48 protein-coding genes and 2 tRNA genes (1 of these 50 running past the window's edge) are annotated in these 57,671 nt (G+C 62.7%); 34 read left to right on the top strand and 16 right to left on the bottom strand.

Going from position 1 to position 57,671, the window contains the following annotated elements:
* The first annotated feature begins 217 nt into the window (after positions 1 to 217).
* From BUS42_RS04210 to BUS42_RS04200, 3 genes are all read left to right on the top strand, one after another.
* Positions 218 to 424 (top strand): hypothetical protein, encoded by a 207-nt coding sequence (locus tag BUS42_RS04210; protein ID WP_074305526.1) that lies wholly within the window; start codon positions 218 to 220, stop codon positions 422 to 424.
* A 188-nt stretch (positions 425 to 612) separates the two neighbouring features.
* A complete protein-coding gene (locus BUS42_RS04205) occupies positions 613 to 1,677 on the top strand; it encodes a DUF1559 domain-containing protein (protein WP_074305523.1) in 1,065 nt (354 codons plus the stop codon).
* Between the two features lie 578 nt (positions 1,678 to 2,255).
* Positions 2,256 to 2,618, top strand: coding sequence for a hypothetical protein (locus BUS42_RS04200; protein WP_254053719.1), 363 nt, complete (start codon positions 2,256 to 2,258; stop codon positions 2,616 to 2,618).
* A gap of 366 nt (positions 2,619 to 2,984) precedes the next feature.
* On the opposite strand, the gene BUS42_RS04195 is transcribed toward BUS42_RS04200, so the two are convergent.
* Together BUS42_RS04195 and BUS42_RS04190 are read right to left on the bottom strand one after the other, a co-directional pair.
* The gene (locus BUS42_RS04195; protein WP_074305520.1) at positions 2,985 to 4,043 is read right to left on the bottom strand and encodes a serine/threonine-protein kinase; all 1,059 of its coding nucleotides are present in this window, start codon (positions 4,041 to 4,043) and stop codon (positions 2,985 to 2,987) included.
* 11 nt (positions 4,044 to 4,054) lie between these two features.
* Complete coding sequence (locus BUS42_RS04190) at positions 4,055 to 4,657, bottom strand: sigma-70 family RNA polymerase sigma factor (protein ID WP_074305518.1); 603 nt, start codon at positions 4,655 to 4,657, stop codon at positions 4,055 to 4,057.
* Positions 4,658 to 4,890: 233 nt separating this feature from the next.
* Here BUS42_RS04190 and BUS42_RS04185 point away from each other — a divergent pair, with 233 nt between their 5' ends.
* The 4 genes from BUS42_RS04185 to BUS42_RS04165 all read left to right on the top strand — a co-directional run bounded on the left by BUS42_RS04185 (position 4,891) and on the right by BUS42_RS04165 (position 7,441).
* Positions 4,891 to 5,217, top strand: a complete 327-nt coding sequence (locus BUS42_RS04185; RefSeq protein WP_254053293.1) for a thioredoxin family protein — start codon at positions 4,891 to 4,893, stop codon at positions 5,215 to 5,217.
* Between the two features lie 708 nt (positions 5,218 to 5,925).
* Positions 5,926 to 6,012 (top strand) — tRNA-Ser (locus tag BUS42_RS04180).
* A 639-nt stretch (positions 6,013 to 6,651) separates the two neighbouring features.
* Positions 6,652 to 7,167 carry a DUF1569 domain-containing protein gene (locus tag BUS42_RS04170; protein ID WP_074305512.1) on the top strand — a complete coding sequence of 172 codons (516 nt, stop codon included), beginning with the start codon at positions 6,652 to 6,654 and terminating at the stop codon, positions 7,165 to 7,167.
* A gap of 88 nt (positions 7,168 to 7,255) precedes the next feature.
* On the top strand, positions 7,256 to 7,441 hold the full coding sequence (locus tag BUS42_RS04165) for a GYF domain-containing protein (RefSeq protein WP_074305511.1): 186 nt from the start codon (positions 7,256 to 7,258) through the stop codon (positions 7,439 to 7,441).
* A gap of 349 nt (positions 7,442 to 7,790) precedes the next feature.
* Here BUS42_RS04165 and BUS42_RS04160 read toward each other — a convergent pair whose 3' ends face one another.
* Entirely contained in the window at positions 7,791 to 8,384 is a 594-nt protein-coding gene (locus BUS42_RS04160; RefSeq protein ID WP_143206239.1) for a hypothetical protein, read from the bottom strand.
* 669 nt (positions 8,385 to 9,053) lie between these two features.
* On the opposite strand from BUS42_RS04160, the gene BUS42_RS04155 reads away from it, so the two are divergent.
* Positions 9,054 to 9,758, top strand: coding sequence for a hypothetical protein (locus BUS42_RS04155; RefSeq protein WP_074305508.1), 705 nt, complete (start codon positions 9,054 to 9,056; stop codon positions 9,756 to 9,758).
* Positions 9,759 to 9,787: 29 nt separating this feature from the next.
* Here BUS42_RS04155 and def read toward each other — a convergent pair whose 3' ends face one another.
* Positions 9,788 to 10,321: a peptide deformylase gene (def, locus tag BUS42_RS04150; protein WP_074305506.1), complete on the bottom strand. Its 534-nt coding sequence runs from the start codon at positions 10,319 to 10,321 to the stop codon at positions 9,788 to 9,790.
* A gap of 290 nt (positions 10,322 to 10,611) precedes the next feature.
* Positions 10,612 to 11,271: a hypothetical protein gene (locus BUS42_RS04145; protein WP_143206238.1), complete on the bottom strand. Its 660-nt coding sequence runs from the start codon at positions 11,269 to 11,271 to the stop codon at positions 10,612 to 10,614.
* 256 nt (positions 11,272 to 11,527) lie between these two features.
* Here BUS42_RS04145 and BUS42_RS43470 point away from each other — a divergent pair, with 256 nt between their 5' ends.
* Positions 11,528 to 11,683 (top strand): hypothetical protein, encoded by a 156-nt coding sequence (locus tag BUS42_RS43470; protein WP_159452160.1) that lies wholly within the window; start codon positions 11,528 to 11,530, stop codon positions 11,681 to 11,683.
* A 197-nt stretch (positions 11,684 to 11,880) separates the two neighbouring features.
* Here BUS42_RS43470 and BUS42_RS04140 read toward each other — a convergent pair.
* Both BUS42_RS04140 and BUS42_RS04135 read right to left on the bottom strand, forming a co-directional pair.
* Positions 11,881 to 11,954: transfer RNA gene (locus BUS42_RS04140), tRNA-Arg, on the bottom strand.
* Positions 11,955 to 12,080: 126 nt separating this feature from the next.
* Complete coding sequence (locus tag BUS42_RS04135) at positions 12,081 to 13,118, bottom strand: Gfo/Idh/MocA family protein (RefSeq protein ID WP_074305504.1); 1,038 nt, start codon at positions 13,116 to 13,118, stop codon at positions 12,081 to 12,083.
* Positions 13,119 to 13,503: 385 nt separating this feature from the next.
* On the opposite strand from BUS42_RS04135, the gene BUS42_RS04130 reads away from it, so the two are divergent.
* The 6 genes from BUS42_RS04130 (at position 13,504) to BUS42_RS04105 (ending at position 21,324) form a co-directional block, all read left to right on the top strand.
* Positions 13,504 to 14,232 (top strand): ABC transporter ATP-binding protein, encoded by a 729-nt coding sequence (locus BUS42_RS04130; protein WP_074305502.1) that lies wholly within the window; start codon positions 13,504 to 13,506, stop codon positions 14,230 to 14,232.
* A gap of 71 nt (positions 14,233 to 14,303) precedes the next feature.
* Positions 14,304 to 17,072, top strand: a complete 2,769-nt coding sequence (locus BUS42_RS04125; protein ID WP_074305501.1) for a Gldg family protein — start codon at positions 14,304 to 14,306, stop codon at positions 17,070 to 17,072.
* 153 nt (positions 17,073 to 17,225) lie between these two features.
* The gene (locus BUS42_RS04120) at positions 17,226 to 18,758 is read left to right on the top strand and encodes a DUF4340 domain-containing protein (protein ID WP_074305499.1); all 1,533 of its coding nucleotides are present in this window, start codon (positions 17,226 to 17,228) and stop codon (positions 18,756 to 18,758) included.
* 515 nt (positions 18,759 to 19,273) lie between these two features.
* Entirely contained in the window at positions 19,274 to 19,828 is a 555-nt protein-coding gene (ilvN, locus tag BUS42_RS04115; RefSeq protein WP_074305497.1) for an acetolactate synthase small subunit, read from the top strand.
* A gap of 175 nt (positions 19,829 to 20,003) precedes the next feature.
* On the top strand, positions 20,004 to 21,008 hold the full coding sequence (gene ilvC / locus BUS42_RS04110) for a ketol-acid reductoisomerase (protein WP_074310669.1): 1,005 nt from the start codon (positions 20,004 to 20,006) through the stop codon (positions 21,006 to 21,008).
* Positions 21,009 to 21,084: 76 nt separating this feature from the next.
* Complete coding sequence (locus tag BUS42_RS04105) at positions 21,085 to 21,324, top strand: ferredoxin (protein WP_074305495.1); 240 nt, start codon at positions 21,085 to 21,087, stop codon at positions 21,322 to 21,324.
* Positions 21,325 to 21,698: 374 nt separating this feature from the next.
* On the opposite strand, the gene cphA is transcribed toward BUS42_RS04105, so the two are convergent.
* The gene (gene cphA, locus BUS42_RS04100) at positions 21,699 to 24,368 is read right to left on the bottom strand and encodes a cyanophycin synthetase (RefSeq protein ID WP_074305494.1); all 2,670 of its coding nucleotides are present in this window, start codon (positions 24,366 to 24,368) and stop codon (positions 21,699 to 21,701) included.
* A gap of 972 nt (positions 24,369 to 25,340) precedes the next feature.
* Between cphA and BUS42_RS04095 the strand changes: the two genes are divergently transcribed.
* The 4 genes from BUS42_RS04095 (at position 25,341) to BUS42_RS04080 (ending at position 30,785) form a co-directional block, all read left to right on the top strand.
* A complete protein-coding gene (locus BUS42_RS04095) occupies positions 25,341 to 27,623 on the top strand; it encodes a cyanophycin metabolism-associated ABC transporter (RefSeq protein ID WP_074310667.1) in 2,283 nt (760 codons plus the stop codon).
* A 67-nt stretch (positions 27,624 to 27,690) separates the two neighbouring features.
* Positions 27,691 to 28,194, top strand: a complete 504-nt coding sequence (locus tag BUS42_RS04090; RefSeq protein WP_074305491.1) for a cyanophycin metabolism-associated DUF1854 family protein — start codon at positions 27,691 to 27,693, stop codon at positions 28,192 to 28,194.
* Positions 28,195 to 28,401: 207 nt separating this feature from the next.
* Positions 28,402 to 30,165 carry an adenylate/guanylate cyclase domain-containing protein gene (locus BUS42_RS04085; RefSeq protein WP_074305488.1) on the top strand — a complete coding sequence of 588 codons (1,764 nt, stop codon included), beginning with the start codon at positions 28,402 to 28,404 and terminating at the stop codon, positions 30,163 to 30,165.
* Positions 30,166 to 30,542: 377 nt separating this feature from the next.
* Entirely contained in the window at positions 30,543 to 30,785 is a 243-nt protein-coding gene (locus BUS42_RS04080) for a hypothetical protein (RefSeq protein ID WP_074305486.1), read from the top strand.
* A gap of 83 nt (positions 30,786 to 30,868) precedes the next feature.
* Here the strand turns inward: BUS42_RS04080 and BUS42_RS04075 are convergent, their stop codons facing one another.
* The 3 genes from BUS42_RS04075 to BUS42_RS04070 are packed head-to-tail and all read right to left on the bottom strand — an operon-like array spanning position 30,869 to position 32,100.
* On the bottom strand, positions 30,869 to 31,300 hold the full coding sequence (locus tag BUS42_RS04075) for a hypothetical protein (RefSeq protein WP_074305485.1): 432 nt from the start codon (positions 31,298 to 31,300) through the stop codon (positions 30,869 to 30,871).
* Between the two features lie 26 nt (positions 31,301 to 31,326).
* Positions 31,327 to 31,458 carry a hypothetical protein gene (locus BUS42_RS45965; RefSeq protein ID WP_256386123.1) on the bottom strand — a complete coding sequence of 44 codons (132 nt, stop codon included), beginning with the start codon at positions 31,456 to 31,458 and terminating at the stop codon, positions 31,327 to 31,329.
* 24 nt (positions 31,459 to 31,482) lie between these two features.
* Positions 31,483 to 32,100 carry a type IV toxin-antitoxin system AbiEi family antitoxin domain-containing protein gene (locus BUS42_RS04070; RefSeq protein ID WP_074305483.1) on the bottom strand — a complete coding sequence of 206 codons (618 nt, stop codon included), beginning with the start codon at positions 32,098 to 32,100 and terminating at the stop codon, positions 31,483 to 31,485.
* Between the two features lie 620 nt (positions 32,101 to 32,720).
* Between BUS42_RS04070 and BUS42_RS04065 the strand changes: the two genes are divergently transcribed.
* The gene (locus tag BUS42_RS04065) at positions 32,721 to 34,256 is read left to right on the top strand and encodes a hypothetical protein (protein WP_074305481.1); all 1,536 of its coding nucleotides are present in this window, start codon (positions 32,721 to 32,723) and stop codon (positions 34,254 to 34,256) included.
* 158 nt (positions 34,257 to 34,414) lie between these two features.
* Positions 34,415 to 34,987, top strand: coding sequence for a hypothetical protein (locus BUS42_RS04060; protein ID WP_074305479.1), 573 nt, complete (start codon positions 34,415 to 34,417; stop codon positions 34,985 to 34,987).
* On the opposite strand, the gene BUS42_RS42505 is transcribed toward BUS42_RS04060, so the two are convergent.
* Both BUS42_RS42505 and BUS42_RS04050 read right to left on the bottom strand, forming a co-directional pair.
* Positions 34,948 to 35,406 carry a hypothetical protein gene (locus BUS42_RS42505; protein ID WP_143206237.1) on the bottom strand — a complete coding sequence of 153 codons (459 nt, stop codon included), beginning with the start codon at positions 35,404 to 35,406 and terminating at the stop codon, positions 34,948 to 34,950. The two genes, BUS42_RS04060 and BUS42_RS42505, sit on opposite strands and share 40 nt — an antisense overlap.
* 470 nt (positions 35,407 to 35,876) lie before the next feature.
* Positions 35,877 to 36,422, bottom strand: a complete 546-nt coding sequence (locus BUS42_RS04050) for a hypothetical protein (protein WP_074305474.1) — start codon at positions 36,420 to 36,422, stop codon at positions 35,877 to 35,879.
* Between the two features lie 510 nt (positions 36,423 to 36,932).
* On the opposite strand from BUS42_RS04050, the gene BUS42_RS04045 reads away from it, so the two are divergent.
* The 8 genes from BUS42_RS04045 (at position 36,933) to BUS42_RS04020 (ending at position 47,878) form a co-directional block, all read left to right on the top strand.
* Positions 36,933 to 38,360 (top strand): multiheme c-type cytochrome, encoded by a 1,428-nt coding sequence (locus tag BUS42_RS04045; protein ID WP_074305472.1) that lies wholly within the window; start codon positions 36,933 to 36,935, stop codon positions 38,358 to 38,360.
* Between the two features lie 118 nt (positions 38,361 to 38,478).
* Positions 38,479 to 40,053 (top strand): multiheme c-type cytochrome, encoded by a 1,575-nt coding sequence (locus BUS42_RS04040; protein WP_074305470.1) that lies wholly within the window; start codon positions 38,479 to 38,481, stop codon positions 40,051 to 40,053.
* Between the two features lie 524 nt (positions 40,054 to 40,577).
* Positions 40,578 to 40,922 carry a hypothetical protein gene (locus tag BUS42_RS44720; protein WP_254053292.1) on the top strand — a complete coding sequence of 115 codons (345 nt, stop codon included), beginning with the start codon at positions 40,578 to 40,580 and terminating at the stop codon, positions 40,920 to 40,922.
* A gap of 50 nt (positions 40,923 to 40,972) precedes the next feature.
* Positions 40,973 to 41,431, top strand: coding sequence for a hypothetical protein (locus BUS42_RS44715; protein ID WP_254053291.1), 459 nt, complete (start codon positions 40,973 to 40,975; stop codon positions 41,429 to 41,431).
* A gap of 17 nt (positions 41,432 to 41,448) precedes the next feature.
* Complete coding sequence (locus BUS42_RS44710; protein ID WP_254053290.1) at positions 41,449 to 42,075, top strand: cytochrome c3 family protein; 627 nt, start codon at positions 41,449 to 41,451, stop codon at positions 42,073 to 42,075.
* The gene (locus BUS42_RS44705; RefSeq protein ID WP_254053289.1) at positions 42,072 to 42,923 is read left to right on the top strand and encodes a cytochrome c3 family protein; all 852 of its coding nucleotides are present in this window, start codon (positions 42,072 to 42,074) and stop codon (positions 42,921 to 42,923) included. The genes BUS42_RS44710 and BUS42_RS44705 overlap by 4 nt, the downstream gene beginning before the upstream one ends.
* Positions 42,924 to 42,966: 43 nt before the next feature.
* Positions 42,967 to 46,317, top strand: coding sequence for a cyclic nucleotide-binding domain-containing protein (locus BUS42_RS04025; RefSeq protein WP_074305468.1), 3,351 nt, complete (start codon positions 42,967 to 42,969; stop codon positions 46,315 to 46,317).
* A 58-nt stretch (positions 46,318 to 46,375) separates the two neighbouring features.
* Positions 46,376 to 47,878: a multiheme c-type cytochrome gene (locus BUS42_RS04020; RefSeq protein WP_074305466.1), complete on the top strand. Its 1,503-nt coding sequence runs from the start codon at positions 46,376 to 46,378 to the stop codon at positions 47,876 to 47,878.
* Positions 47,879 to 47,963: 85 nt separating this feature from the next.
* Here the strand turns inward: BUS42_RS04020 and BUS42_RS04015 are convergent, their stop codons facing one another.
* Positions 47,964 to 48,770, bottom strand: a complete 807-nt coding sequence (locus BUS42_RS04015; protein ID WP_074305464.1) for a DUF3239 domain-containing protein — start codon at positions 48,768 to 48,770, stop codon at positions 47,964 to 47,966.
* A gap of 284 nt (positions 48,771 to 49,054) precedes the next feature.
* On the opposite strand from BUS42_RS04015, the gene BUS42_RS04010 reads away from it, so the two are divergent.
* On the top strand, positions 49,055 to 50,227 hold the full coding sequence (locus tag BUS42_RS04010) for an acyltransferase family protein (RefSeq protein ID WP_074305462.1): 1,173 nt from the start codon (positions 49,055 to 49,057) through the stop codon (positions 50,225 to 50,227).
* Between the two features lie 114 nt (positions 50,228 to 50,341).
* Positions 50,342 to 50,929, top strand: coding sequence for a hypothetical protein (locus BUS42_RS04005; protein ID WP_143206235.1), 588 nt, complete (start codon positions 50,342 to 50,344; stop codon positions 50,927 to 50,929).
* A 150-nt stretch (positions 50,930 to 51,079) separates the two neighbouring features.
* On the opposite strand, the gene glgA is transcribed toward BUS42_RS04005, so the two are convergent.
* Together glgA and BUS42_RS03995 are read right to left on the bottom strand one after the other, a co-directional pair.
* Positions 51,080 to 52,300, bottom strand: a complete 1,221-nt coding sequence (gene glgA / locus BUS42_RS04000; protein WP_143206234.1) for a glycogen synthase — start codon at positions 52,298 to 52,300, stop codon at positions 51,080 to 51,082.
* Positions 52,301 to 52,359: 59 nt separating this feature from the next.
* Entirely contained in the window at positions 52,360 to 53,022 is a 663-nt protein-coding gene (locus tag BUS42_RS03995; RefSeq protein WP_074305458.1) for an MIP/aquaporin family protein, read from the bottom strand.
* Positions 53,023 to 53,772: 750 nt separating this feature from the next.
* Between BUS42_RS03995 and BUS42_RS03985 the strand changes: the two genes are divergently transcribed.
* The 3 genes from BUS42_RS03985 to BUS42_RS03975 all read left to right on the top strand — a co-directional run.
* Positions 53,773 to 54,987 (top strand): FG-GAP repeat domain-containing protein, encoded by a 1,215-nt coding sequence (locus tag BUS42_RS03985; RefSeq protein ID WP_254053288.1) that lies wholly within the window; start codon positions 53,773 to 53,775, stop codon positions 54,985 to 54,987.
* Positions 54,988 to 55,058: 71 nt separating this feature from the next.
* A complete protein-coding gene (locus tag BUS42_RS03980; protein ID WP_074305452.1) occupies positions 55,059 to 56,126 on the top strand; it encodes a hypothetical protein in 1,068 nt (355 codons plus the stop codon).
* Positions 56,127 to 56,723: 597 nt separating this feature from the next.
* On the top strand, positions 56,724 to 57,671 hold the 5' portion of the coding sequence (locus BUS42_RS03975) for an efflux RND transporter periplasmic adaptor subunit (RefSeq protein ID WP_074310663.1). Its footprint extends 564 nt past the window's final position; 948 of the gene's 1,512 nt are visible here — the first part of the coding sequence; its start codon is at positions 56,724 to 56,726; its stop codon lies off the right edge, out of view.

The raw sequence follows: 57,671 nt of genomic DNA, 5'->3' as shown, positions 1-57,671 counted from the left end.
CAAAGACTTCAATCCGACAAACACGGGATTCCCGCGAGCGAACTCCGGCTCAATTCGCGGCACTTTACGCATGGACTCAAATCAGAACACCGATAATCGCTCGTAGCGTTATGAACCGTATCATTGCAATCCGGTCACCCTTTAAGTAGCTTCAAGTTCCATCCCCCCTGGTGAAATTCTCCCAATCGTACAACGAAAAAAATCGGAGTAGGCTGTCATGGTGAAGCTGCATTCAAACATGGCTCGATGGAGCGTGTTGACCCTGGTGATGATGCTGGTCGCCGCGGCTTCGGCCAGCTTGTCGGGCTGCGGAGACAGCGCGGAGAAAACCGCGCCACAAACCGAGTATCCGGCCGCACAAAAGGCCGGGGACCAGGCTCAGATCGATTTCATGAAGACCCAAGGCAAGCCAAAGCGAAAATAGGGATCATACTCGCGGCAATCGTGTTGGGATGACTTCCTCGATTCCTCCCCCGTGGCTCGGTCGATGACCTCAACGCGAGCAACATTCCACGGCGACAAGTGGTTCGATCGTCCTTAATTCGGTCCTCGTGTGAGGACTGCGTTTTTTCCCTGTGATTCAAAAATCTGTCGAATGATGGGAGGCCGTGTATGAGAGGTACCTTGAGACGCGGGTTCACGCTCATCGAACTCCTGGTTGTCATTGCAATCATCGCTGTGCTCATCGCACTCCTGCTGCCGGCCGTTCAAGCGGCCCGCGAGGCCGCGCGCCGGTCGCAGTGCATCAACAACCTGAAGCAGATCGGCCTGGCACTCCATAACTACCATTCGTCACTGAACGCCTTCCCCATGGGAGGGTCGCTCAACCCGTCCAGCTCCCCGCAATCATTCACCTATGGCGACGCCAACGGCAATCCCGGCCCCACCTGGGACGCCTGGAGTGCCCAGGCCGCGCTCCTGCCATACATGGAACAGCAGGCGATCTATTCCGCCATCAACTACAACTTCGCCCCGCGACCGGGGACCGAAGGTGGCAACATTAATTCCACCGCGTTCAATGCGAAGATTGCGTCCTTCCTCTGCCCCTCCGACGGCAATGCGGGAAAGGTCAACTACAACAGCTACGGGGCGAGCCAGGGCACAACCACGATCAACTGCTGTAACTCCAATCTCAAGTCCACCACGGGGATGTTCGGCAACCAGTCCTCCACCTCAATCGCGGAGGTCAAGGACGGAACTTCGAACACGATCGCTTACTCCGAATCCCTGGTCGGCAACCCGATCCCGGGGCCAGGCCGAGAGGGCAACGCAGCCCAGGGGAGCAGTCAACTCGCGAGTGGTCAGATTGACATCACGGGAATGCTCACTCAGATCAAGACCGACATGGCCTCCTGCGACACAGACTTCCAATCCGGACCGGTAGGGGGCAACAGAAACTCCCGCGGCTCCAGCTGGGGCATCGGTGCATTGGGCTACTCGATGTTCAACACCGTCATCCCCCCGAACGGGGCGAAGTGGGTGGCATGTCGCACGGACTGCTGTGCCCAGGCCCAGCATGCCCACTATAACCTGGCAACGAGCGCCCACTCCGGCGGCGTGAACACGGCCATGGCCGATGGCTCCGTCAAATTCATCAAGAATTCGGTCGCCTGGCAAACCTGGTGGGCCCTCGGCACCAAGGCGAACGGCGAGGTCATCTCCGCCGACGCTTACTGAGCCAAGGCTTCGCGAAAGGGAGAAGCCTGGACCGGGCTTCTCCCTTTCTTTTCTTTAGCGGTCGAAGATCCGCCGAAAGACTCATCCACCTCCTGCCCCACAGGCCAACGCCCCCCCTCTCTCCTCATGATTCCCGTCGGTCGCTCGCGATCCTTGCGGGGTTCCGAGGGTCTGCAAGTCGCTTCCCCCATCCCAAGCCGACGCTGACCGTAGCGACTCGCGCTTGACCCCATTCGGTCGATCCCCAACGTCAACCAACCGCTTGAAACGCGTGATTGCGACGGATATCGCATCGCGCCGGCTCGAACCCATTCGAACGGGCTGATTCACGGAAGGCTCCCCCGACAGCCTTGGTGCGGAGGTGAAGCAATCTCCACTTGAGACCGTCAACACCAACAGACGTTGAACTCACGACACGTGAAAAAATTACCACTGGACAAACTGCCACACACGGCGTAAGTTCAAAACGTTCTCACGTTCGATTTCTGTTACCATCACGAAAAGGGGGACAAGCGATGATCTTATCGTCTCGATTGGTCACGGTTGGACTGAGCGTCGTCTCGATCTTATTCTTGGGCATGATCCCGGCAACGGCACAAGAGGCGTCTCCCTCGACCTCGACCTCGAAGACCGAAGCCCCCGCGACCAAGCCTACCACCGCATCGATGCGCCGAGTTCCCCCTTATTTTGGACAAATCGGCCTCTCGCGTGAGCAGAAGGACTCGATCTATCAGGTCGTGGCGAAGCACCAATCGAGAATTGAAGAACTCAAAAAAGAACTTGCTGAAGCAAACACCAAGATGGTTGATGAGTGTGAAACTTTGCTGGACGATGCGCAGAAGAAATCGCTCGAAAGCCGTCGCCGCTCGGCGGCGGACGCAGCCAAAGCCAAGGCTTCCGCCAAGTCGTCGAAAGCGAAAGACGACAACAAAACGGACTGAGGAATCAGCCGGGAATCACCTCCCGGTTCATGAACTGGATGACCCGGACAACTTTGTTGTCCGTGGTCGCGGAGCGACAAGTGGCGTTCCGCTCGCTCAGGCCGTTCGATCGATGCCTTGGTCGTGTCCCGGAGCTCTTGTGGCTACACCAACCACACAACAAGTTGTCCCGGCCCCCCGAGGAACTGATTCCCGGCCTGTTCTTGAGTGAGTGGCCCGTCACAATGCTGCCATGGGCGGCCCGATGGAAAGGATTCCGGCCGGGCCGGCCGGGCGACTCTTGAAGCAACGATCTCTCGCCAGCCCGCTGGGAATCGGCCGGCCGATCAGGACACACGCCGGGGGTCTTCCCTCGGAAAGACGGATTCAAGCCCCAAGGGCGGCTCGAAGCTCCGCCGCCAGAAGGTCGGCCCGGGGATAGCGGTCGTCGGCTCGCTTGGCAAGTGCACGCAGACAGACCTGCTCCAATCGCTCCGAAACAGACTCGTCGATCGCCCGAAGTGATGGGGGAGCTTGACGGATGATCTGCTCGCGCAGCTCGATCGCGGTGCCGGCCGCGAACGGACGGCGACCGGTCAGCAGCTCGAACAAGACCACACCGAGGCCGTAGAGATCCGCCCGGTGATCGATCGGTCCTAACGCTTCGGTCAGTTGCTCGGGGGCCATGTAGGGGAGCGTACCGACACCGCCCTGGTGCTTTTGGAGATCCTCCTCAAGGACGGCGATCCCGAAGTCGGTCAGATACGCCTTGCCTTGCAGGTCGATCAAGATATTCGCCGGCTTGATGTCGCGATGGACGAACCCCGCGCGATGCGCATGGTCGAGGGCGTCGGCCACGTCGGCCACGATTCGGGCCGACACCTCGTGGTCCGGGTGGGCCGTCTTCTTGATCCAGAGCGCAAGGTTGGTCCCCTCGATCCAGTCGCCGACAATGAAGCACGAAGCCCCGTCGCGGCCGACGTCATGCACCGGAACCAGGTTCGGGTGCCGAAGCTGTGCGACTTTGCGTGCTTCGATCCGGCACTGGTCCACCTCCCCCGAACTGACAGGCCGGTCCACTCTCGGGATTTTCACGGCGACAAGGCGTTCGAGCCAGGTATCGAACCCCCGGTAGACCCGCCCGAAGCCCCCCTCCCCCACCAAGGAGTCGAGCCGATAGCGGTCGGCCAGCAATCGCGGCAGACTGGAGTCGTCGGGGGCGGACAAAGTTCCGGCTCCGGACTCCGAGACCGAGATCGGGGTTCCGGTCTCGATGACACCGTTCAGCCAATCCACCTGCTCGAGTTTCGCAACCTCCCGGCGGAACCCGGTGAGGAGTTGCGGGCAATCGCGACACACTTCATCGAGCGCGGGGGCATCGCCCTGGGCCTTGGCCTCCTCCCAGCGCACGATCAGGTCGAGGATTTTCTCCCGGTCGGTTTCCATCGTCTTGTCCCTCATTCCGCATCGGGAGATTCACTCTGAAGGGCATCGCGAATCAGGAGCCGCGCGGAGGCCCACCGCCGTTGTACCGTTTTGGTCGCCACCCCAAGCGCAGCGGCGGCCTGAGCGTGGCTCATGCCCTGATACCAGACCCGATCCATAACCTGCCGTTCCGGCTCGGGCAGCCGGTTCACCGCTTCGTGAAAGGCCGCCCAGCCGTCGAGCGTCTCGGGTCGCTCCGCTCCCCCCTCGATCCGGGCCAGCCGAGAACCAGGGTCGACCCCATCCGTGTGGTGATGGGCGCCTTCTCCCTCGGGCCCAAAATCGCGGCGTGCGAGGTCGAGCAATTCGCGACGAATCTGGGACGCGGCGAGATGATCGAAGTGAGCCACCCCCTCGGGTCGGACCTCGGCGAGGCTGCGGTGGAGCCGCAAGAGCGCCGCCTGAAGCAAGTCGTCCGTCTGCTCCCAACGTCCCACATGAGGATAGCGTCTGAGCATCGCGCGAGCGAGCGCCACAAACCGTTTCTGAGCCAGGGCGATCAACGATTCACGAGCGGCGTCGTCACCGAGCCGGAGTCGCTTCAAAAGGTCGCCTGCCTCGGTGGTCTGGCTCATCGTCAGGTGCCCCCCACCTCGATCCGCCGCGTTCACCCACTGCGTTGCATTCTATCGGAGAGCAACAAGCCGGCCAGCCCACCTCACGACCGAGGAAAATTCCCCCAGGCTCCTGTCCACTCACATCGTCGGCTCTCGCATTCTCTTCAGGAGTGAGCGGCGATCCTCTTTTCTCAGTCGCGAAGGGTCGGCTCGACCGCTCGCCAACAACAAATCATGACAAAAGGACGTGGATGATGACCCAAGAAATCAACCAATCCGAGTACGAACCCGAAATCCTCGGTTCTCCCTTGCCCGTGCTGCTGGACGTCTACGGCGAATACTGCGGCCCTTGCCGCCAGCTCGCCCCGGTCATCGACCGCCTGGCCACCGACTACGACGGTCGGGCCCGCGTGTTCAAGATCGATGCCGGAGCCAATCAGGAGCTGGCGGGCAGCCTGGTGATCTCGGCCGTCCCCACCGTTGTCGCGTTCCGCGACGGCCGGGAAGTCGGCCGCCTGGTCGGCCTCCGGCCCGAGTCGGCCTACCGCAAGCTGCTGGAATCGGCAGGGGTATCCTGACCTCACATAAGCTTAGAGTCTGTCTCGGTCGGTCAGGCTGGGCCGAGAAATGAAGGATGTTTGGGTGCCACGGGTTCCGTACTCGGAACCCGTGCGCCCCAGACCAAGGCATTCTCGCATGGGTCCCGAGTACGGAACCGCATGGCACCCGGCAGATCATCAAAACCTGTGATGGGATTCGCCTTCCGCGACAGACTCTTTAGACGGCATAGGCCTCAGTATCCGGTAGGGGATCAAGATGCGGGCAGGGCGCCCGCGATCCCAGGGAATGTCCTTCCCAACAAAAGCGGTTGGGGCGCTGGCGGACCCGGAGCCTCAACCGGGGTGGACTCGAAGTCGGCATGGTCCCACCCGGCTCCGCCTCGCCCCCCCCTGCTCCCGGGTCTCGAAGGCGACCGATCCTTCGCGATAAGTCTTTTGTGGTCCTAGGGTATCGGCGATCGAGCACTGCGAGGTTTTCCCCCTTCGACCCCGCGTGAACTCGCGTTGAACCGGCACCGTCTCCCCTCCAAACCAGGAATCCGACCCTCGTTCCGGGAAACCGACTGGAAGAGGATCGCAGTTCCCGTTAAGATGGGGACCCCAACGAGCTGAAGGACCAAATCCAAAGGCACCACCTCGGGTTTGGCTTGCAGACCGATCGCCTGCGAGGGTTTGTCAGAACCAAGTTCTGACAAAAGACTCTGGGCTCGGGGTTCCGCAGATGACGGAGAGGTGACCGAGAGGCCGAAGGTGCAGCACTGGAAATGCTGTGTACTGTCACAGGTACCGAGGGTTCGAATCCCTCCCTCTCCGCTAACGTAACGGCCCAGCAATCCCGGGGGTTCTGAACCGAACCGTCGACGCCAGATCGAGCCTCGAACGGAAACGTCTGATCGCTCGAGAACGCGACCTAGTGGCCATCATGAGACGCTTGTGACGACCTTCCCTCCCGTCTTTTTTTCGGGAGGGAAGGTCATTTCCTTTTTGGTGGATCGCATTTCAGGGGTTCCTGATTTCACGACACACTCCCTGCTCGGTCGCCAGTTCTCCCGCCTGTGGCGACTCCGGAAGTCGGATCGACCCAAAGGCGTGGCTCACTCGCTTCGGTTCGCGGTTCCACCGACCACTCCTTCAAGTCGACCCGAAATGGCTTGGTCTCGACGACCTCATCCGCACCGACCGAGCCGTGTTGCCCCTGGAATCGCGATTCAGGGCCGAAACGACTTGGCCCCACGAACCGTTCGCGTTCCTGCGGCGGGAGCGCGACGTAGCAGATCGCGATTCGATTCCCTAACGGCCTTCCCGAGGGCAACGTGCCCTCCAGGCGTCGGTGATCGCACCGGCGTAGTTGCGGTATCATAGGGCAACGGGGCGCACAGCCCACGGAATCTCAGCGTGGGCCCGTGTCGACCCCGTTCGTGTCGACTTGTCCGAAGCAAAGGAGCGTACTGAATGTCCGAACGACGAGACCTGAGCTTCGCCCGCCTCGACGACATCATGCCCGACGTGGAACACCTCCTCGAAGGCCATACCACGGTCGGCCGGTGGTCACTCGGACAAATCCTCCATCACCTTCGGGCGGGAATCGACCTCACGATGGAGGGGGAACCGGACACCTCGGAGCCGACCCGACTGCAAGGGATCGCCTACCGCCGCTTCTTCCGATCGGGCCGCTTTCCCGAGGGGCAGCACGCCGCTCACCCGACTCTGGTGCCGCCCCGCAACCTCGTCGCCTCCACCGAGGCGGAAACGCTCCGTGTCGCGATCCAGCGATTCTCCTCGAGCAATGGCCCGTTCCCGTCCCATCCCAGGCTCGGGCCGCTCCGTCGTGGCGAATGGACCCGGTTTCACTGCATGCATTGCGCCCATCATCTCAGCTACGTCTTAAACACCATTCCCAAGGCGGCAAAGCTGGTGCGAAAGCCGAACCAACCGCTGGAGACCTTGGATCCGATCGGCGAGAAATGACCAGGCCCTTGAAAAAAGTCAAGACCTTTGGTATGTTGATTTATGGTCTTTCAGGATACCATCAATTTCTGAGGCGCAGGAGTTCTCAATGGCTTCCCAATGGTTCATCTCCCGAGTCGGTGCGAAGAGCTTTGGTCCCTTCACGTCCCAGAAACTCAAGGAACTCGCCTCAACGGGCGGCGTCCTCGCCAGCGATATGATCCGCAAAGAGGGAGTGGACAAGACCGTGAAGGCCGGGAAACTGAAAGCGTTGTTCCCCCGTACGTCCCTCTGAGACCGAGGCACGCGCCCTCCAACTCATTCGTTTTCGCACCTTCCCACCGCTTGATGCCACGACAAGCTTCGACAGTTTTCCGCCATTCGCACGCGTCACGCGGCCACTTTTGCTATTTCACCACATGAATGATCGCAACGGGCTTGAGCATGTTCAAGCCCCGCGGTCTCCCCTCGGCTGGCTTACCTCCGACTCAACGGCCACCGGTCTCGCAGCGCAAGAGCCGCGTGCCACGAACACGGTAAGCATTCTTGCGTCATGGCTCTCTTTCACTGATCCCGGCGTGAACGTCTCCCCCGGTAATCGCGACGACGACTGCGTCCCCGATCATGCGGAGGAGAACCAGGACCTATTTGGCGGGACTGGACTCGACCGGGTTAGGACTGGCCACCGGGGCTTGCTCGATCGGCGCGGGGGTCAGGTCCGTCGGGATTTCCTCCTCGCTCTTCCAGAAACCTTTTCGGACGGACGGGACGGGCCGCTCGCCCGGCTCCTGCTCCAACGCGACGCCGACCGCCTTCCAGCCCTCGAGCGCGGCCTCAACTCTTTGGAGTCGCGAGCGCAACGCCTCGGCCTCTTCGGTCAGCGACTTGATTTGGTCTTGAGCCTTCTTACGACTCTGCTCATGGAACGCTTTCAGGGCGTCCATCGGGTCGTCCGCTTTCCTTTCGCTCGGAGCAGGCTCAGTCGCTTGGGCCAGATCTCCCTGGGGTTGTGGTAGCGTCTGCTCCGCTGTGAGGAACGCCGGAGCCGGCTCAATTTCCGGCAGCGGGAGCGGCGCAGACGTCCGTGCCGGTTGGAGTTCTGCCGGTAGAGCGACGGGTGCCGAGGCGATCGCCATGGGGGGACTCACGTGCCTTACGGCGGGTCTCTGGGCCATAACCGCGATTCCGCCCACCAGCCCCAATCCCAGGAACGCCGCCAACATCGTTGGACGTCGCATCTTTACCTCCTTGGTCGATTGCGAGAGCCGTAATCCCAGAAAATGATCCTCGCAATCATGTCAAATCTTACGGATTCGACAAGAGCAAGGCCCAAGACGCTCAGCGATCAAATGACGGCATTCGCCTCGAAGCCAAATCGCCAAGCAGTGTGCCAAGATCGAGGGAAAAGTGAAAGCCGGGAGACTCGTCGGTCAGAGCGGCAACCCGAGTCACGAAGCCCGCAAGCGTGAACGGGCGGTATCTCCTTGTTCCCTGAGCCCTTGCGAGGAATCCCCCACGCCCTGACTCTATCCGCCCGAGGTCCGAAAGTCATCGGCATCCCACCGGCCCTCGCCTCGAACAAAGGGAGGGCGGACCCACCCAGCAAGGCAACGACACCCCAATCACCGACGAGGAACCGGCGAAACGATTCTCACTCGGTCGAGAGGTGTCTCTGTACTCGACGGGTCGGTAGAATCTCCAGCGTTCATGTCCGCTCGGTTGACATGACAACCCAGGGAGCCGCGAGTGAGATCCACATCCCATTCGTCTCTCCAACGGCTCCGCAGCAGTATCGAGCGAAGCGGGAGGCCAGGCCCCCCCAAATCACGCCAAGACGATTTACTTCTTGGCCCGGCTCGCCGGGTCCAAAGCACCGGAACGATGGAACTGACGCGAGGGGGGTCGGAATGGTCCGTACGAAATCAAAGCTTTTGCAGGCGGCCGGCGGAAAGTTTGGTTACTTGTTGCTCGCCCTCATCGCTTTAAAGTTCTCGGCGCCTTTGATCGTCGAGAATCGAACCTGGACACTCGTGCTCGCGATCCTCACGAGTGGCCTCCTCGTAGCCATCCTCTACGCGTCCCGCCCCGGCAGGCGGTCGTTGGTCCTGGGCTCAACTTTGACAGGTCTCGACATCCTGGTCGGCCGGCTGAGCAGCATTGATGAAGCCCGGTGGCTCCTCTTCCTGCAAGTCGCCATCTGGCTGGTCACTCTGACCTACGTCACCTTTTCGGTAATCGAAGTCGTCCTTGAAAGTGATCAAGTGAGCTTGGAAACCATGCAAGCGGCCCTTTGCGTGTACTTGCTCCTGGGCCTGATCTGGACCTACCTGTTCATGTTCCTCGAGATCTCCCTGCCTGGCTCGTTCCAGTCGCATCAGGGGTCCACGATCGTATGGACTGACAACTTTACACGTCGCGACGGGTTCGCGCGTCTGCTGATCTTGAGCGACTCGACCCTGACCTCGACGGGCTTTGGCGATCTGGCCCCATCGACGGGCTTGGCCATCATGGCGGCCAACCTGGAAGCGTTCACAGCGCAAGTCTATCTCGCCATCGTCATCGCTCGGATCGTGGCGGCGGGGATCGCTCAAAAGCCGCCCGGACAATCCTGACACAGTCGCTATTTCGAGCCCTCGTGGACTCAGCCCCGGCCCACAACCTGCTTTTGATATTCGCTCTCGGCGACGACGTCGCGCATGCTCTCGAGGCGGTCCAAGAAGACGATCCCGTGGAGGTGGTCGTCCTCATGCTGGAAAACGCGAGCGACGAATTCGCTAAACTCGCGTTCGACCTCGTTGCCTTCGAGCGTTCGGTAGCGGGTCCTGATCCATCGGTGCCGTGGCACGAAACCGCGAATCCCGGGGATACTCAGGCAGCCTTCCCAGCCCTTGACCAGCTCCTCCGATCGTCCGACGATCTCGGGGTTGATGACGATCTCCGGCTCCATGACCGGGGCATCGGGATAGCGCGGGTTGGGACGCGACGCGACGATGAAGATCGCCAGTGGTTCATAGACTTGAGGCGCGGCGATTCCGACACCGTTGGCTTCCCGGAGTGTCGCGAGCATATCCTCGGCGAGGACCCGCAAATCGGGCGTGAGCGGGAATTCGATCGGCGCGGCGGACGACCACAGAACCGGGTGACCGAGTTGGGCGATCTGACGAAGAATCGACATTGAGAAGAGTGCTCCGAACAGCGCATGGGGATCGGTTCGGTGCGTCGGACGCGACGGACCTTACTCCCAATGATAGAGCGGTTTTCCCTCGGGCCGCTCAGATCAAGGAGGCTGGAGTCTCGACCTCCTGTGCGCTCGCTCGGTGGAGCTGCGGCCTCCGACCCTGGTGCAACGGCCCGACGTCCGGGGCCGGAGACCCCGGCCCCACCGAAGCGAGCGCGTTCGGATCAGAACGATCGACTGGACAAGGGGCGACGGGTGGGTTGTAGGCGCTCAGGACGGGATCGCTGTCAGGCCTTCTCGGGCAGCCAGACGGTGCGTTCGGGCCGGTGGATGATCCGCTGCACGGCCCAGCCGACGATCAAGACGAGCAGCACCACACCGACCGCGATCGTGCCGCCGGTGCCCAGAATCTCGGCCACCTTGATCAGCATCTGCTGCATGCCGCGGCGCCGGTATCCCGTGACTTCGACCACCTCGCCTGCCGCCATCTTGCCCGCGGCCTGGTAGACCCCCGCCCAGAACAACCCGGCCAGGGCACCGAAGATCGCGAGCGGGAGTACGGCCTCGACCACCCCGATCTCCTCCTGGGCCGGCTGGTAGGTTCGGCCGGACTGTGCCAGGATCGCGCGCAGAATCTCATCGGCATTGTCATCGGCCGACGAGAATTTCAGCGGCTTGGAGCCGTCCGCCTCGCCGTGGAGGGTCAGAGAGCCGTTGCCCGGGCTCACTTCGGCCTTGCCGATCGTCCGGGCGTCGAGGGTCTGAACCGACTTGGCCCCCACTTCCGCCGGGGCCTTGCCCTGCTGCAGCGCTTCAAGCACGCCCTGGACTTTGCGTTTAATCGTCAGCGATATCCCCGTAACCTTCAAACAGTGGACCTCGTGGCCCCGGAGAACGAGGATGAAGGCCCACTTTTCCTGAGTCTTCGACCAGATCTGCGATTCCATAGTCTTCCCCTATCGCTGACGTACCGACATCAAGGGGCGAGCGACAACGAGACCGCCCGATGCGGTACATAAAACTCAATGACGCATGCCAACATAGAGCACCGCGTGCAAAGAGGCCAGACCGAGACACGAGAAACGTGATGAAATCGCCCCAATCGACCACGCAACGCAACCCCATCACAGACCGGGACGAATCAGGGCCGGTGGCGAACCGATCGGAGGTGATCCCGTCAGGTGCTCGCCGAAGACGCTCACCATGGACCTGACTCCCAAGCCCGACCCGCTGGATCAGCCCAGGCGGATCATCTCCGGAGCGGCCATGCACAGGCCGGACGTGCGACTCGGTGAGTTGCGTAGTCTCGAGGCGGTGCTTCCGGTCGCAAACGCCAAGTGGCGACGCCGATTCGATTGAACCACCGACTGTGGTACGAGATTGGGCGTCGGGCTTCGGGTGAGACCACCGCGTTCCCGTCCACAGCGAAAGCCACCTACGAATGAGGAATTCGCCGACGTGCCCCCAAGGAATGGCGGCAGGTTTTAAGGACGTCGGTTTTAAGAACCTCGGCCCAACAAAAAACCCCTGGGTTCTACCAGGGGTTTTTGCTTCAATACACCCGAGAGGATTCGAACCTCTAACCTTCGGTTCCGTAGACCGATGCTCTATCCAATTGAGCTACGGGTGCGTCTCTCATTCGGCTCCATGGCCGACACGAGATATACTAACGAGGTCGGCGGCCGGGAGAAATCCCAAAACACGATAAAATCTGGTTTTCGATGAATCAGGCCTGAATAACCCGCACAGATTCACTTCAGTCGCCCCGGAGTCGGACCAACCGGCCCTCCTCGGCCGAGGAATAGCCGGCCCAGATAATGTCCATGGTTTTCAGGTTGTCGGTGCCGCTGGTCTCGTGGGGCGTGTCTTGGAGCAGGCCTTCGATGAAGTGGTCTTGAGTCTGGGCGTAACCGTCGACGTAGACGCGGTCGTCCGACTTCAACGGAACAAGCCTCTGCTCGGTCGTGCCGTCGAGGCCGATCCGCAGGAGCGAGCCGTCGGTCTGAAGCTTCAAAAGGCCCTCGCTCCCCTCAACGGCCGTTTCATTGAGGGCCCACTCCGGGCGTGCCACGTCGGGAGGCGCACACCAGGTCATGTCGAGAAGGCCGATCGCGCCGCTGGCAAAACCGAGGGAGAGAGTCGCAAGATCTTCGCCGATGTGGCCCGCACCAAATCGGCCCACGGTCGCCGACACGGTTTCGACCTCGCCCAGCAGGTAGCGGGCGGTGTCGACCAGGTGGCAACCCATTTCGATGAGGATCAAACGCGGCATCGTCGCGAAGTAGGGTTGATCGCGAAACCCATCGGGACGCAAGGCGCGGGTGTCGCGGTGCGCCAGCCGGAGGCGGATCGGCCGACCGATCGTGCCGGACTCGAGCTCGCGTTTGAGCGTGCGATACCACGGGCGGAACCGCCAGTTCTCGTGGATCATCAGACGAACCGATCCCGCAGCGCAGGACGCGATCATCGCTTGCAGGTCCGAGCGAACGGCCGCCGAGGGCTTTTGACAGAGGACATGGACTCCGTGGCGGGCCGCGAGCGCGACCAGCTCGCGGTGCGACTCGGGCCCGGTGCAGAGTTCGACGAAGTCGAGGTGCTCGTGGCTCAGCAACTCGGCCGCATCACGGTAGGCCTGACCCGGGAGGATTCGCCCCGCGCGTTCGAGACGTTCGGGATCGCGGTCGCAGAGCGCCACGATCCGCGCGTTGGGGACGGTCTTCCAAGCCTCGAGATGATACTGCGACACATAGCCGCAGCCGATCAGGCCGCCACGCAGCGGGGACGAGAGACGCATTCGATCCGTCCTCAAAAGAGCCTGATCCGGAAGAACGAGGACGCGTCCCACGAACCTTGGAACCCTCGTTTGCGTAGAACGATCTGATCCCAGGTCACGAATTAGACCGACCGTCCCTGACTGCGTCCAACCATTTCGCGGAAAAAAAAAGTGCCGACTTGACGCATCAACCGACGTCAGCGAACCGGGAGAAGCAGGACGGGTCGTGCCGGTTGCGTCGCGCCCTCAAGCCGCGCATAATGAGGGCCAATGACGCCCCCTGCCCAACGCGGGAGGTGGAGCAAGTGAAAAGCCCCAGTTTTCGTCGTGCGACGAGCGCAACACTCGGTCGCCCGGGGTCGCTCCACTGGAATAACCACGAGTGGTTTGAAGAGGTAGCTGAGGCATGTCCACTCCGTTAATGATTGAAGCCCACGGGCTTTCCAAGCAATATGGCACGTTCCTGGCCGTCCGTGACGTGACGTTCTCGATCCCTCGAGGACAAGTGGTCGCGTTCCTCGGTCCCAACGGGGCGGGCAAGACAACCACGATGCGGCTTCTGACCGGGTTCGTCGCCCCCACCCGAGGGACGGCCCGGATCGCCGGGATTGACGTCCAGGCGGACCGGATCGAGGCGGCCCAGCACATCGGCTACCTGCCGGAAAACGGCCCGCTCTATCCCGACATGACCCCGCAAAGCCTGCTCGACTTCTTCGGCCAGGCGCGCGGGCTGTCCGGAAACTACCTCCGGACCCGGATCGAGTCGGTCCTGGCTCAGTGCTCGCTCGAGTCGGTGGCGCACAAGCCCATCGGCAAGCTTTCGAAGGGATACCGCCAGCGGGTCTCGATGGCGGCGGCGATGGTCCACGACCCCGAAGTCCTGATCATGGATGAGCCGACCAGCGGGCTCGACCCCAACCAGATTCGCGGCGTCCGAACCCTGATCCGAGAACTGGGCAAGTCGAAAACGGTGCTCGTGTCGACCCACATCCTCCAGGAGGTCGAGCCGGTCGCGGACCGCGTCCTGTTCATCCACGACGGCAAGATCGTCTTCGACGGCAAGCCGGCCGAATTGAGGGCCGAGGGTAAGTCGCTCGAGGATCAGTTCCATCGTCTGACCGCGCAGCCGGTCTGACGAACTGAGGCCAACCCCGAGGATTTCTTCTCCGCTTTATTCCGCCTATTCCGCACAACAGGACCGATACGGTGACCACGCTCCATAAGAATTCAACCAAGCCGACCCCTCCGAGGGCGAACCCGGGAGTCCGCCGGTCGTCGCCGTTCCGCTTGCCAGTCATCCGAGCGATCTTCAAGCGGAACTTTTTGAGCTATTTCAGCAACCCGGCTGGTTATGTCTTTATTACCTTGTTCGTCTTCGTCAGCTCCTGGGTCGCGTTCTGGCAGCCGGTGTTCTTTACGAACAACCTGGCCAATCTCGCCCCCTTGAACGACTGGATGCCCTACCTGCTCCTGTTCTTCATTCCGGCCATCACGATGAACACGTGGGCCGAGGAACGGCGGCTGGGGACCGACGAGCTCTTATTCACGCTCCCCGCTCATGACGTCGACGTGGTGCTCGGCAAGTACCTCGCCGCCGTCGGGATCTATACGGTGGCCCTGGCGTTCTCACTCACCCAGGTGGCGATCCTCAAGTGGCTCGGCTCGCCCGACCTGGGGATCATGTTCGCGACCTACCTCGGCTACTGGCTGATGGGGGTGATGCTGATCGCGTTGGGCATGGTGGGCTCGCTCCTCTCGGCCAACGTCACGGTCGCGTTCATCCTCGGCGCGGTCTTCTGCGCGGTCCCGGCCTTCCTTGGCCTGCTCGGCTCTCCCCTGGGGGGAACCCTGCGCCGGCAGTTCGAGGACCTGTCGGTCCCCGCGCAGTTCCACGACTTCGGCACGGGGGTCGTGCCCCTGGCCGGCCTCTTCTACTTCGTCTCGCTGGCCGCGGCCTTTCTTTACGTGAACATGGTCCTGCTGGGACGAAGGCATTGGGCGGGCGGTCAGGCGAGCAACGGCCGCTGGGGCCATTCGCTGGTTCGGGTGGTCGCGGTCGTCATGGCCCTGGCCAGCCTGAACGTCTTGGTGGCGCGGGCGGGAGTCCGGGCGGACACCAGCGCGGCCCGGTTGCACACCCTCTCCCCCGAGACCCTGGCCGCGCTCAAGCAGATCCCCAAGGATCGGCCCGTCTTCATCCAGGCGTATTACAGCCCCGAAGTCCCTCGTGAGTTCGTGGAAACCAAGGCCGACATGATCGGCTTGCTCAAAGAGTTTGCCGCCAAAGGGGGGGACAAGGTCCGCCTGAACCTGGTCGAGACGGAGCTTTATTCGCCCCAGGCCCGCGACGCCGAAAAACGCTTCGGCATCGAGCCGCGCCGGGTTATGACCGCCGACGAAGCGCGCCAGACCTCCACCGAAGTCTTCCTCGGGGTGGCGTTCAACTCGGGGCTGGAAGAAGTCATCATCCCCTTCTTCGATCGTGGCTTGCCGGTCGAGTATGAGCTGACCCGCTCGCTCCGCGTCGTCTCGCGAAGCGGCCGGAAGAACGTCGGCATCCTGAATACCGACGCCAAGCTGATGGGGAATTTCGACTTCCGCTCGATGGGCCAGAGCCCCGAGTGGTCGATCGTCACCGAGCTCAAGAAGCAGTACAACGTCAGCTCGGTCTCGCCCGACGCCACGCTGCCCACGGACCTGGACGTCCTGCTCGTCGCCCAGCCCTCCTCGCTGACCCAGAAGCAGATCGATAACCTGACGGCCTACGTCAAGCAAGGCGGGCCGGTGCTCCTTTTCCTTGACCCCTTGCCCTACGAGAATCCGCAGATTTCGCCCGAGGTGCCTCGCGCTCCGGCGGGTGGACCTTTCGGCGGTGGCCAGCCACCGGAGCCGAAAGGGGACTTGCGCCCCTTGCTCGAGTTGGTCGGGATCGATTGGCCCTCGTCTGAGATTGTCTGGAACCCGTACAACCCGCACCCTGCCCTGGCCGACCTGCCCCCCGAGGTCGTCTTCGTGAGCAAGCACAGTGGCGCGGAGGACGCGTTCAATGCCGACCAGGCGGTCAGCTCCGGCTTACAGGAAGTGGTCACGCTCTTCCCCGGCCTGCTCCGTCAGCGCGGGGGAGCCGGACTCGACTTCACCCCCTTGCTCCGCACCAACAAGTCAGGCGGCACACTTCCGTTCAGCGAAGTGATGCAGCAGAGCTTCATGGGTCCGTCGGGGATCAACCCGAACCGGCCCCACTTCCCCACCGGCCTGGCGTATACCCTGGCCGCCCGCGTCCAAGGGAAGCCCGCGGCTGAGCCTGAAAAGGCGAAGGAGAAGGATAAAGCGGAGGAGAAAACCAAGGAGGCGGAGAAGAAAGCGGCCGCGATCGACGTGATCGCGATCGCTGACCTCGACGTGATCTCCGAGCAGTTCTTCATGCTCCGCAGGCAGCGGGCCGAGAACCTCGAGCTCGACAACGTGACCTTCGTGCTCAACTGCGTCGACGTCCTTGCCGGTGACGACGCGTTCGTCGACCTCCGCAAGCGTCGTCCCGAGCACCGCACCCTCTCGCTGCTCGAAGCCAAGAACAAGACGTTCATCGAGATCCGCCAGAACGAGACCAAGGCGGCCGAGGACGAGGCCAAGCAACTGCTCGACAAGCTTCAAAAGCGACTCGACAAGGAAGTGGAGGCGGTTCGTTCGAGCAAAGACATGGATGAGCGGACCAAGGAGATCCGGGTCCTCCAACTCCAGGAGATCGCCAACCGCCGACTCGACGTCGACAAGGCCAACATCGACGACCAGAAGCGGAAGAAGATCCTCGAGATCAAGGGAGACACCGAGCAGGAGATCCGCCGGACGCAGAACGAGGTTCGCGCGGTGGCGATCGCACTGCCCCCGCTTCCCCCGTTGATTCTCGGACTCCTGGTGTTCGCCACTCGGCTCCGACGTGAAAACCAAGGGGCCAACCCGAATCGGCTCGCCTGAGTCGGCTGAGACGCCTGATCCGAACTTGGTCCCGGCAGGGGTGGGGACAGTCCACCCCCCCCTGCTTGGGTTTGGATTCGCGAGCCGACGCTCGGCGGTTTCCCTCCTCCTCATCCCTGGAATCAACATCCTCACCCGAGGTAAGCAGAGACAATGAAAGAGACGACCAAGACGCTCGTATTCGTTGCCGGGGCCGTGCTGCTCACGGGCGCGGCCTTTTTGAGAGTCCCCGATCGATCGGCTCAAGACATCGCGTTTGTCGACGCGGGGCAGCCCTTCTTCCCCGAGTTCAAAGATCCGTTCGCCTGCACCGACCTCCAGGTGGTTGACTACGAGCCCTCGACGGCGACCGCTTCGGAATTCGAGGTCAAGTTCAAGGACGGTAAGTGGGTGATCCCGTCCCACTACGACTATCCGGCCGACGCCAAGGACCGGCTCGCCAAGACGGCCTCCAGCGTGATGGACCTGAACAAGGACACGATCCGCTCCGACCGGGTGGAAGACCAGGAAGAGATGGGCGTGGTCGACCCGCTCGACGCCAAGGTGACGAGCCTCAAGGGGCGTGGCAAGCGGGTTACGCTCCGCGACGCTTCCGAAAAAGTCCTCGCCGACCTGATCATCGGCAACGAGGTCCGCAAGGAAAAGGACTCGCCCGGCGGCGAGCCGGCCAAAGGCCAGCGCTACGTTCGGGTTCCGGGCCAGAAGCGGATCTACGGGGTCAACGTCAAGGCGGACCTCTCGACCAAGTTCGCCGACTGGATCGAAACGAACTTGCTCAAGCTCGACGCCAGCAAGGTCCGCAAAGTGGTGATCGACCACCACAAGGTCGACCCCGAGCGCCGCGCGATCGTCCCCGGCGACGTGTTGACCCTCGAGCGTAAAGACGCAAACGGTCCCTGGACCACCGAAGGCGTTCCCGAAGGGAAGGAACTCGACGCCGAGAAGCTGACGGCCATGACCACCGCGCTCAGCGACCTCAAGATCGTCGGAGTTCGCCCCAAGCCGGACGGGCTCAGCCGCGAGTTGAAGGTGGCCACCGGGGGCGAGGTCAAGCCGACGACCCAGCAAGGCCTGAGCTCGCTCGTGACCAAAGGGTTCTACCCGACGGCCAAGGGGCTCTACTCCAACCAAGGGGACGTGATCGTCAGCACCGAGGAAGGGGTCGTCTACACGCTCCGGTACGGTGAAGTCGTCATTGCGAGTGGCCTGGACCTGACGGCCGGAACCGACGAATCGGCAGCGGCGAAGGACAACGCGAAGAAGCCGCAAGGGGCCGCGGAGAACCGCTACCTCATGGTCACCGTTTCCTTCGACCCCAGCCTGATCCCCCAGCCCGCTCCAGTTGAAGAGCCGAAGGGGCCGTTGACGCTTCCCGAAGACCCGTTCCAGAAGGCCCCCGACGACCCCAAGCGGATCGCCGAAGAGAAGGAAGCCAAGGACAAGGCGGACCGCGAAAAGGCCGACCAGGAGCGGAAAATCGCCGATGGCCAGAAGCGGGCCAACGAACTGACCGAACGGTTCGCGGGCTGGTACTACGTCACCCCGGGCGAGAGCTTCAAGTCGATCTCCCTCGACCGCGCCAACTTGATCCAGGATCCCAAACCCAAGGCCCCGGCCTCCGGCGGCATGCCGCCAGGCATGGGGGGTTTCCCTCACCAAGGAATCCCCGGTTTCCCCGGTCAATAATCAAAGCTCCGCTCGCCTGAAAGGCGAGCGGGGAGCGTCAGCTCCCTGTCTTCGTGACCCCAATGACAGCGGCCCCAACTCTTCTCGCTCGCCTCAAAAGCGAGCGGGGAGAGTCAGCTCGCTGGCTTCATGGGGAATCGAGGGCGAGCGTGCCAACCACCTCTCGCTCGCCTCAAAACCACAGAGCTCGGTTCGATCGAACGGGCGATTTTTTCGGGAAACTCGCCCGCGTCAATGCGAACGTCATCGCACCTCGGATTGTCTCGTGAGCGTGGCTCGGGGCAGGTCGACCGTCGACTTCGCCCCTGTGACCCCGTGCTCGAGTCATCTCGACCCCCTTGCGAGGGCGAGACGGGGGGGGTACATTCATTGTTTCCGCGGTTCGCACCAGCGTGTTGCGCGGTATGGGGCGGACGCCTGAGACTGAGGGGGTTCGATTCGCGATGGGGGCTGAGGCGACGACGACGACGAGCACAGGTTCAGGTTCAGGGACCGCGGCGCGAGGAACGGGACGAATGCGGCATGTTCTCTCAGCGCTGGTGCAAAACCAGCCGGGCGTCTTGGCCCACGTTTCGGGGATGTTTGCCTCGCGCGGGTTTAATATTGATAGTCTGGCAGTGGGCGAGACCGAAGATCCCCACCTCTCCCGGATCACCGTCGTGGTGATGGGAGACGATCGCCTTCTGGAGCAGGTGCGCAAACAGCTCGAGAAGATCGTCACGGTCGTCAAAGTCCTCGACATCTCGCGAGAAGACTTTGTCGAGCGCGACTTGATCTTGATCCAGATCGACGCCACCCCCGACCGCCGCGCCGAGATCAAGGCGCTGGTCGACAGCTACCGAGGTCGTATCGTCGACATCGGACCTGAGCAGTTGATGATCGAAATCTCCGGCCAGGAGAAGAAGATCGAGGCGTTCATCGAGGCCGTCCGCCCGTACAGGATTCGCGAACTGGCGCGGACCGGCCGGATTGCCTTGGTTCGTGGCAGCCGTCCGGTCACTTGCGAGGAGACCGCGGCTACTGACGCCGACGAGAGCACGCCGACCGTCCTGGGACATTCCAATTTGTAATGAGTTCCTGGTGGTTTCCGGTTCGTGGCTCGTTCGTTTCCGATCGCCCTTGGGTCTCGACCGCGTGAGTGACTCGCTCTCTCACGCGATCGGTCTCCAAGTGTTGTTTTGCCTCTGACGAGCCATCCTCCGTGAGCCAACAGCAACTCTCCTTATGCTTGAAGGGGAGCCGTCGATGCCGGCCACGATGTTTTACGACCAGGACGCCGACCTGGGTCTGTTGAAGGGCAAAACGATCTCGATCATTGGCTACGGAAGCCAAGGGCACGCCCAGGCCCAAAATCTCCGTGACTCGGGTTGCAACGTCGTCGTAGGACAGCGCCCCGGATCGGCCAACTACGACCTGGCGGTCGAACACGGCTTCAAGCCGGTCTCCGCCGCCGAGGCCGCCGAAGCGGGCGACCTGGTCAACATCCTTCTGCCCGACGAAGTCCAGGGGGACATCTACACCCAGGACATCAAGCCCAAGCTTCGTCCCGGCAACCTCCTGCTTTGCTCCCACGGGTTCAACATCCACTTCGGCCAGGTGGTCCCCCCTCAAGGGGTCGACAGCGGCCTGGTGGCGCCCAAAGGACCCGGGCACCTCGTCCGTAGCGAGTACGTCAAGGGGGGCGGCGTCCCCTGCCTGATCGCCACCAGCGAAACCACCTCGGACGCCGGCAAGGCGCTCGCCCTGGCTTATGCCAAGGGGATCGGCGGCACCCGCGGCGGCGTGCTTCAGACCACCTTCGCCGAGGAAACCGAGACCGACCTCTTCGGTGAGCAGGTCGTCCTCTGCGGTGGCGTCAGCGCCCTGGTCAAGATGGGCTTCGAGACCCTGATCGAAGCCGGCTACCAGCCGGAAAGCGCCTACTTCGAGTGCCTCCACGAGCTGAAGCTGATCGTCGACCTGATCTATCAGGGCGGCCTCAACTACATGCGCTACAGCATCTCGAACACGGCGGAATTCGGCGACTACACCCGCGGCCCGCGGATCATCAACGAGCAGACCCGGGTCGAGATGAAGAAGATTCTCAAAGAGATCCAGTCGGGCGAGTTCGCCCGCGAGTGGATCATGGAGAACAAGGTCGGCCGCCCCGTCTTCAACGCGGTGCGTCGGCTCGAGCGCGATCACCCGGTCGAACAGGTTGGCAAGCGGCTCCGCAGCCTGATGACCTGGATTGACGCCAAGTCCGTTTGATCCCACCAGTCCAGTTTAGACGGAAGGGAACGAGACGCGCGCCCGCCTTAAATAAGCGGGCGCCGTCCGCCAGCAAATGGCCGACAAGAGCCAGATGGTCCCCGAAAACGTGGCCGGCAGCTTCTACGTCGATGTCACCTGCATCGATTGCGACCTCTGCCGTGAGACCGCCCCGCTGAACTTCGTCCGCCACGACGCGGAGGGTTACAGCTTCGTCATCCGCCAGCCGGTCGACGCGGCGGAGCTCGCCGCCTGCCTGGCCGCCATGGAAGAATGCCCCGTCGAAGCCATCGGCAACGACGGTGAGTCGGAGTGATCGGTGAGCCGGGTTCCTCCCGGCTCACCGATCAAAGGCATGGACGACGACCGGTTCCGAACCAGCTTTGCATCCACACCTCTGCCTCCGTTGTCTCATGAGTCGCCTCTCGACTCTTGGATCATGGGGACGGCCCACAACTGGGCCTCGTCCCCATGCATTTGCGCTTGCGTCACCAGGCTGATCCCATGAAGTGGTGGGCCATGCCCACCCGACGGGACGTTTCGTGACGGCAAAAAAGAGAAAGTGATCGGTGGGACGAGTTCCGTTAGTCCCACCGACCAAGGCATGGACGTCGACCAGTTCCAAACGAGGGATAGCGTCCACGCCCCTAAAGTACGGTCAAGCAGTCAAATCAAGGGTTGCCAAGAAGTTCAGGAGCCTGCCTGGCCGACCAGGGCACGGGCCGCGGTGTGCGACTTGCGCTCGGTCTTGGGCGGAGTCGTTTCGAGGAACCGAATCACCTCGCTCACGACGTCATCGATTTCCTTGGGCTGGACGACGAGGAGATCGCCCGGCTTGAGGGCGCGAAGCGCCTGGTCGATCGCCGTCGGCTCATCGGGGGCCTCGATGATGTCGGAGAGCCGGGTCGCCGTGGCAAACCCTTCCCGAAGCAGGCCGAGAATTTCGCCGGGCTCCCGTCCTCTGCGATTGGGATATTCGTAGAGGATGACGCTGTCGAACGCGTCGCCGAGGATCTCGGTCTGTCGCACGATATCCTCGTCGCGGCGGTCGCCTTCGGCCGAGAAGATGATCGTCCGCCGCTGTTGCGGGAACATCTCGAGCGCCTCGACCAGGGCGGTCACGGCGGACGGGTTGTGACCGTAGTCGATGATGACGGCCGCGCCGTTGGCTTCCAGAACGTTGAACCGGCCCGGGGTCACGTGGGCGCTGCTGGTGAAAGTCGCCAGTCCCATCCGGATCAGGTCGAGCGGAACCCCGGCCGACCACGCGGCGGCCGCGGCGGCCAAGGCGTTCTCGACCTGGAAGGCCACGCGACCATCATAGGTCAACGGGATCCGCGACAAGGGTGCGAGTGAAATCTCGTTCGTCCCCTCGGCGAGGATCACGACCTCGTCGCGAACGAAGGCAACCCGGCCCCCTTGCTCGCGCTTCGCCTGAATCACCGGGTGCTGGGCGTCGCGGCAGAAGAAGAGCACCGAGCCCGGGCACTTGGGCGCCATCTGCTCGACCCAGGGGTCGTCCGCCTTGAGGACCGCCACACCGGTCGGCTGGACAACGTCGACGATCGTTCGCTTGACGAGGGCCAGTTTTTCGAGCGTTTCGATTCCGGAAAGGCCGAGGTGGTCCCCTTCGCCGATGTTGGTCACGACGGCGACGTCGCACTTATCGAAGCCAAGCCCCTCGCGAAGGATGCCCCCGCGGGCGGCCTCCAAAACAGCCACGTCGACCTTGGGGTTGAGCAAGATGGCGCGGGCGCTCTGGGGGCCACTGCAATCACCGGCCTCGATCCGACGGTTATCAATATAGATGCCGTCGCTATTGGTCATTCCCACCGTCTTACCGGTGCCACGCATGATATGTGCGATCAACCGCGTGGTGGTCGTCTTGCCGTTCACGCCGGTCACGGCGATCAGCGGGATCCGCCCATTCTCCCCCTCGGGGAACATCATGTCGATGATCGCCTCGCCAACCGGCCGGGGCGTGCCCGACGACGGCTCGAGGTGCATCCGCAGGCCAGGTCCGGCATTGACCTCGACGACCACCCCGCCCTGCTCTTCGAGCGGGCGACTGATGTCCAAGGCGACGATATCCACGCCGGCGATGTCGAGTCCGATCACGCGGGCCGCGTCGATCGAGCGTGCGGCGACGTCGGGATGGACCTCGTCGGTCACGTCGGAGGCGGTTCCACCCGTGCTCAGGTTCGCGTTGCGGCGGATCAAGACCCGCTCATCCTTGTGGGGGATCGAATTGGGCGTGACCCCTTGCTCGCTCAACACTTCCAACGCGATCGGGTCGAGCACGATCTTGCTGAGCGCGGTGGCGTGGTGATCGGAACGGCGCGGGTCGGTGTTCACATGCTCAACGAGCTGGGCAATCGTTTGCCGGCCATCGCCGATGACGTGGGCCGGTTCGCGGCGGGAGGCGGCGACCACCTTGCCGTCGATCACCAAGATCCGGTAGTCAGCGCCCGGAGCGTAGCGTTCGACCACCACCTCATCCCCCTGCTCGCGAGCGTTCTGATAGGCCGTAACGACCTGCTCACGGGTGGAAAGGTTGGTCGCGACGCCCCGCCCTTGGTTGCCGAACCGCGGCTTGATGACGACCGGATGGCCGATGCTCCGAGCCGCTTCCCAGGCATCGTCGGCGTCGGCAACCGGCCGCCCCTCGGGCACCGGCACGCCGACGGCGTTCAAGAGGGTCCGGGTGAGGTCTTTGTCCTGGGCAATCGACTCGGCGATCGCACCGGTGCGGTCGGTCTCGGCGGTCAAAATGCGCCTTTGCCTCGCCCCTTGACCGAGCTGGATCAGGCTGCCGGAATTGAGTCTGCGATGGGGAATCCCCCGCGTTTTGGCGGCCGCGACGATCGCGGCGGTGCTCGGCCCGAGGGAAACCTCGTGGGCCAACTCACGGAGCCGCTGGACCTCGGCCTTCACGTCGAACGGTCGGTCGGCAATCGCCGCCAGGACCAGTTCTCGGGCGGCGAAGAGGCAGGCGCGGCCCACCGTTTCCTCGCGGTATTGCACGACCACTTTATAGACGCTCGAATCTTCCTTCATCTCCCGGGCTCGGCCGTACTTGACCGGCATGCCGAGCAGTTCCTGGAGCTCGAGCGTCACGTGCTCCAGGATGTGCGCCGGGTAGGTCCCCTCGCGGAGTCGCTGGAAGAACCCGCCGCGCACTCCTTCGCTGCACTGATGCTCAATCATCGTCGGGAGCCAGCTCATCAGCCGGTCGTTGAGACCAGGGATGGAGGTGGAGGGCGAATCCTTCAGCGCCCCCAGGTCCACCCACGCCTCGAGCACGGGAAAATTCGCCCACATATTCGGCCCACGCAGGGCAAGGACCTTCAGAAACTCCATGGACTCGAACCTCCCAGACGGAATTGGCATCGCGGCTGTGTTGATGTTGTGCCGACCCGAAGGAGCGATGATCGTCGGTTGATACCTCTCACGAACCCCACGCAGGCGCGAGCCATCCACGCGAGGGAAGTATCAGTTCTCGAAACGGACCTGGCTTTTCTGCTCAGGAAACCTGTGACAGGATCGAACGCCTCTTGAGATCCCCCGGCCCGGACTTCAAAGCTCGTGGCATCGAAGTCCCGCCTCTTGATTCGCTCGACTAACGTATCAGTACGGAGAAATCGGGCCGAGCGTTGGGGCGATGTCAGAAGGGTTTCGGTGTTTCTCGATCGAGGAACATAGTTGCGGGGGGAGAGCGACCCCCGAGCCGGAGAGAGGGGGGGGACAGGCCCCCCAAGCCGCATAGCCCCGCGCACGAACCAGGGCTGTGCCATCGCGATTGCGCTGAGCCGCCACCGAAGTGACGGGACCGCGAAAGAGACCGGGCGAGGTGGATAGGACCTCGCGGTGGACGTTCCGAATCAAGTGACCCCCTGCGATCCAAAGCGAGGCAGCGTCAATCCATTGACTCAACTGTTTCCCATGAACCTACGTAACCAAGAACATGCCCCGCTAGAAAGGAAGTGCTTTACTTTAGGCGTCCGGCCCCTGAAAAATCAACTCGATACCATGAAAGTTTCAAATCTAGAGATCGAGGGACGTTGCCACCCCCCCAACTGGATTCTCGTTTGTTCAGGTCGGTCACGCTCTCCCGGGCCCAATTGCCCGAAGCCTTTTCCGAATTCGTAAATGTTTTCTTAACAAACCAACCGAATCGCGCGGCCAACTCGAGCCCCACCAAATGAGTGCTCTGTCCAAACGGAATTCAACCCTTAGAATAGATTGTCCGTACTCTAAGACTAAGTAAAGGTAAGGACGGTCCATTCCAAGGACGAGATCAGGTCGAGCCGCGGGCTTGAGGAAGGTCGTTTGGTGATCCCCAAAGTGGACGGTGTCAACGATGGTCTGGGCCCACTGCCGGGGGCCTGGGGTGGGGAACTCGAGACGCGCCTGGAACCGGGGGAGAGGCCACTCGCCTGGTTTGCTCCCGACCTGGATCACCGCCTGCATTACGGGACGAGCCTTCTCGTCCTGACCGATCGCCGGTTGCTCCACGGCGAACCCGCGGCACCCGACGATTCGAGGGCCGCGGCCACCTCGCCCCACTGGCAATCGTGGCCGATTACCGAGGACCTGACGCTGCGGACCCGCGATCGAGCGGGCCTCGGCTCGCTCGAGTTGGTCGATCCCGCGGGCCGACTCGCCTACTGGCGGTACACGATCGGCCGTAACCAATCCGCTCATCGCTTCATCGAGCGCTTCGACGCCCTGGCACGCGACGGCCGCGACGGACCCGACTCCGCGTCCGAAACCGTCTGCCCGTCCTGCGGCGCCGTGCTCACCTCCGCGCAGGCGACCTGCTCCGCCTGCTCCTCCCCGTCCGCCTCCAAAGCCGCCTCCGCACTCCTGAGACTCTCCCAGTTCGCGCGACCGCGTGGGTGGATGATTGCGCTTGGGTTTATGCTGACGCTGGCGAGCACGGCGGCCAGCCTGGTGCCGGCCGCCTTGACGGAGCCCTTGGTCGACCAGGTCCTGATCCCGTATGAGAAGGACCGGACCGGCAGTTTTCGCCTGGTCGGCTTCTACCTCTTTTGGATGACCGCGGCTTATGTCGCGGCCTGGCTGCTCGGGTGGGCGCGGACTTATGTCCTGGCCTGGGTGAGCGAGCGCGTCAGCGCCGACTTGCGGAACCAGACTTACTCGCACCTCCATAAGCTCTCGCTCGAGTTCTTCGGCGGCAAGCGCACCGGCGACCTGATGTCGCGGTTGACGAGCGACACCGATCGGATCTGCAACTTCCTGTCGATCAACCTGCTCGACTTCGCCACCGACGTCATCATGATCGCGATGACGGTGGCTTTGCTTTGTTACCGCGACCCGTTGCTGGCGATCGCCGCGCTGGTGCCGTTCCCGATCATTATGTGGCTGGTCCAGTTCGTCCGCTACAAGATGCTCCGGGCGCTCCAACAGGGGAGCCGGGCGTGGGCGGCGATGTCGAGCGTCCTGGCCGACACGATCCCGGGGATCCGGGTCGTCAAGGCGTTCGCCCAAGAACGGCGCGAGGTCGAGCGGTTCCACCAGACCAATGACCATGTCCTGGCCGTCAACGACCGGGTCAACACGATCTGGTCGTTCTTCGGACCGATGACCACCTTCCTGACGCAAGGAGGCTTGCTCATCGTCTGGGGCGTGGGGGCCTGGATGATCTTCGACGGCAATCGGATCACGGTGGGGGCATTGACGATGTTCCTCACCCTGATCGCTCGGTTCTACATGCGACTCGAGGCGATGCTCCGGATGGTCCAGGCGACCCAACGCGCCGGGGTCAGCGCCCAGCGGATCTTCGAAATCCTCGACCGGGCGCCGAGCGTGGCCGAACCGGCGCGGCCAATTCATCCCGACCGGATCGAAGGGGCGATCGAGTTGCGTCAGGTCGCGTTCCGCCACGGCAGCCGCTCGATCCTGGGAGGCATCGACCTGGCGATTCGACCGGGGGAGATGATCGGCCTGGTCGGAGCCAGCGGCGCAGGTAAGAGCACGCTGGTGAACCTGGTCTGCCGCTTCTACGATGTCAGCGACGGCGCGATCCTGGTCGACGGCGTCGACATCCGCTCCTACGCCATTTCCGAGTATCGCCGGCATATCGGGATCGTGCTCCAGGAGCCGTTCCTCTTCTATGGGACGATCGCGGAGAACATCGCGTACGGCCGCCCGAACGCGGAGCGCGGCGAAATCATCGCGGCTGCCCGCGCCGCCCGGGCGCACGACTTCATCCTCCGACTCCCCGACGGCTACGACTCAATCGTGGGCGAACGAGGACAGGCGCTCTCGGGAGGCGAACGCCAGCGGATCTCGATCGCGCGGGCGATCCTGATCGATCCGCGAATCCTGATCCTTGATGAAGCGACCTCGTCGGTCGATACCGAGACCGAGCGCGAGATCCAGGAAGCGCTCGACAACCTGATCCGCGGCCGGACCACCATCGCGATCGCCCACCGGCTGAGCACGCTCCGCCGCGCCGATCGCCTGGTCGTTCTCGAACACGGACGGATCGCCGAGGTCGGCCCCCCCAACGAACTGCTCAAACGGCCAGGGGCCTATTCACGTCTTCATCGCGCCCAGATGGAACTGGTCGCGGGACAGGCGAGTCTCTGACCAGGAAGCCCTCCGTTCCGTTCCGTTTCGTTTTTTTTCGATGACGTCTAACGAGCAAGGTCGCACCGTGGAAACCGTTCCCGCCCCCGGCGTATCGAAACCGACGATCCCCCCGTTCGGGCTGATCCAGGACGCCTGGGGCCGGCTCGTGCTGATCGACGCCGACGGCAAGCGCCACGTCGGGGTCGAGCCGGTCCGGGCCTTCCCGATCACCGACCCCAGCCTCTGGATCTCGCTCTGCGATACCCACGGCCGCGAGATCCTCTGTATCGAGTCGCTCGAGGACCTCTCCCCCTCCGTCCGCGAGATCCTCGACGCGGAGCTCGCGCTCCGCGAGTTCGTCCCGGTCATCAAACGGATCCTCCGGCTCTCGGGCGAGATCTCCCCCTCCGATTGGGACGTCGAGACCGACCGCGGGGCCACCCGCTTCACCCTCGACAGCGAGGACGACGTCCGCCGGATCTCCGCGCATCGCGTCCTGATCACCGACTCGCAAAAACTCCGCTACCACGTCCCCGACATCCGCCTGCTCGACCTCTCCAGCCGGCGAATCCTCGAGCGATTCCTCTGAGCCGGTATCGCCAGGCCAGTCGGCACGATCGAAGAGGACCTGGGCTGTAGACTTCTTGATGTTTTTCAGGCACGTCCGGTCGCCGGCAACCTGGCGTTGGGAGGGGGCAAGTCGGTTCCTGGGCAAATTCACTGTCATTGTTGTACATTGGAGCGGGAGGGACGACGAGGAAGTACGTCTCTCAACGATGACGAGGAATCGCGTTCCATGCTCCGGATCTCGCTGACCTACAAGAACGCTCAGGCTCAGTTCGTGCATGAAAGCGGTCCGATCGAATTTGGCCGCGGTCCCCAGCGCGACGTGCCGAGACGGGTTCTGCTCGATCCTTCGGTTTCAGGGGACCAGCTCCGGATCGAGGAGGCCCCGTTACGACGGCTCCTGATCCAGAACCTGAGCAAACGGTTCCCGGTATGGCTCACCGGCGGCCAGATGATCGTTCCGGGGGGCCAGTGCGAGGCTCCCCTTCCGGTCCGGCTCACGATCGGCGAAACCCTTCTCAAAGCCGAGGAGGGGGGAGAGGGAACCTATTTCGAGAGCATGCGCACGGTCGAGCGGCCGTTCCGCCCGGGTGAGTCGAACTTCCTCACCGGCTTGCCCAAGGAAGAAGGCATCGATGCGGCAACCCTCGCACGCTGGTTCGAGGCCGTGGTCTCGGTCCAACGGGCGTCGGTCTCCTCGGGTGAGTTCTACACCCAGACCGCCCGGGCCGTGGTCGAACTGATCGGCTTGGATCGTGGTCTCGTCATCCTGAAACGGGGCGAAGGCTGGGAGGTCATCGCCCACCACGATGCGGAGTCGAGCCACACCACAGGAGCCAGTTTCAGCCGCGGAGTGCTCGAGCGCGTTTGTCAGGACAAGCGAACCTTCTACCAGGACCTGGCGGACGATGCCCCCTCGGCCAGCCTGCTCGAAATCAGCGCCGTGGTGGCCGCGCCGATCTTGAACGATGACGGTGAGGTCGTCGGCGTCGTCTATGGGGCGCGACTGCTGAAACCAGGGTCGTTCAAACTGGCGATCCGGCCGCTGGAAGCACAACTGGTTCAGGTCCTGGCCACCGCGGTCGAGGCCGGCTTAGCGCGGGCCGAGAGCGAAGCGCAGGCCTCGCGGAGGCGTATCCAGTTCGAACAGTTCTTCTCAACCGAACTGGCGCGCGAGCTCGACCGCGATCCGAGCTTGCTGGAAGGGCGCGAGCGGGAGATCACGATCCTGTTCAGTGATATCCGTGGCTTTTCACGCGTTTCCGAGAAACTGACGCCGCGCGAGACCTGCCAGCTTGCCGGCGACGTGATGGAGCGTCTGACCGTCCGCGTGCTCGAGTTCAAGGGGGTCGTCGTCGGCTACAGCGGCGACGGCATGCTCGCCATGTGGAACGCGCCCACCGACCAGCCGGACCACGCCATCCTCGCCTGCAAGGCCGCGATCGCAATGTTCGCCGAGTTACCGGCGCTCGACGACCTCTGGCGCGAACGGATCGGCGGCCCGCTCGGGATCGGCATCGGGATCAACACCGGGCGCGCCCTCGTCGGCAATACCGGCAGCCGCACCAAGTTCATGTATGGCCCGCAGGGCCACGCGGTGAACCTGGCCAGCCGAGTCGAGGGCGCCACCAAGCACCTTGGGGTCCCTGTCCTGATGACCGGATCGACCCACGAAAAGCTGCGTGGTGAACTCCCCGCGAGAAAGCTCTGCCGCGTCCGGGTTGCCGGCATCGACGGCGCCGCCGACCTCTATGAGCTCCACACCGGCAGCGTCGATGCCGCCTGGCAATCGCTCCGCGCCGCTTATGAGTCAGCGCTCGCGCATTACGAGCAGGGCCGGTTCGCCGAGGCCTGCCGCACCTTGTACCCCCTCGTCTCCGGTCCCGAAGGCCAGTACGACCTCCCCTCCCTGACACTCGTGGGCCGGTGCATCGAGTGTCTCAAGACCCCTCATAAATCGTTCGATCCGGTCGTCGAACTCGTCCAAAAGTGAGCCTCTCAGACCGAAACTGCGGGAGTGAACCACCCGTTCGTCGATCAACTCCAGGATGATCCGGGATCGCCACTCCTGAGGGCCGCCTGCCCCCCCTGGGACCGCGGGCGCCCCGCCCGCTTCTGCATTACATTTAATCAAAATCATTAAATTATCCACACATTCACAATACATTAATATTTTTGCCACGATACCGGAGCTTCCAAGTGTATTCAAAGGTATCAGGAGCCGATATCGCGATATCGGCTCCTGATAACTTGATTTCCTCCCGTAGTGACGAGGAGTCCCCCGTCGCTCATGAGCGGGACAAGCGTTACCGGACTGCTCTTCATCCACGCCGCTACCGCCGGTATCATGGCAACAACAAGGAGGGAACCATGCCCGAAACGATCACGTTGTCCGAAGCCGCCCTGTCCCTGTTCCGCCTGCACATCGAGCGGCACGGCCAGATCGATGTCAACGACTCTACCCGCGAGCTGTACCGCGAGTTGGCGAGAGCCGGCCTGATGCGATCCGGCAGCACGTTCCGCGACGGGCCGGAATCGATCTACCGGCTGACGCAGGAAGGGTTCGACCGGAAGGCTGAACTTGCGGGTTGCGTGAAAGGAAGCGAGCAATAGGATGAGTGCAGGTTTCGGCGACTTTGCGTCGACAGCAGTGCCGTCTTGGCTGTCGCGGGCACTTCCTGCAACTACGCCGCAACCTATCCCCCCATCGCCTTTAAGATTCGCCTCGCCCCGTCCGTGACCGGCAACGCCGTCGTCGCGCCACGCGTCAGCGCCGCCTCGTGAGTTCCTAACCGGTCTTCCTCGTACTCGTGGGCGATGATCGCGTCAATCCGGTCTCGCAGGGTCGCTCCGGCATAGACACGGGCTCCCGGCTTTTCCTTCAAGAGTTGCGGATTCAGGCAACCAGAATTGACGGCGATCCCTTCCAGTAAGCTGCCGCCCTGCCGGTCGCGCGCGATGAACGCCGTCCAGTGTCCGTCGCCTTCCAGGTCGCGTGTGCCGTGCAGACGTTCGGGGATGCCCGGTTCCGCCATGCGCACCGCACAATTGGCGTCGAGATCGTAGGCATAGCGGTGGGCGAAGTCCTCGGCGTGGTCGGCTGGGTCTGGGGGCGGAGTGTCGAACATGGCGAGAGGATAGTGGCCTGCCTACTTCAATACTTCCCCGGTCCCCTTTCTCCCCGCCTGCTGAACGGTACGGCGCGCTCGGCAGCCACCTTCCTGAGCCGGACTTCGAGCGACGCCTTGAAAGCAGCCGCGGTGACGAACGCTTTTGCTTTTGTCATGACACCTCCCTACGCACCTCCTCATTACGAGCTCGTCGTCGCTCGGTCCTCGACAGCGGCACGCAGTCGCCCGGTTGCCGCCCCCTGCGTCATCATCACGAGTTTAAGACTTTTTTTTCGCACAAGCCCACGAGCGAGTGCATCAGCGACCGCCTTCGCAAGTTGCTCCTGGCTGGTATCGCTCTCGGCCACATCAAGGAGCGTTCGGAGCGAGGTCGTGGTCCAGAAGCCCTGATGCTCTTCCACGTCCGTGGGCTGAAGTGTGGCCCGGTGAAGAACACAACAGGGCGGAGCCTTCTTTCTAAACTTCGGAGGTACGGTGAGGTGGATCGTACTCGGGAGGAGCTCGCTCAGCTCGTGAAAGACAAGGGCCGATTCGTGGGAGACGACGGCCTGGGGTTCGTCGCCCTGGTTCCGGCTCCAGAGCGTGAGGCGCACCAGCTCGTCATGCTCGCCGATGGGAACCGTCGGAAGCCGATAGAGTCCGTGATCGACCCGCTCGAAGTTCCCCACGCGAAGATGATAATCGAGGTGCGGATAGCCGTAACCCACCTCTTTTGCTTGTTTTGCGGTGAAATAGCCGCCTTGTTCCACGGCCTTGCTGAACAGGACTCGGGATACCGCACGGCTCGACCGGGCCATACAAAATCCTCCAAGAAAGTTGAAGTATTTTACACCAAAGCCGTTGAGCCAGCATGGGGGAAGTTGTTCTCATCGAGTCGGCGAGTCATTTTGATAACAACGATCCACGACTGGGCTGAAAACCAGCCGAAAAGTGGTAAAGCAGTCAGCAGTGCAGCCGACAAGTTCTCAGTTGGGGGCTCGCCGAGCCCCCAACTTTAGCAGGGCCGGCCCGGCCCTTATGTCCGTTGGCCCCTGACAATTTGAGATTTGGTTGTTCCCTCTGCCGTTGTCGGCATCCAGAGCAGATCTCAGAACCGATCACTGGACAGTTTCAAACCGAGGAATTCATACGGGCTGTACCGCTGCGCCGGCGGCGTTTCCCCTCACGAGACTTCCGGCAATTCCAACACGGACGCAATCACCGAGGCTGTCGCCACGTGACCGGGGGCACTTTGTCCGTCGGAAGACAGGGAGCGATCAGCTCCCCGCTCGCCTTTGTCAGGCGAGTGAAGACCAACGGCCAATACACGGAACTCATCGTGGTTCAATGCTCTTTCTGACATCCTGGCGGCGCCCTTGTTAGAATCGGAAACGTTCCGACTCATGATTTCGTCCTGACCTGACGAGGTATCTCCCCCATGAGAGTCTCGCTGATGCTTCTCCTCCTCGTCGCCGGTTGCAGCCCGGGACAGTCCTCGACACCGCCGACGCAGGGTTCGCCCGCTGACGCGAGTTCGTTGTCTCCCGACTCCTCCGCCGCCCCGGCACCCGCCGCCGTCCCGGCGCCCGCCACACCCCCGGCGCCCGACGCCGCCCCGGCCGTCGCGGCCACACCCATCCCGCAAGATCCGAGGCGGCAGGCGCAACGGCGCCGGGACAGGCTGGAATGGAACCGGCGGACCCTCGGCGGTGCGTATGATCGGGTCGGCAAGAAGGCCCCACGGTGGGACCGCGAGGCCCGCGAGTCGCTCGAGGCAGCCGCGCTGCTCTTCACCCGTGACCTCGATCCGCGTGCCCGTCATAAGGCCGTCCTCGGCCTGGCCCAGAAGGCGGTGGACAAGGGCTGCGACGATCCGATGGTGCTCTACGTCCACGGCCGCATGTCCGCGGTAGGGAGCGGCGACACCGAGGAGGTCGCACAGCGATACGTACGGTTCGCGGACGCCCTGGAGAAGAGCGCCTATCCCCCCTTCCGCCGCGCCATCGCCCAGATCTACGCCGGCAGGATCAAGGCGGCACGTCGCGACGGTGAGGCCGCTGCCCGGTACTTCGATGCCGCCCTTGCGCTCTTGCCAAAGGTTGTCGCGGAAGATGGGTTCGATTCCGGGCGCGACCATAACTGGTACGGGATCCCCTGGGACGCCTTCGAGGGCCACCTGCACGCCACCGGTGACGCAACGGCGGCATTCGAGCACGTCGACGCCGCTCTGGCCGCGATCCCGGCCATGAAGGCCGAGCGGCTCAAGCTCAAGGGACGCTACCTCATCGCCCAAGCCTGGGCGGCCCGCGGCGGCGGAATGGCCGAGACTGTCAACGACGAAGGGTGGCGAGCGATGCGCGAGCGGCTCACCGAGGCCAGGCGCCTGCTCGAGGAGGCCTGGAAGCTCGACCCGGGCGACCCAAGGCCGGCATGGCAACTCATCGTGGTCAACATGGGCCTCGACGGGGACCGGGCCGACATGGAGCGCTGGTTCGCCCGCGCGATGGAAGCCGACGGCGATTGCAAGGAAGCCTGTGAGGCCAAGATGGACTGGCTCGACCCGAAGTGGCACGGCTCCCAGGAGGGACTGCTCGCCTTCGGCCGGGCCTGCCGCGACACCAAGAACTGGTGGCCCGGGATCCCGCTGCTGGTGGCCGACGCCTATCACCGGGCCGCCCAGAACCTCCCAAGGGAGCAGCAAGGCCAGTTCCTGTCCCCGGACGAGGTCTTCAATGACATCTTCTCGGTCTACGAGGAATACCTCCGGCGCTACCCCCACATCGAAGATGAGCGAATGAATTACGCGGTCTATTGCGGCTATTGCAGCCGGATCATCGACGCGGATCGACAATTCCGCGAGCTCGGCGGCCGGGCCTTCGGCACGAGCAAGTTCCAGGAGGGTGACGTGGTGTCGATCCGTGACTACGTCGCGCGTTGGATGCAAAGACATAACGCCCCCGGCGCCAATCCATGAGCCGGTGCGACTGGTCAAGCCCCAGGGTGGCGGAGCGAGATCTCGTGCTGCGGGGTGCCGGCAAGGGCGCAGAAACGGGGACGCAGCGAGTTTTGACATCCGCCATTCCGACGCCAAAACTAGAGGATTCCCCGTTTCCTTCCCCCGAGGATTCCCCAATGCCCGACCGAAAGTTTGTGCTTTTCGACCTGATGATTGTCGTAGCTAATCTCGCAATTGCCCTCGCGTGGCAACGGTGGCTCGCACACGTATTTGAACCCCGATTCCGGCTCGGCTTGCAGTGGCGACCCAATGGACGGCTCACCGGCAATCAGTATTACTACCTCTGGGTCCAACTATGCGGCCCGATCTTGGTCCTCATGACTACGACCGGGATAGCGTTCCGACTGAGATCGCCACGTCCCGGATGGAGCGAGCTACGCGTCCAGCCCGGATTCGTCGCGGCGATTGCGGTAATGTCATGGGTAGTCCCTGCAGCTGTCATACTAAGCGTGCTCAACCTTGTTGTCGATTTGGGTTACACCATCCCATTCAACAAGGGCGAAGTGCCGATCATAATCATAGACAAACTGACGGAAATCGGCACCATCGTGGCAACGGCCTGGGCAACCATGCTCTGCATCGGCCAATGGCGACCAGAACCTGGCTGGATTGATCGATACAACCGGGTCGTGGGTTTTTGCTGGATTGCCTACACCGTGCTGTTGGTCGTGGTGATGAGAAATACCTGAACCACCATCGGACTTCTGCCGACGGTAGTTCTTAATCCACCAAGGCCTTCTTGAGGTGGTCCGCGTTCTTGTCGATACGCAAGCAACCGTCCATGCGTTGAGAATAGCGCAACTGGAAATGCTCGCCAAGGAGAAATATGCGACAGGGTTAAAAATAATGCTTGCGCCGTGCTCTGAACAATGATAACACTCTTAATCAGTGCAGAAACGGGGATGCAGCTAGTTTTGACGTCCGCCATTCCGACGCCAAAACTAGCTGCGTCCCTGTTTCCTTCCCCGAAGTTCCCCACGCGAAGATGATATTCAAGGTGCGGATAGCCGTATCCCACCTCTTTTGCTTGTTTTGCGGTGAAATAGCCGCCTTGTTCCACGGCCCTGCTGAACAGAGCGCGGGATGCCGCACGGCTCGACCGGGCCATACAAAATCCTCCAAGAAAGTTGAGGTATTTTGCACCAAGGCCGTTGAGCCAGCAAGAGGGAAGTTGTTCTCAATGAGTCGGCGAGTCGAATTGGTAACACAAACGGACCACGCTATCCTCGCCAGCAAAGCCACGACCGCGATGTTCGCCGGGTTGCCGGCGCTCGACAACCTCTGTCGCGAACGGATCGGCATCGGGATCAACACCGGCCGCGCCCTCGTCGGCAATGCCGGCAGCCGCACCAAACTCATGTATGGGCCACAGGGCCATTGTTGCCAGGCTACCGGGGGGCACTTCTCCGTCGCAAGACAGGGAGCTTACGCTCCCCGCTCGCCTCTGCCAGGCGAGCGAAGACCAACGACCAATCCACATCACTTATCACAATAACAATCAAGCTAAACCAAGTTCTTAACAGACCGCTTCTCAACTCAACCGATTCGAAATTTCCTCCGTCCCGTTTTCTTGCTTCATCAAGGAACAAACAGCGGGATATACAAAGGCAGTTGGTTCGCCATGGGGGACGGAGAAGGGGCGACCTTGGGGACCATGACCGAGGCGCTGTAAGGGCCGGCCGAGCTATCGCCGTAGATCAAGGGGCCATTCGGGGTTTGGGTGGCGGGGCCATAGAGGAGTTGCTGTCGGAACAGTTGAGTGTTCCGGACGGCTTGGCGTTGGATCGCGAGCGATTCCTCCGCACGTTGTTCGCTTCGCAGCGATTGTTGGGCGATTTGCTGATCCCGGGCCATACGCTGCTGAGCCTCGATGACAGGGGCCATCTTGAGGGCATGGGCTTCCTGCTGGAGGGCTTTGAGGCGGGCGTTATAGGCGAGCTTCGCTTTGTTTTGCTTTTTCTTAAACGCAGTCTGCTTCGTCTTGGACAGGGATGGGTCCACGGGTTGAGTCGCGAAGGCTTTGAGCTGGACGAGTTGGGGATCACTGAAAACGTCCTTCTCAGGGGACGGCTGAGAGGGAGATTGTAGGACGAGGGCCAGCGATAAGAGAAGGGTAGGTGCCATGGGGATCTTCCAGTCAGGTATCGGACAGAGATTGTTACGCATCTGGAAACGATCCTTGTGTTTAATACGTACACGGATTTCGTGCGGGACACAACAATTTTGCTCCCTCCGTCGATTTTTCCCCGAGCGGTTTGCGCTCACGCTCATTCACAAAGCTTCAGGAAGACAGAGAGCGTAAGCCCCATGAAACCGCAGGCGACCCGCCCCCCCCCAGGGTATTGCCAGACACACTCTGGGCGATTGATTTTTCAACGGATCTTGCGGTTCAATCAGAGGTGGGAGGACGAGTCACCGGTTCGAGGCAATTCGACTGGAGCGATCGGCGCAATCGAACCCAGCAGGTCGTGTCCGAGCCGCTTTGGACTGAGCGCGGCTCTCGCCCATGTCGATTCAGTCTATCATTGTCTCGGCCATTCGTGATGATCTTGCCGCCCCAACCGAATCCGTCGACAAAGTTCACGCCATCCCCTTCTTTAAACGCCTTTTCTCGGACGGACGGAGTCCCTTTGCATGCGAGCTCTGAAGACGGTGATGGCCCGGGTGATCGTGCCCTTGCTCGTCTTCCTCGCATGCGCCGCGGGAGCAATGCGCGTCTCTGCCGCCGATCCGCTGGCCCAGCCGATCGCCTTGTCGCGAGCGAACTGGGGCGCGGGGCGTTGCTCGTCGACAGCCTGCCATGGCAGTCCGACTCCGGTCTACGGCTCTCGGATCTTCCGCAACGAACACACGGTCTGGGCCTCGCGCGATCAGCACGCCAACGCTTTTCAGACGCTCTACTCGGACTTGTCCCGATCGATCGCCCAAAAAATCGGGCAAGGCACCGGGCGTACCATCCCCGCGCACCAGGACAGCCGGTGTCTCGCCTGCCATTCCACCCCTGGACCGGCCGTGAACCCGGAACTGGCGGCGACGATTCGCCAGGACGGGGTGGGCTGCGAGTCGTGCCATGGCTCGTCTGGCTCCTGGCTGGCGCAACACACCACCTACGATTGGGACCTGCTCTCCTCGCCTGAGAAAGAAGCGCGGTTCGGCAAGGTCCGGCTCGACGACCTGGTCGTGAGAGCCGAGCGCTGCGTGGCCTGCCATGTCGGAGTTCCGGCACGCGACGGTCTGCCGGCCCGCGAGGTGGATCACGACCTGATCGCGGCCGGGCATCCTCGGCTCAACTTCGAATTCTCCTCGTTTCTCGCCAACCTCCCCGCGCACTGGGTGGAAACCGGCCAAAACGCGGCCAGTGACTTCCCCGCGCGAACCTGGGCGATCGGTCAGCTCATCTCGGGCCGGACCGCCCTTGAACTGCTGGAGAGCCGCGCCAAGGAAGCCGCCCGGGCCGGACCGGACGGGCCCAGTCGCTGGCCCGAATTCTCCGAGTACGACTGTGCCTCCTGCCACCAGGATCTCCGCTCCCGCCCCTCGGGAACAAGGAGCGTGGGGCCCGCCTCACCACCGGGGATCCCCGCCTGGGGAACCTGGTACTTCCCCTTGATTTCGACGCTGGCGGAGCACAATCGAGATCGAGACCCGGCGGCCAGGGCGGCCGCCACCTGCCTCGGCCCGCTTCGCGCCTCGATGAACGTGCCGCTGCCGGACTCGCACCGGATCGCCGGAGAGGCGGGCCAAGCGGCCCAGGCGCTGGAGCGCTGGCTGCTGACGGTCCAGCACGAGACCTTCGACCCGGCTCGATCCGAACCCTTGCTCCGCACCCTCCGCGCCACAGCGATCCCAAGCGTCGAACCGGCGGGGCCGGGTTGGGATGGCGAGGCCCAGATCTACCTCGGCCTGGTCCCGCTCCGCCAGGCACTCGGCCCGGCACTCCAGAACGATCCGGGGTTGCTCAACGAGCTTCGCGACCGCCGGAACCGACTGCTGGCCCCGTATGTCCCGGATCGAGCGGCGTCGGGAACCTTCCAGCCCCTTGACGGCCGGCCTCGTGAATGAGCACAGTCTTCCGAAGTGTTCACAACCTATCCCGAATCGATTGGGTCAGGTCGTCACCCACGAGTCTCCGGGTCATCATTCATGATCCCGTGATAATGCGACGAGGAGACAGGAACTGATGGCGGCGACGCAACGAGACCGGCTCCTGACCTTCGCAGGCCTGGTCGTGGCCCTGCTGCTCACCGGTTTGCCCCCGGCACACGGCCAGGCGCAGGGACGCCAGGGGGCGGCGGACCCCATTCCCGACGGACGAACCCCGCTGATCTTCGGGGAGCGCTATTGCGCACAATGCCATGCGCACCCCGAGAACTACAAGGTGGAGTCGGTCATCTGCCGGATGAACGAAGCGACGATCTGGGGGACCAAGGACAAGCACAAAAACGCGTTCGCCGTTTTGTCCAACCCGCGCGGAACGCAGATGGGCAAGATCCTCGGGATCGATGTGACCACGCACCGCTCCTGCCTGGGCTGCCACAGCGTCACCGACCGATCGCCGGTGGTCGGGCAGCAAGCTGGGGAAGCGGCCAGGCCAGCGATGCGAGCCCAGCAGTTCGATCCCAAGGGAGACGGCGTCAGTTGCGTTGCCTGCCACGGCGCGTTCCGCGAATGGGTGTTCGAGCACACGACATTCGAGGATCCGAAGTGGCGCAGCCTGAGCCGTAAGGAAAAGGAAAGCAAGTACGGCATGGTCGACCTCTGGGATCCGGTCACCCGGACCAAGCGTTGTCTCTCCTGCCACGTCGGGAACTATGAGGAAGGGAACGTCCTGACCCACGCCATGTATGCGGCGGGCCATCCCCCCCTGCCCGGTTTCGAAGTCTCAACCTTCAGCGAAGCCATGCCCTATCACTGGGAGTACCTCGGCGAGAAACGGCAAGGGAGGCGCCCGGAAGTGCGCAAGGCGCTCGAATCAACGCTGAACCTCGACAACCTCGAGCACACCGAACTCGTGGCGGTCAGCGGACTGGTGCCGCTCCGCGAGACCCTCAAGTTGTTCGCGGCGCAGGCGGAAAAGGACGAGCTCGGGAATATCCCCGGCACGCGCTGGCCCGACTTCGCGCGGTTCGATTGTTACGCCTGCCACCACGAGGTGAATCGTCCGAACTGGCGGCAGACGCGTGGATTCCCAGGGGTCCCCGGGCGCCCGCCCGCTCCGAGCTGGCCCGTCGCGCTGGTCGGGCTGGGCATCGAGGCCGCGAACCCCGCGCAAGTGAAGCCGCGGCTCGAGCAATTCGATCGGCGGATCAAAGAGTTCCACGCCGCCCTCTCGGCTCGACCGTTCGGAAACAAGGACCAGGCGATCGCCTCGGCCCGATCCCTGACCGCCTGGATCGATGAAGTCCTCGCCGACCTCGGCAAGTCCCCCGTCGACCGCGAGGTCGCCATCCGCCTCCTCGACCGCGTCTGCCGGGCGGCCCGGTCGGAAATCCCCGACTACGACACGGCCCGGCAACTCTTCTGGGCGTTCCGCACGATCTACAACGAGATCGAGCCCAAGGCCGGCCCGGATGCGCCGATCGCGAAGGTCCTGCGACAGACCGACGAGGAACTCGGATTCAGCCTCCCCTCGGCCGGAACCCAGGAGCCGATCGAGGCCACCCTCGCCAAGCGGCTCAAGGCGGTCACCGACTTCAACCCCGCCACCTTCCAGACCCGGTTTGCGGAACTGACCGGGTTGCTCCCTCGGCTCTGAGCTGACCTGACCTCACCACCGGCAGAGTCGGTTCGATTGCGTTCGTTCCAAGTCTGAGCTATAAATTTGACACTCCCCACGCCTGAAGGCGGGGGATTCTCAGTTCAACGTGGACCGCCTTCAATACGAAGGTCTTACACCCACTCCCTGAGCGTTTGGAGGCCGAAGCCTCCCGTTCCTGTGTGCCCCACAGTACGTATCTGACGAAGACGTCTCGCGACGTTTCCGACAGCGTCGAGTTGGGGATGACTTGGTTCTCGCCACCCCAGACGCTTTCTATTCCTTCAAAGTTTTCCGCCGGGAAGGATGTTCTCCCGGCAACCGGCAACTCTGAGTTGTCAAAGAGCGGTCCTCGAGAGGACAATTCAAGTATCCGAAGTGTCTGTTCAGACGTCAAGCAGATTCACGCCTGATATCCCCACGACTGAAGTTGGGGGTTTTACGGCTAATTTTGATAAGGTCGTTATGCGGCGATTTGTTTCCGTGCCCTTGAGGGCATCGTTGGCGAGCGGTGGAGCCTCTCCTTGCTGATTGATTCACGTCAGAAGGGTTGGTTCCTCGCCACAGTCGTACTCGCGCTCCTGGCGGCGATCGTGTACGCCTGGTTCGACTACTCCACACCCGGCGGCTTCAATGGTGGAAGCGTCATTGGGATGTGGTATGGGATCATTGGCTATGCGCTGATGGTTTATGCCGGGCTGCTGTCGACGCTCCGCAAGGTGCCGTCGCTCTGGTGGCTCGGGTCGCGAAAGGTCTGGCTGAAGGGGCACATCTGGCTCGGCCTCTTGAGCGAGTTGATCATCTTGTTCCACAGCGGCTTCCGCTGGGGGGGCCCCTCGAGCAAGTCCTCTGGGTCGTCCTCACGCTGACGATTGCAACGGGGGTCATCGGGCTAGCCTTCCAGCAATTCCTGCCCAGGATGATTGCCCGGCGGATTGCCTGCGAAGTCCCTTACGAACAGATTCCTCATCTCTGCTCACTGCTCCGCCGCAAGTCCGACGCCTTGATCGACGCGATCTGCGGACCGTTCGACCTGACAGTTGAAGAGTCGAGCGCCGAGTCGCCCCGCGCTCAGCTCCGCCGGTTCTACGAGAACGAGGTGCGGCCTTTTCTTTGTGAACCGTTTTTGCGCAAATCACCGCTGGCGACCCCTGGCGTGCTGGAGGCCGAGTTGGCCGCGATCTCGGCCCTCTCCTGGACGTCGGATGTCGACGGCCCCTTAACGACACTGGGAGCGCTCTGCGAGGAGCGCCGACTCTTGGGCGAGCAGGAACGGCTCCATCACCTGCTTCACGGCTGGCTCATGATTCACATCCCGCTCTCGGTGGCCTTGCTCGTGCTGGGTTTGGCCCACGCGGCCCTCTCGATGTACTATTAGGCGAGGTCCCCCGCGCAATGCTGCCGTCCCAACGCGATGCGAAGTCCGCATCCGAATATCCGAAGTCGCTCTCAAGCTGGCTCGAGCTCGACTATTTTCGCAGGCCGAGGCGGCTCAAACGCGTGCGGAGCCTCGTCACCTGGACCGTCCTGCTCGGCTGCACGGCGCTGATTGCCGCCATCACCTGGCTCCCGGGCAATCGCCAGATCTACCAGGCCGCATCGGTCTCCACCGCGCACGCCCTGTTCAATGAAGATTGCCAGGCCTGTCACGACGCCACGTTCGGCACGGCCAAGCGACTCCTCAGCGGGAATAATGCCGTACGATCGGTGACCGACGAGGCCTGCTTGCGCTGCCATGCCGGCGACGTCCACCACGTCCGACAGGTCGGCAAGACCGCATGCGTCAGTTGCCATCACGAGCATCAAGGCCTGAAGGCGATGGCTCGGGTCAAGGACGGACACTGCACATCATGCCATGCCGACTTGAAGAGCTATACGGACACCACCAAGCCCGGTGACGCCGATCGCCCGTTCCGTGACGTGTCGACGTTCCTGGGGGGTGCCCACCCCCACCCCCGTTCTTCCTCTCGGACAATCCGCAAGACGAAGGCACCATCCGCTTCAATCACCAGGCCCACATGAATCCCAAGGGCCTGCTCGTCGCCGGATCGCTCGACCGGAAGACGCTCCGTTGCACCGACTGCCATCAGACGGACGATGCGGGCCGGTACATGAGGCCGATCAATTATCCGACGCATTGCCGCGAATGCCACCCGCTCAATGTCCGGGTCTTCGGCACGATCAACGAACTGGCCGCAAGTGAAGCCGCCGATCAGTTCCGCAACGAACCGGCGGCCCACCCCAACGGTCCTCGCGAAGGTCCCGATACCGTTCGCGCGATTCTCCGCGATCGCTTCCTCCAGTTCGTCGAGCAGTTCCCCTCGGTCCATTCCGAGCGAACTCGTTCCGAAAAGGGCCAACCGCTACCGGGTCGACCGAAGCCAACCGCAGCGCCGAACGGACGCTCCGCCGCGGACTGGGCGGAGCAGCAATTGAGCGAAGCGAGCCGACTCCTGTTCGAGGGGGCCGGCGGCTGCCGCTACTGCCATCGCGTGACGGCCGAATCGAGCCCCGAGACTGATCAACTCCCCCGGTTCGCGCTCCCGAAGATCAACAGCCGTTGGTTCCCGCACAGTGTGTTCAGCCACGAGCGTCATCGCTCGCTCGACTGCCGCCAGTGCCACGCGCAGTCGGCGGAGAGTCGCTTGACCAGCGACGTTCTGATGCCCACGATCCAGTCGTGCCAGCAATGCCATAACGGCAAGACCCAGGGGGCGCGGACCGACTGCGTCGAGTGCCACGCCTATCATGCTCCGCACGAGAGTCGCGACTCCCCCCGCGACCTGACGATCCAGGACTTTCTGAGAGGCCAGGGAGCCCCCACTCCCGACAAGGCCCATCCGCTGCCTCCCCTCATACAAACACCCTGACATAGACGGATTGCACCCGTTTCTTCTCTGGAAGGATGTCTCCATGGCCAGGAGCGTCAACCTCACCGCAGATCTGGAGCCTCGCGACACCGATGTCGCGATCCCCGATCTCCTGTTTCCCAAGATTCCTCCGTTCTCCGACCTGAAATCCACCGCCAAGCTGGCCAACTTCCCGGGCGCGGTGATCCTCCGCCACTTCCGCAAAGGCGAGGTGATCTGCCGCCAGGGCGATCCCGGCTGGACCGCCTTCTATATCCCGACCTCCAGCGAACTCGAGGCCGTTCGGGCCGCCCCGCGAACCCAGCGGACGGTGGCCGAGGGCGAACTTACCAAGGCCGAGACCAAAGTCGGCGACCTCGAGAAGCAACTCGCCGAGGCGGCGGCCGACCCCAAGAAATCCGAGAGCCTGAAGGGGAAAGTGGCCGAGGCCAAGGAGCAGGTCGTCGAGCTCAAAGAGCGCGTCGCGATCCTCCGCGCGGCGACCCCTTCCATGGAGAAGTCGATCAACGCCAGCGCCCCCGACGAGGAATCGGCCGCCCTCCTGGCCGCGGGGGACGCGGCGATGAACGGCCTTCGCGAAGCCATGCGCCAAGCCGATGCGCTGGGCGACGACGAAGGAAGCGCCCGGCTCCGGAGCCTGATCGAAGCCGACACCGCGCGGAAACGCACGCAGGCCTACGAGATCGCGTCGGCCGATCCGCAACTCGCCGTCTGGCTGAACGCGATCGCCGACGCCGAGATCGCGCGCAAGGTGGCCTCGGTTCACCTGACGATTCAACTCCCGCGCGCCAAGGCCCCGAAAACGCTCCTCGCGCGGATCGGCGGCGTCTTCGCCATCAAGCGGAAAAAGAAGAAGAAATCGCGACGACGACCGTCCACGATTCCAATCGACGGCCCCCGCGACCTCGACTACGAGACCCGTGAAGGTGTGCTCAACGAGGGAGAGCTCTTCGGCGAAATGAGCTGCCTGTACCGAGCGCCCCGGTCCGCGACGGTGACGGCCTCCCGCGACTGCTACATGCTCGAGATGCTCAGAAACGTGCTCGAAGCCATGAACCGCGACGCCGGCTTCAAGTCGCGACTCGATCAGCTCTATCGTGAGCGCGTTCTCCGTCTCCAACTGCGCAACCTGCCAATGCTTCTGGAGCTCGACGATCGGCTCCTGGAACGGCTACGGCAGTCGGCCGAGCTCATCGAAGTCCCCAGCGGAGCGCTCCTGTACGACGAGAATGAACCATCCGACAGTATGCACCTGATCCGCGGCGGCATCATCAAGGTGATGCACGAAGCCTCGTTCCTGATCGGCGAGCTCGACCTGACGGATTGGACCTCACTCAGCGCGGAGCTGGCCGCGGGTTCGGACCCGGCCACAGGGGGGAAGCATCGGGTCTGGAAGCTTCTGCCCCGCAACGTTCAACATGCCCTCACAACACTCGGTGACGAAGGGTTTGAATCCGAATCGAAGCGCCTCGTGCTGGATGGTCTGAACGCGTTGATCAAGAATCCCGGCTTCGATGGCACCGCGGGGTTGGAATCGCTCGCCCTGACGCAACGGATCGGCCGGAAGGCCTGGCAGCGCCTGGCCGACCCATCGCGGGTGTCGGAGCAGGACATGCACCGCTGCCAACGCCTCTTAATTGATTCGATCTATGGGAATAAGCTTCCCGAATGGAAGGCGGACGAAGCGGCCGACGAGCCGTCTTACGAGTATCGCTCGCGAGACATCAAGGATTGGAAAGCCACCGCGACCGCGCTGGTGGAGGGGAGCACCAAGGCGGGGGAACCGAAGGGCCGGATCTGGCAGCGACTCGGCGAACCGGCCCAGGCCATCCTGGCGGAGGCGAAGACCGGCGGCGAGCCCCCGAGCGAGGGCAAGGAAACCGTGATCGACGCCTTGAACGCGATCATCCGAACCCGTCCACTGATTCTCGACCCGGAATTCCAGGACTATGTGAAGTCGAAGAAGCCCGCCAAGCTCATCAGGGAATTCCTGCCGAGCAAAGGCTGGGAAGAGTACGACTATCACCGCGGCTCGCGCGCCTACAACCGCTTCTTGCTCGACCTGATCGCCCCCAAAGGGCTGGGAACTTCGCGACGTCCGGAAGGGCCGCCGCGGGTCCTGGCCTATCGATCGCGTGGTGAGACGATCGGCGAGACATCGCTGCTGGAAGGGAGACCACGTGCGGCCACCTGCGTGGCGTACGGCCATCCCGATAACGACCCCGATCGTGAGGGGGGAGCGATCCAGCTCGTCCGGATCAGCCAAGAACTGTTTCAAGAGCTCAAGGAATCGTCACGCTCGTTCCTTCGTTACCTCGAGAACCTGATCGCCGAACGGAAAGCGAAGCATAGCGCCGAGGCCTTGCAACTGAAAGCAGGACGTACCGCCGCCTCCACCGCGCCTCGAGCGGGGCGCACCGAGGAACTGGGCCTGCTTCAAGGCAAGCGGTTGATGCTGATCGACCTCGACCGCTGCACCCGCTGCGACGAGTGCGTCCAGGCCTGCGTGAACACGCACGACGACGGCCGCAGCCGGCTCTTCCTCGACGGCCCTCGATTCGGCAAATACCTGGTGCCGACAACCTGCCGCTCCTGCCTCGACCCGGTCTGCATGATCGGCTGCCCCGTCGGCTCGATTCACCGCGGCAACAACGGCGAGATCCTCATCGAGGACTGGTGCATCGGCTGCGAGGCGTGCGCCAGCCAGTGCCCCTACGGGGCGATCCAGATGCATAAGGACGGGATCATCCCCGAGTCCTCGTTCGGTTGGCGGTACGCCCTGGCATCGACCCTGCCCGACGACTGGCCGAAGAACGGCGGCCGAGACCGCGACTGGCGGGTCGGCAGCGCCCCGTTCGTCTTCGACCGTGAGTTCCGAACATCACTCGACCCAACCGGCAAGGGAACGGGGTCGGCCACCGCCCCCATCGTCTTCCGCTACGACTTCGAAGTCGAGCGCGAGTTGCTCGGCCCCGAGACCGAGTTCATCCTCAGCCTGACCTCCATGGACGAAGGACTCAACGTCTGGATCAACGGCAAGCCGGTGGTCGCGGCCGCCGACCAGGCCGACCCCAGCGGGGTGCTCTCGGTCGCTCGAAGAAAGTCGCGTGACAACGGTTGGTGGGAAATCGACGTGCAGATGCTCCCGGCCCTCTTAAAGGCGGGCAAGAACTCGGTGGCATTGCGGGTCACCCCGTCCTCGGGCGGCTCGGACCGATTGCTCGACCTCCGTCTCGACCGTGAGGAAGGGGCGACCGTCAAGCTCGTCGAGCAGAAGGCCGTCGTCTGCGACCTCTGTAGCGCCCAGGCCGGCCAGCGCCCCGCGTGCGTCACCGCCTGCCCGCACGAGGCCGCCATCCGGATCGACGCCCTCACTCAGCTCTCCTCGCTCTAGTCCTTCGCTTGCATTGTTGTAGAAACGTACGTACCCTGACGCGAGTTCGGCCTCGACCATGCGACATCTCCGTAGCCGACAGAACGAATCGATCCGATCCGCACGGAGCCCCGTCCGAGGCGGGGCCTTGCTGCTGCTGGGCTCGTGTCTCGGCCTGGCCTGCCTCACCGCGATCGTGGCGCAGGAGGTCGCTCCTCAGGGCTCGTCCCGTCACGACCTCAAGGGAAATCAGATCGAACCGGTGGGCGTCTCCTCGTGCGCCGCGTTCGCCTGCCATGGCGGGAACGGGGGCGAGGGCAACCATCGCAACGCCTACACGACCTGGATGGCGCTCGACCCGCACTCGCGGGCCGAGTCGGTCCTCAAACAGAAGCGCTCGATCGAAATCGAAAACCGGCTCGCCATCTTCTCGGGTCGCAAGGCGAGGAGCGCGGAGACCGACACGCGCTGTCTCGGCTGCCACGTCAGCCCGGGGCCGAATTTGAATCGAACCTCCGTCGTCTCAGCGGCGGAGGGGGTTGGCTGCGAGAGTTGTCATGGGGCCGCGTCCCAATGGCTCGCCCCCCATTCCTCGGCCTCCTGGAAGCAACTCTCCGACTCGAAGAAGCTCGAGTTGGGTATGACGCCCACGACCGACCTCGAAGCCAGGGTCAACCTCTGCGTCGGCTGCCACATCGGCAACTCCGGGCGCGACGTCGATCACGACCTGATCGCCGCCGGTCACCCCCAGCTCGACTTTGAATTCCTCTCCTATTTCGAGGCCCTTCCCAAACACTGGGACGAATCCAAAGTCAGGCGCGAACAGCCCGACCTCGACGCCCGTGCCTGGGCGATCGGTCAGGTCGTCTCAGCGCGCGAGGCGCTGGGGTTGCTGAGCCTGCGGGCCCATGCCGCCCTGGAACCGCAAGCCAAGCGACCGGTCGAACGCTCACCGATCGGCATCTGGCCCGAATTCGCGGAATACGCCTGTAACTCCTGCCACCATCCGCTGGCGGAGACCACCCTCCCCTCGACCCGCGACGCCCAAACGGGGCTCGTCACCCTCCCCTGGGGCCACTGGTATTTCTCGATCGCTCCCGCGTTACTGACATCCCCAAGTGAAGATATCAAAAATAACGAGAGCAGTCCCCTCGCCAGCCTGCGCCGCTTGATGGAGTCGATCGACCCCCAGCCGAAGGACGCCGAACGGCTTGCGCTCGAAGCGAAAGCCCATGTGGGGAAACTGCTCGACACGGCGAAAGCTCCGTTCACCCTGCGCCAGGTCCAGCAGCTTCTCGCTCGGCTGGTCGCGGACAAGCCCGGCTCGCCCCCCTTGAACTGGGAAACCGCCACCCAGCGCTTCGTCGGCATCGCCACCTTGAATGGCACGCTCGAACGGCTCGGTCAGCCCCTGACCCCAAACATGAAGTCCGCCCTCGACGCGATGAGACGCCAGGTCGAAGCCCCTTCCTCCTCCCTGGGCGGACAATCGGGGCGATGGACTGCCGAGGCGTTCACCAAGGCGATGGAACGGTATCGCCGCGAGCTTTCCGTGCTGATGACGGCCGATTCAGGCCGATAGCCCAGGACAGCCGTATCACCACACAACCAACCAGCAATCATACACCTAATCAATATTCGATTTATCGATTCCACGTCATAATTCGTTACGTTTTGGGTGCATACTTCTCCTTCTCCTCGCGGATCGAGAAGGTCGCCAACTTGCGGTCGTGCTCGTCGAGCAGGATCAGTTCGTCATCGTCCCGCGGCACGAGGCCATTCGCGATACAGTTGTCGAGGCGGTCGAAATCTTCGGTGCCGAGACGCTGGAAGCAACGGTCGATGAGTTCGCGCCGTCCCGTCCCCCAGCAGATGGGCTCGGGACTGAAGGCCAGCCAGCGGTCGAGCCCCTCGCCGCGATGGAAGGCGGAGACGAAAGGAATTCGCGTCCCCGGGGTGTGGGCATGAAACGGGAGCGATCGCAGGTCGATGCGTTGCAGCCCGTGATAGTTCGGCCCCTGCCCATTCCCCAGCGGCCCGAGAATGACGATCGTCAGCGGCTTGGAGGAGACGACCACGCCCGGCGTGAGCAGGGCGTTTTTGAAGTAACGGGCCGTCGGGCCATAACCCACGACAAGGAGCAAAAGGTCGATCAGCAGGATCGGAGTCAGCAGGATGCCAATGCCATAGAAGAGGGAGGCCAGTAACCCCGGCCACCACCCACCACCAGGGACGCGGAGGGCATAACCGGCCGCGAACGCCCCGGCGACCAGGAGGGCGACGACGGCACCGAAGCTGATCAGAATCCGTAGCGCCGGCTGGTAGAAGAGAAAGCGAAGCGGCTCCGGGTCGAAGCCGGGGCAGACGTTCGCCGCCGCCCCACCCAGTTCCTCACCGGCGTACGGGTGGACCTCCGTGGATTCCCCAAGCAACTCCTCGTCCTGATCCTCGTGTTCTTCCCGCTCGATCGACATAAGACCGTCCTCACATCAGCTTTCAAGAGCAGCCAACCCGGGTCTCATCGCGAGCTTTCGTGTTCGAATCAAGGCCCGAGCATCTCTCGGAATGGCCTATTCTACGGGCCCCGATTCCGCCGTGCGAGGGCCTTCCGGACAGGCACGGGCCGGCAACAAATCGGTTCCTCGGCCAGACAATCCTTAATGTGCGAACGCTCCCGGGCCGATATTTCCGATAATGCGGATTGCGCCACATGGGCGATGTATTCCCCCACAACCGGCCGGACCCAGGGAAGAGTGACATGCGCCGAGTCCTTGAACTGGACGCCCTGCGAGGAATTGCCGCCCTGATGGTGGTGAGCCTCCACATGGGCCTCGGGACGGACTACGCGGTGCTCGGCTCGGCCGTGGACATGTTCTTCGTCCTTTCCGGCTACCTCATCACGCGGATCATCCTGAGCCACGAGACCAGGCCCCGGTTCCTGACCCCGTTCTATGCGCGCCGAGTGCTCCGGATCTGGCCGATTTACTATGCCGTTCTGATCGGATTCGTCGTGGTCAATCCGTTACTGACCTACCGCCAGCGGACGACCGGCCTCCCCTACTACCTGACGTTCACCCAGTTCCTGCCCCGCTACTGGTCGGCTCGGCCGCCTGCGTTCAGCATTTACTTCGCGCACACCTGGACCCTGGCGGCCGAGGAACAGTTCTATCTCCTCTGGCCCCTGGTCGCCGTGCTCCTGGGTCGCCGTGCGCTCCTCGCAACGATCCCGCTTTTGGTCGGGTCAGCGTTCATGGCGCGGCTCTGGCTCTGGCCGATGCTCCTGGTGACGAACTGGGATGGATTCGCCCTGGGAGCCCTGCTGGCCTGGATGATGGGCGAACCGGGATCGCCCCGAGCGCGTCGGCCGATCGTCATCGGAGCCTTGATGACCCTGGGCGCGGCCATGCTCGCATACCCGATGCTGGCCGCGGGAACCGTCGAGCAGTTCGGAGCGGCCTGGACGAGCGACCTGCCGAAACTCGCCTTCTCGCTGAACGCGAGCCGGTTGAGCCTCCTCTATTTCTCGATCGTCGGCCTGGTGATCGCCTTCGCCGGCCACCCCCTCCTGCGCCCCTTGCGCGACCCGAGCCTCTGCTATCTCGGAACGATTAGCTATGGGATTTATCTTTACCACTTACCTCTCTTTGCACTCATGTCGCCGTTGCATTTCACAAACCTGTGCAACGATTCGATGGGGCTCGACGCCTTGAAGTTGGCAACGACGTTCGCCTTGGCCGTTCTCTCGTGGCAGTTCATCGAGAAGCCGATCCTCCGCCTCAAAGACCGATTCCCTTATCCTCTTTCCAGAGCCGGGGAGCCCGAGTCGGACAACCCTCCCGAGCTGATCCCACCGCATCCGCACTGGCTCCTTCCGCCATGGAGCGACCGTTTCCGGGCCAGAGCCGTGGCCCCCTCCAAGCACCGCCCTTGACGCTTCTTACCTCCCGTAAGAGTCTCACCAGGTCGAACTCTCAAACGGATCGAGACCGAGCTTCCGATTCCGACAACAATGAAGCATGCGATGCGAACCAAGTGGAGCCTCGCGTTGGGGATCGCCCTCGGGGTGTTCTGTGCCGCATTTGCGGCCGGGTATCTCGGCGACTATGCCATCGCTCGCCAACAGGAATCCACCGAGTCCGATCGGCCGGACAACACCGAGCTGGCCAAACTCTTCGCGGACGATCAGGGGGACCGCAGACCCGAGGCTGGTCAGCCGATCGACGCAAAGTTCATCATCCCCCGGGACAAGAATCGCGAGGATCGCATCAAGGCCCTGTATGAGGCTGGCGAAATCCGGACCGGTAAAGACTACTACCGGGCTGCGATGATTTTGCAGCATGCCAGCAAGCCGGAAGACGACTTACTGGCTCACGAGTTTTGCATCGTTGCGCTGGCCAAGGGAGATCCGAATGCCCGGTGGTTGGCAGCCGCCACCGAGGATCGATTTTTGATGAAAATCGGACGCCCCCAGCGGTTCGGCACCCAATATCATTCTGCCAACAACGAACCGGTGAAGCTCTATGACGTCGGGCCGGGAGTCACCGACGGCCTTCGTAAGGAATTGAGGGTGCCACCACTTGATGAGGCCCTGCAGCGTGAGGCAGAGATGGGAAAGCTTTTCAAGGTCCAATGAAAGTAAGAAATGGCAACGGCCATTTCTTACCCAGAGGCTGGCAAAGGCGGAAAGTTCACAGCACAAGACCAGCGCCATCCGACGTTAAACCGCTCGGGCAGCCGGGAGACCTTGGTTCTTCATCCCAAAGGTCAAGGAAAGGCCGTGGACTCAAGCCTGGCCCAGGTCCCAGTAGAAGTCGGCCGTCCAGCGCGCGATGCTGGTCCAGCTAAAGAAGTGTTCCACGCGCTCGCGAGATCGAATGCCCATCTCTCGAAGCCGGACCGGATCGTCGAGTAAGCGATTGATCGCGTTCGCAAGATCGTGAACAAACTGCGCGGGGTCTTTGGGCTCGAAGTCGGTCGGACCGACCGGCTCGAACGGCACCAGGATTCCGGTTTTCCCGGGAACGACAACCTCTTTGATCCCGCCGACGGCTGACGCCACGACAGGAGTCTCGCAGGCCATGGCCTCGAGGTTGATGATCCCGAACGGTTCGTAGACGGACGGGCAGACGAACAATGAGGCATGCGTGTAGAGCGCAATGACCTCGTCTTTGGGGAGAATTTGCGGAATCCAGATGATCGGATTCGCGGTCTCTCGGCGCGCTTGATCGACCGCCTCGGTCATCTCCCGGCCGATTTCCTCCGTGTCCGGGGCCCCCGCGCAGAGGACGACCTGGACCCCGGGCCGAATCGCCTTGATCGCGTTGACCAGGTGGATGATGCCCTTCTGACGGGTGATCCGGCCGACGAAGAGCACGAACGGTTGCTCGGGATTGATCTGGTAACGGGCCAGGACCTCGGGATTGGGGGTCGGCCGGTAGTGATCGAGATCGATCCCGTTATGGATCACGCGGATCTTGTCGAGCGGGACCCCATAGAGTTGGTGGACGTCGTTGCGCATCGAGTCGGAGACCGCGATCACGCCGTCGGCGTTCTCGTAGGCGGTCTGCTCGACCCATGAGCTGGCATTATAGGCCGTCCCCAGTTGCTCCACCTTCCACGGTCGGTGCGGTTCGAGCGAGTGGGTGGTCAAGACCAACCGGGCCCCGGTCAGTTGCTTGATGAGGCACCCGGCCAGGTGGGTATACCAGGTGTGGCAGTGGACGACGTCCACCCCACCAATGATTCCTGACATCACCAGGTTCTTGAGCATCGTGTCCAGGAACTTGCGATGCTTCGGCTCATAGGTGGAGAGCGGAAACTCGGGATTGATTCCCTGGACGCGCAGGTTCTCATTCTCGATCTTCTGATCGCCGAAACAGATCACCTCGACCGAGCCTTGCCCTTTCCCCAGGTGCGTGAGCTCGCGCGTCAGATACTCGACGTGGACTCCGGCACCACCGTAGACGTTCGGCGGATACTCATTGGTCAAGATCGCAATCCGCATCCGTCGGCCCTCCGCTCGATCGAGGTCAACTCCCGCCCTCCGAGACCCGGCACGCTTGATCAACGGACCGAGGCCGTCTTCTCGTCGCCGAGGTCGAGGGCGTTGAAGAGCAGGCCGGCCACGGCTCCCCCGAGGAAGTCGGCCGCCAGGAAGATCCAGATATTCGCAGGTGCCGAGAGCTTCATCAAGGTCACGCCCACCGCCACGGCGGGATTGAACGCGCCACCGGAGATCGATCCCACGGCAAAGGCGCCGGTCAAGACCGTGAAGCCGATGGCCAGGCCGTAGTTCGAGTTCCCCGCGGTCCCCTTCGCCGTGGCCGTATTCAGCACGACATAGCAGAGGGCGAAGGTGAAGAGGAATTCCGCCACGAGCGCCGCGGCGATGTTCGGAGTCGCGGGATCGGGGAGCTTGGGGTTCCCTTTAAGGAACAGGACCGTGAACGCGGCCACCACAGCGCCGAGCACTTGCACGACCATATAGGCAGGCATCTCGGCGGTCGTGCACTTGCCCCGCAACCAGACGGCCAAGGTCACGGCCGGGTTGTAGTGACCACCGGAGATGTGGCCGCCGGCGTAGATCATCACCATCAAAGCCGAGCCGATGGCCACGGGTGCCAAGGCGGCGGCGGCCGAGTCGGGCTTCGCGCCCACTACTGTCTGACCGACCGTTAACACCAGAAAGAAGGTGCCGATAAACTCGACGATCAGTTTCCTCGACATCGTACGTGCTCCCTTTGGTACGGACGGAATGCTTTTTCTTCAGTCTCAAGACTACGCGACGGATTCCCGATCGCGTGCGCTTCGTCAAGGCTCGAGCAAGTGTCTCGCAACCCGTCGGCCGTGAAAGGACCGGTCACGGTGCCCCCGGATCGAGTTTCGCCAGTGATCAGGCAGGTCTCAATCAGGCCGGGAGTGATTGCTCGGGTTTCTCAAGGCCCCAGAAATGGGGCGTTCCACGCGGACGTTGCCATTGACGATCGACAACGCGCGTTCCCACCGCTCATCACCGGATTCGCAAGCCCAAAGCGTCACATTCGCCCATGTAAAGCCTTTCGAGATTCAACCTTTGCGTGGGTTCGTTCTCGATCTTGCGCAACACGCGCAGATTGTCCACCAATCCCCCCTGGGTCGCAACCCCCCGCTCGCTCCAGATGCCCGGCTCGAGGACCCCGGCACGCTTAACGTCGATCCAATCGGCAAAGGCTCCCTGAAACGCCAACGGTTCGGGAGCCGCGGAACAACCGATGAGCCAGGTTCAACCGGACCGAATTGCTCGACAGAGCGACGTGGTCTTCCTCAGGGAGTTGCGTGGGGCCGCTCGTCGAAAAAGTGACTTCGTTCCTTGGAGGCATTGACCAGTGGCATTGCGGACGATTCGGCATTAAGGTCAGAGCACCGGCCTCCCGAAGAGGAGGCCTCCCCTGCGCTCGGTAAGGTTCTGAGGTCTCGAATATGGTCAAACGATTCTGGTTGACAGCCGCTCTCACCGTCTCGGCGGGCCTTGCCGGGTCATTCCAGGCCGACGGGAAGGAACCGGAGACGCCGGTGACTTGGAAAAAGACGGTGATCGAGGGCAAGTTTCGGTCGGAGGGAGTCGCCATCGCCGACGTCAACAAGGACGGCAAGCCCGACGTACTGATTGGCGACTCCTGGTACGAAGCGCCCGCCTGGACCAAGCACGACATTCGCAAGCCGGGCGAGTTCGGCGACGGGCTGCGGAGCTATAGCGAATGCATGACCTGTTGGGCCGACGACATCAACGGCGATGGCTGGGCCGACCAGATCGTGATCGGCTTTCCGGGAAAGGCCGCCTACTGGTACGAGAACCCGAAGGGCAAACCGGGGCACTGGCCGCAACACGAGATCAGCCCGAGCGCCTGCAACGAAACACCGCTCTACACCGACCTCTTCAAAGACGGCCATCGCGTGTTGGTGATGGGCACGCAGCCCACCGGTAAGGAAAACGAAGGGCAGATGGCCTGGTTCACACCCGGCAGCGACCCAACCCAGCCCTGGGAGAAGCACGCGATCAGCGAGCCGAGCCGACCGGGCAAAGAGATCCCCGGGACCCAACGGTTCGCGCACGGCCTGGGTGTCGGGGACCTGAACGGTGACGGCCGCCAGGATGTCATCTGCACCAAGGGCTGGTGGGAACAGCCCGAATCGGGCCGCCCTGCCGCCACCGCTTGGCCATTCCACCCCGCCTCGCTCGGTGATGCCGTCGCCGATATCGTCACCTACGACGTCAATCACGACGGCAAAGCGGATGTGATTAACAGCTCCGCGCACCGTTACGGAATCTGCTGGTTCGAACAAGGCGCCTTGAAGGATGGCTCGCCCGTCTTCACCAAGCACGACCTCTTTCCCGACCTCGTGTCCGAGACTCATGCCTTGCACGCCACGGACATCAACGGCGATGGCCTGAAAGACCTCGTCACCGGGAAGCGGTTCTGGTCGCACGGTAAGAGCGAGCCGGGCTCCGACAAGCCCGCGCACCTCTACTGGTTTGAGGCCAAGCGGGGCGCTGACGGCCTGACCACGTTCACCCCGCGCGAGATCGACGACCAGAGCGGGATCGGCACGCAGTTCGTCGTCGACGACTTCAATGCCGACGGCCTGCCGGATATCGTCACCGCCAACAAGAAGGGGGTCTTCCTCTTCGAACAGACCCGCGCATCGAAGTAAAACATAGTCAAGCGAAGCGATGTGAAGTCAGGGGCATGCCGGGGCAGAACCGTTGAGAGTGGGGAATCAACATGCGTCGTTTCCGTTGGCTCGCATTTGGCCTGATGGGTCTGGCCTCGTCCGTTCAGGCGGACGAGCCGGCCAAGACCTATCAGGTCCTCTCCATCAAGGACGACGGCATCATCGCCACGGGCATCAATGCTCGCGGGGATGTCGTCGGCTTCGAGTGGCTCGAGGACAAGGAACGCCCCGGCGTCCTCGATCAAGCCCCTTTTTATGCGAAGGGGCGGCAAATCACCTACCTGCCGCTCCTCAAGGGCTACACCGCCACGTTCCCCGCGGCCGTGAGCGACGAGGGCCTGGTGGTGGGCCGGGTGAGCAAGCCCGCCCCCCCCGGGGTTCGCGTCCCCTTGCGGAATCAGGCCTTCGTCTGGGAGGCCAGTCGCGGGATTATTGGACTGGGAGCGCTCAAAGACGACGTCGCCTCGTTCGCAACCGACGTCTCGAGTGACGGCCGACGCATCAGTGGCTATACCCTGGGAGAGAACCGACTGCGCGCCTGCGTCTGGGATCGCGACGGCGACCATTGGAACGGAACCGCCTTGTCCCACGAGAATCGGCTCGGATCCAACGTCGTCGCCATAAGCGACGACGGAACGTTGGTCACGGCCGTCGATGGTGTCGTTCCCTGCCTCTGGACGCAAAGCCCGGCCGGCGAATGGACGCGTGAAGTCATCGGAGACGCCGGTTCTCTCGTCCCACGCGCCATCAACAACGCAGGCACTGTGGCTGGGGTGCGCTTCACCGCGGATGGCATGACGCACGCCGTCGTCTGGACCCGTGAGCAGGGCATCAAGCCACTGGAGAAACCCGACGGCTACGTACGTTCCGAAGCCAGCGCAGTGAATAACGACGGGGTCGTGGTCGGGATGGTCGACGGCCCGCATGGCTCGAAGATCGGGCCGAAAGCCTTCGCCTCCAGGAACGGCCGATTGCACCTGATCGATGAAGGAGGCCCCTTCTTCACCGCCGCCACCTGCATCAACGACCGAGGTCAAGTGGCCGGCGTCGTCGAGAAGGAAGAAGACGACCACGAGGCAAAGCCCGTGGCGCTCCCGGAAAAGAAACGCATGCCTTGAGGACTCCACCACCACACTCCCCAAAGCGACGAGGGTTGCCAACCGGCTCCCGGTCGACAACGTGAGGAACTCAATTCAACTCGTTCCTCACGATTGTCCGAGCCACGGTCGATCCTCTAGGGAAAGGTGGCCTCGCGCGCTGGACAAGTCCGTGAGGATGGGTTATTAATTGAACCGAATGAACCGCCTGCTGATCCCTCCCGTGTGAAACTCACGATTTCGTTCTCTGCCAACCCGCGAGCCTTCATCCAACCAAGAATCCCCCCCCGACCTTGAGCTTTTTCCCCTTGCGACTTGCCTGCCCTGACTGTTGTCATCCGTGCCGAGATCCCTTGCCGCTGCCCAACCTATGTTTTACAATAAGACAACATTGTGCGAAGCGCCATCCTCGAGAGTCGCGCTCGGCCTTGAGGGCCGCGTGACGGGCGCGGAAGTCCGACTTCCTTGGCGATTGATCTCGTTGAGCGTGACTCAGGTGGCAAGGAAGTCTGCGTCCATGATCAGTGGACGAGAGTCAGGATCGACGTGGTTCCGGGAGCCCGGGCCGAATTCGAACCAGGTTTCGTGGTGACGAGCCGCGGTGGAGGAGGTTCCTCGATGCAGAGGCAGACGAGACGGTGGCGGAACCGCTGGGTCGGTGGGGTTGGGTTGCTCGCCGCGCTGGTGGCTCTGGGCTTCGTGTTCCCGCGCGTCTGCCACTCACTGAAGCAACGACAGCGGCCTGCCCTCGAGCGGCTGTCGACCGCAACCGTCCGTCGCACGGATCTCTGGGGATCGGTCACGGCCGGGGGAACCGTCGGCAGCTCGAACCAGACAAACATCGATTGCGAGCTGAAGAGTCTCTCCGCCGGCGTCCGCGGGATGAGCCTGGTGACCAGCGGTGCCTCGACGATCTTGTCGGTGGTGCCCGCCGGGACGTTGGTCAAGAAAGACGAGATCCTCTGCGAGCTCGACTCCTCAGACTATGAGGAACTGGTTCGCCAACAAAAGATGACCGTCGAGCGAGCCCGATCCGACCATCTTCAGGCGAAACTCAACTACGAGGTCGCCGAGATGGCGATCACCCAGTACCGCCAAGGGATCTTGCTTCAGACGCAGAAATCGCTGAACGGTCAAATCGCCCTGGCCAAGTCGGATCTGGAGCGGACCGCCGATCGATTGGCCTGGTCTCGGCGGATGCACAAAAAGGGATATGTTTCGATTGGACAGGTTTCAAACGATGAGGTTACACTCAGTCGGCAAACCTTCAACCTCGAGCAGTCGCTGCTCGGCTTGAAGGTTTTCGAGCGTTATGAGGTACCGGGCACGCTCCGTCAGCTCGATAATCAAGTCGCCTCGACCAAGAGGAACTACGAATATCAGACCGACCGGCTGACGCGCCACGTTGATAGCCTGGAACAATTCGAGCTTCAGGTGAAGCATTGTACGATCCGGGCCCCTCACGACGGCTTCTTGATCTACGCGAACGACCCGTACCGCAACTTCGTCATCGAGCCTGGAATCGCCGTCCGCCAGAACCAGACCCTGTTTTACTTGCCCGACCTG

The organism is Singulisphaera sp. GP187 (assembly GCF_900129635.1).
In the GTDB taxonomy this organism is placed as follows: domain Bacteria; phylum Planctomycetota; class Planctomycetia; order Isosphaerales; family Isosphaeraceae; genus Singulisphaera.
Note: the sequence above shows the minus strand (reverse complement) of the source record. Positions and strands in the feature narration are given on the sequence as shown.

Coding starts and splice junctions, on each gene's coding strand:
- BUS42_RS04105 (WP_074305495.1), top strand. CDS start 21,085: ATGGCCGACAAGAGCCAGATGGTCCCCGAAAACGTGGCCGGCAGCTTC.
- BUS42_RS04130 (WP_074305502.1), top strand. CDS start 13,504: ATGTCCACTCCGTTAATGATTGAAGCCCACGGGCTTTCCAAGCAATAT.
- BUS42_RS04045 (WP_074305472.1), top strand. CDS start 36,933: ATGCGAGCTCTGAAGACGGTGATGGCCCGGGTGATCGTGCCCTTGCTC.
- BUS42_RS04200 (WP_254053719.1), top strand. CDS start 2,256: ATGATCCCGGCAACGGCACAAGAGGCGTCTCCCTCGACCTCGACCTCG.
- BUS42_RS44705 (WP_254053289.1), top strand. CDS start 42,072: ATGAATCCCAAGGGCCTGCTCGTCGCCGGATCGCTCGACCGGAAGACG.
- BUS42_RS04015 (WP_074305464.1), bottom strand. CDS start 48,770: ATGTCGATCGAGCGGGAAGAACACGAGGATCAGGACGAGGAGTTGCTT.
- BUS42_RS04190 (WP_074305518.1), bottom strand. CDS start 4,657: ATGAGCCAGACCACCGAGGCAGGCGACCTTTTGAAGCGACTCCGGCTC.
- BUS42_RS04165 (WP_074305511.1), top strand. CDS start 7,256: ATGGCTTCCCAATGGTTCATCTCCCGAGTCGGTGCGAAGAGCTTTGGT.
- BUS42_RS04185 (WP_254053293.1), top strand. CDS start 4,891: ATGATGACCCAAGAAATCAACCAATCCGAGTACGAACCCGAAATCCTC.
- BUS42_RS04170 (WP_074305512.1), top strand. CDS start 6,652: ATGTCCGAACGACGAGACCTGAGCTTCGCCCGCCTCGACGACATCATG.
- BUS42_RS04120 (WP_074305499.1), top strand. CDS start 17,226: ATGAAAGAGACGACCAAGACGCTCGTATTCGTTGCCGGGGCCGTGCTG.
- BUS42_RS04010 (WP_074305462.1), top strand. CDS start 49,055: ATGCGCCGAGTCCTTGAACTGGACGCCCTGCGAGGAATTGCCGCCCTG.
- BUS42_RS04160 (WP_143206239.1), bottom strand. CDS start 8,384: ATGCGACGTCCAACGATGTTGGCGGCGTTCCTGGGATTGGGGCTGGTG.
- BUS42_RS45965 (WP_256386123.1), bottom strand. CDS start 31,458: ATGACAAAAGCAAAAGCGTTCGTCACCGCGGCTGCTTTCAAGGCGTCG.
- BUS42_RS04065 (WP_074305481.1), top strand. CDS start 32,721: ATGAGAGTCTCGCTGATGCTTCTCCTCCTCGTCGCCGGTTGCAGCCCG.
- cphA (WP_074305494.1), bottom strand. CDS start 24,368: ATGGAGTTTCTGAAGGTCCTTGCCCTGCGTGGGCCGAATATGTGGGCG.
- ilvC (WP_074310669.1), top strand. CDS start 20,004: ATGCCGGCCACGATGTTTTACGACCAGGACGCCGACCTGGGTCTGTTG.
- BUS42_RS04050 (WP_074305474.1), bottom strand. CDS start 36,422: ATGGCACCTACCCTTCTCTTATCGCTGGCCCTCGTCCTACAATCTCCC.
- BUS42_RS04070 (WP_074305483.1), bottom strand. CDS start 32,100: ATGGCCCGGTCGAGCCGTGCGGTATCCCGAGTCCTGTTCAGCAAGGCC.
- BUS42_RS03980 (WP_074305452.1), top strand. CDS start 55,059: ATGCGTCGTTTCCGTTGGCTCGCATTTGGCCTGATGGGTCTGGCCTCG.
- BUS42_RS04025 (WP_074305468.1), top strand. CDS start 42,967: ATGGCCAGGAGCGTCAACCTCACCGCAGATCTGGAGCCTCGCGACACC.
- BUS42_RS04135 (WP_074305504.1), bottom strand. CDS start 13,118: ATGCGTCTCTCGTCCCCGCTGCGTGGCGGCCTGATCGGCTGCGGCTAT.
- BUS42_RS42505 (WP_143206237.1), bottom strand. CDS start 35,406: ATGGCCCGGTCGAGCCGTGCGGCATCCCGCGCTCTGTTCAGCAGGGCC.
- BUS42_RS04060 (WP_074305479.1), top strand. CDS start 34,415: ATGCCCGACCGAAAGTTTGTGCTTTTCGACCTGATGATTGTCGTAGCT.
- BUS42_RS44710 (WP_254053290.1), top strand. CDS start 41,449: ATGCTGCCGTCCCAACGCGATGCGAAGTCCGCATCCGAATATCCGAAG.
- BUS42_RS04145 (WP_143206238.1), bottom strand. CDS start 11,271: ATGGAATCGCAGATCTGGTCGAAGACTCAGGAAAAGTGGGCCTTCATC.
- BUS42_RS04210 (WP_074305526.1), top strand. CDS start 218: ATGGTGAAGCTGCATTCAAACATGGCTCGATGGAGCGTGTTGACCCTG.
- BUS42_RS04075 (WP_074305485.1), bottom strand. CDS start 31,300: ATGTTCGACACTCCGCCCCCAGACCCAGCCGACCACGCCGAGGACTTC.
- BUS42_RS04155 (WP_074305508.1), top strand. CDS start 9,054: ATGGTCCGTACGAAATCAAAGCTTTTGCAGGCGGCCGGCGGAAAGTTT.
- BUS42_RS43470 (WP_159452160.1), top strand. CDS start 11,528: ATGGACCTGACTCCCAAGCCCGACCCGCTGGATCAGCCCAGGCGGATC.
- BUS42_RS04195 (WP_074305520.1), bottom strand. CDS start 4,043: ATGGAAACCGACCGGGAGAAAATCCTCGACCTGATCGTGCGCTGGGAG.
- def (WP_074305506.1), bottom strand. CDS start 10,321: ATGTCGATTCTTCGTCAGATCGCCCAACTCGGTCACCCGGTTCTGTGG.
- BUS42_RS03995 (WP_074305458.1), bottom strand. CDS start 53,022: ATGTCGAGGAAACTGATCGTCGAGTTTATCGGCACCTTCTTTCTGGTG.
- ilvN (WP_074305497.1), top strand. CDS start 19,274: ATGCGGCATGTTCTCTCAGCGCTGGTGCAAAACCAGCCGGGCGTCTTG.
- BUS42_RS04205 (WP_074305523.1), top strand. CDS start 613: ATGAGAGGTACCTTGAGACGCGGGTTCACGCTCATCGAACTCCTGGTT.
- glgA (WP_143206234.1), bottom strand. CDS start 52,300: ATGCGGATTGCGATCTTGACCAATGAGTATCCGCCGAACGTCTACGGT.
- BUS42_RS44715 (WP_254053291.1), top strand. CDS start 40,973: ATGATTGCCCGGCGGATTGCCTGCGAAGTCCCTTACGAACAGATTCCT.
- BUS42_RS04040 (WP_074305470.1), top strand. CDS start 38,479: ATGGCGGCGACGCAACGAGACCGGCTCCTGACCTTCGCAGGCCTGGTC.
- BUS42_RS04020 (WP_074305466.1), top strand. CDS start 46,376: ATGCGACATCTCCGTAGCCGACAGAACGAATCGATCCGATCCGCACGG.
- BUS42_RS04080 (WP_074305486.1), top strand. CDS start 30,543: ATGCCCGAAACGATCACGTTGTCCGAAGCCGCCCTGTCCCTGTTCCGC.
- BUS42_RS04085 (WP_074305488.1), top strand. CDS start 28,402: ATGCTCCGGATCTCGCTGACCTACAAGAACGCTCAGGCTCAGTTCGTG.